This is a genomic window from Halobacillus sp. K22, from assembly GCF_052246795.1.
Classification (GTDB): Bacteria; Bacillota; Bacilli; order Bacillales; family Halobacillaceae; genus Halobacillus.
In genome coordinates, this window is the sequence record NZ_JBQQCN010000007.1 from 1 (window position 1) to 57450 (window position 57450).

Annotated in this window: 56 protein-coding genes, 1 rRNA gene and 1 other annotated feature (1 of these 58 only partly in view); of the genes, 42 read left to right on the forward strand and 15 right to left on the reverse strand. The window is 40.3% G+C overall.

Annotated features, from left to right (window positions below):
• Positions 1-11 precede the first annotated feature (11 nt).
• Positions 12-125, forward strand: a 5S ribosomal RNA gene (gene rrf, locus ACTWPM_RS06990).
• Positions 126-1004: 879 nt separating this feature from the next.
• On the opposite strand, the gene ACTWPM_RS06995 is transcribed toward rrf, so the two are convergent.
• Positions 1005-2264 (reverse strand): NAD(P)/FAD-dependent oxidoreductase, encoded by a 1260-nt coding sequence (locus ACTWPM_RS06995; protein ID WP_443132349.1) that lies wholly within the window; start codon positions 2262-2264, stop codon positions 1005-1007.
• 105 nt (positions 2265-2369) lie between these two features.
• On the opposite strand from ACTWPM_RS06995, the gene ACTWPM_RS07000 reads away from it, so the two are divergent.
• Positions 2370-3989: a putative polysaccharide biosynthesis protein gene (locus ACTWPM_RS07000; RefSeq protein WP_443132350.1), complete on the forward strand. Its 1620-nt coding sequence runs from the start codon at positions 2370-2372 to the stop codon at positions 3987-3989.
• Positions 3990-4002: 13 nt separating this feature from the next.
• Positions 4003-4725 carry a pseudouridine synthase gene (locus ACTWPM_RS07005; protein ID WP_443132351.1) on the forward strand — a complete coding sequence of 241 codons (723 nt, stop codon included), beginning with the start codon at positions 4003-4005 and terminating at the stop codon, positions 4723-4725.
• A 52-nt stretch (positions 4726-4777) separates the two neighbouring features.
• Here the strand turns inward: ACTWPM_RS07005 and ACTWPM_RS07010 are convergent, their stop codons facing one another.
• On the reverse strand, positions 4778-4975 hold the full coding sequence (locus tag ACTWPM_RS07010) for a DeoR family transcriptional regulator (protein WP_443132474.1): 198 nt from the start codon (positions 4973-4975) through the stop codon (positions 4778-4780).
• Between the two features lie 175 nt (positions 4976-5150).
• Here ACTWPM_RS07010 and ACTWPM_RS07015 point away from each other — a divergent pair, with 175 nt between their 5' ends.
• From ACTWPM_RS07015 to ACTWPM_RS07035, 5 genes are read left to right on the forward strand one after another with little or no spacing between them, the layout of a single operon-like run.
• Positions 5151-6173 (forward strand): potassium channel family protein, encoded by a 1023-nt coding sequence (locus tag ACTWPM_RS07015; protein ID WP_443132352.1) that lies wholly within the window; start codon positions 5151-5153, stop codon positions 6171-6173.
• Positions 6173-7561: a dipeptidase PepV gene (gene pepV / locus ACTWPM_RS07020; protein WP_443132353.1), complete on the forward strand. Its 1389-nt coding sequence runs from the start codon at positions 6173-6175 to the stop codon at positions 7559-7561. Before ACTWPM_RS07015 ends, pepV begins: the two co-directional genes overlap by 1 nt.
• Before the next feature lie 19 nt (positions 7562-7580).
• Entirely contained in the window at positions 7581-8762 is a 1182-nt protein-coding gene (locus ACTWPM_RS07025) for an MFS transporter (protein ID WP_443132354.1), read from the forward strand.
• Positions 8759-9307: an RNA 2',3'-cyclic phosphodiesterase gene (gene thpR / locus ACTWPM_RS07030; RefSeq protein ID WP_443132355.1), complete on the forward strand. Its 549-nt coding sequence runs from the start codon at positions 8759-8761 to the stop codon at positions 9305-9307. The genes ACTWPM_RS07025 and thpR overlap by 4 nt, the downstream gene beginning before the upstream one ends.
• 14 nt (positions 9308-9321) lie before the next feature.
• The gene (locus ACTWPM_RS07035; protein ID WP_443132356.1) at positions 9322-10236 is read left to right on the forward strand and encodes an NERD domain-containing protein; all 915 of its coding nucleotides are present in this window, start codon (positions 9322-9324) and stop codon (positions 10234-10236) included.
• Here ACTWPM_RS07035 and ACTWPM_RS07040 read toward each other — a convergent pair.
• A complete protein-coding gene (locus tag ACTWPM_RS07040; protein WP_443132357.1) occupies positions 10223-11233 on the reverse strand; it encodes an EAL domain-containing protein in 1011 nt (336 codons plus the stop codon). The two genes, ACTWPM_RS07035 and ACTWPM_RS07040, sit on opposite strands and share 14 nt — an antisense overlap.
• 84 nt (positions 11234-11317) lie before the next feature.
• On the opposite strand from ACTWPM_RS07040, the gene ACTWPM_RS07045 reads away from it, so the two are divergent.
• Positions 11318-12253 carry a diacylglycerol/lipid kinase family protein gene (locus ACTWPM_RS07045; protein WP_443132358.1) on the forward strand — a complete coding sequence of 312 codons (936 nt, stop codon included), beginning with the start codon at positions 11318-11320 and terminating at the stop codon, positions 12251-12253.
• 156 nt (positions 12254-12409) lie between these two features.
• Entirely contained in the window at positions 12410-13207 is a 798-nt protein-coding gene (locus ACTWPM_RS07050) for a phosphotransferase (protein ID WP_443132475.1), read from the forward strand.
• A 65-nt stretch (positions 13208-13272) separates the two neighbouring features.
• On the opposite strand, the gene ACTWPM_RS07055 is transcribed toward ACTWPM_RS07050, so the two are convergent.
• Positions 13273-13440, reverse strand: a complete 168-nt coding sequence (locus tag ACTWPM_RS07055) for a hypothetical protein (protein WP_443132359.1) — start codon at positions 13438-13440, stop codon at positions 13273-13275.
• A 260-nt stretch (positions 13441-13700) separates the two neighbouring features.
• Here ACTWPM_RS07055 and trmB point away from each other — a divergent pair, with 260 nt between their 5' ends.
• Entirely contained in the window at positions 13701-14342 is a 642-nt protein-coding gene (trmB, locus tag ACTWPM_RS07060) for a tRNA (guanosine(46)-N7)-methyltransferase TrmB (RefSeq protein ID WP_443132360.1), read from the forward strand.
• A 69-nt stretch (positions 14343-14411) separates the two neighbouring features.
• Positions 14412-15272 carry a YtnP family quorum-quenching lactonase gene (locus ACTWPM_RS07065; protein ID WP_443132361.1) on the forward strand — a complete coding sequence of 287 codons (861 nt, stop codon included), beginning with the start codon at positions 14412-14414 and terminating at the stop codon, positions 15270-15272.
• Between the two features lie 51 nt (positions 15273-15323).
• On the opposite strand, the gene ACTWPM_RS07070 is transcribed toward ACTWPM_RS07065, so the two are convergent.
• On the reverse strand, positions 15324-15641 hold the full coding sequence (locus ACTWPM_RS07070) for a PepSY domain-containing protein (protein WP_443132362.1): 318 nt from the start codon (positions 15639-15641) through the stop codon (positions 15324-15326).
• A 149-nt stretch (positions 15642-15790) separates the two neighbouring features.
• Between ACTWPM_RS07070 and ACTWPM_RS07075 the strand changes: the two genes are divergently transcribed.
• Both ACTWPM_RS07075 and ACTWPM_RS07080 read left to right on the forward strand, forming a co-directional pair.
• Positions 15791-16861, forward strand: coding sequence for a M42 family metallopeptidase (locus ACTWPM_RS07075; protein WP_443132363.1), 1071 nt, complete (start codon positions 15791-15793; stop codon positions 16859-16861).
• A gap of 90 nt (positions 16862-16951) precedes the next feature.
• Positions 16952-17458, forward strand: a complete 507-nt coding sequence (locus ACTWPM_RS07080; RefSeq protein WP_443132364.1) for a DUF84 family protein — start codon at positions 16952-16954, stop codon at positions 17456-17458.
• Positions 17459-17511: 53 nt separating this feature from the next.
• On the opposite strand, the gene ACTWPM_RS07085 is transcribed toward ACTWPM_RS07080, so the two are convergent.
• Positions 17512-17952: a YtoQ family protein gene (locus ACTWPM_RS07085; protein ID WP_443132365.1), complete on the reverse strand. Its 441-nt coding sequence runs from the start codon at positions 17950-17952 to the stop codon at positions 17512-17514.
• Positions 17953-19127: 1175 nt separating this feature from the next.
• On the opposite strand from ACTWPM_RS07085, the gene ACTWPM_RS07090 reads away from it, so the two are divergent.
• The 14 genes from ACTWPM_RS07090 to motS all read left to right on the forward strand — a co-directional run bounded on the left by ACTWPM_RS07090 (position 19128) and on the right by motS (position 33297).
• Positions 19128-20156: a PTS transporter subunit IIC gene (locus ACTWPM_RS07090; RefSeq protein WP_443132366.1), complete on the forward strand. Its 1029-nt coding sequence runs from the start codon at positions 19128-19130 to the stop codon at positions 20154-20156.
• 34 nt (positions 20157-20190) lie between these two features.
• Positions 20191-20505 carry a thioredoxin family protein gene (locus ACTWPM_RS07095; RefSeq protein WP_443132367.1) on the forward strand — a complete coding sequence of 105 codons (315 nt, stop codon included), beginning with the start codon at positions 20191-20193 and terminating at the stop codon, positions 20503-20505.
• A gap of 146 nt (positions 20506-20651) precedes the next feature.
• A complete protein-coding gene (locus ACTWPM_RS07100) occupies positions 20652-21470 on the forward strand; it encodes a DUF1444 domain-containing protein (RefSeq protein WP_443132368.1) in 819 nt (272 codons plus the stop codon).
• Positions 21471-21473: 3 nt separating this feature from the next.
• Complete coding sequence (gene ytpR / locus ACTWPM_RS07105; protein WP_443132369.1) at positions 21474-22079, forward strand: YtpR family tRNA-binding protein; 606 nt, start codon at positions 21474-21476, stop codon at positions 22077-22079.
• Between the two features lie 150 nt (positions 22080-22229).
• Positions 22230-24800, forward strand: coding sequence for a DNA translocase FtsK (locus ACTWPM_RS07110; protein WP_443132370.1), 2571 nt, complete (start codon positions 22230-22232; stop codon positions 24798-24800).
• A 118-nt stretch (positions 24801-24918) separates the two neighbouring features.
• On the forward strand, positions 24919-26040 hold the full coding sequence (locus ACTWPM_RS07115) for a nicotinate phosphoribosyltransferase (protein WP_443132371.1): 1122 nt from the start codon (positions 24919-24921) through the stop codon (positions 26038-26040).
• A gap of 209 nt (positions 26041-26249) precedes the next feature.
• A complete protein-coding gene (gene murC / locus ACTWPM_RS07120; protein WP_443132372.1) occupies positions 26250-27542 on the forward strand; it encodes a UDP-N-acetylmuramate--L-alanine ligase in 1293 nt (430 codons plus the stop codon).
• A gap of 209 nt (positions 27543-27751) precedes the next feature.
• Complete coding sequence (locus tag ACTWPM_RS07125; RefSeq protein WP_443132373.1) at positions 27752-28168, forward strand: DUF948 domain-containing protein; 417 nt, start codon at positions 27752-27754, stop codon at positions 28166-28168.
• A 13-nt stretch (positions 28169-28181) separates the two neighbouring features.
• Entirely contained in the window at positions 28182-28610 is a 429-nt protein-coding gene (locus tag ACTWPM_RS07130; RefSeq protein WP_443132374.1) for a YtxH domain-containing protein, read from the forward strand.
• Between the two features lie 62 nt (positions 28611-28672).
• Positions 28673-28999: a bacillithiol system redox-active protein YtxJ gene (gene ytxJ / locus ACTWPM_RS07135; RefSeq protein ID WP_443132375.1), complete on the forward strand. Its 327-nt coding sequence runs from the start codon at positions 28673-28675 to the stop codon at positions 28997-28999.
• Positions 29000-29260: 261 nt separating this feature from the next.
• A complete protein-coding gene (locus ACTWPM_RS07140) occupies positions 29261-30319 on the forward strand; it encodes a bifunctional 3-deoxy-7-phosphoheptulonate synthase/chorismate mutase (RefSeq protein ID WP_443132376.1) in 1059 nt (352 codons plus the stop codon).
• Positions 30320-30644: 325 nt separating this feature from the next.
• Positions 30645-31646: a catabolite control protein A gene (gene ccpA, locus ACTWPM_RS07145; RefSeq protein WP_443132377.1), complete on the forward strand. Its 1002-nt coding sequence runs from the start codon at positions 30645-30647 to the stop codon at positions 31644-31646.
• A gap of 51 nt (positions 31647-31697) precedes the next feature.
• A complete protein-coding gene (gene motP / locus ACTWPM_RS07150; RefSeq protein ID WP_443132378.1) occupies positions 31698-32519 on the forward strand; it encodes a flagellar motor protein MotP in 822 nt (273 codons plus the stop codon).
• Entirely contained in the window at positions 32509-33297 is a 789-nt protein-coding gene (gene motS, locus ACTWPM_RS07155; RefSeq protein WP_443132379.1) for a flagellar motor protein MotS, read from the forward strand. The genes motP and motS overlap by 11 nt, the downstream gene beginning before the upstream one ends.
• Before the next feature lie 41 nt (positions 33298-33338).
• On the opposite strand, the gene ACTWPM_RS07160 is transcribed toward motS, so the two are convergent.
• From ACTWPM_RS07160 to ACTWPM_RS07175, 4 genes are all read right to left on the reverse strand, one after another.
• The gene (locus ACTWPM_RS07160; RefSeq protein ID WP_443132380.1) at positions 33339-34511 is read right to left on the reverse strand and encodes an acetoin utilization protein AcuC; all 1173 of its coding nucleotides are present in this window, start codon (positions 34509-34511) and stop codon (positions 33339-33341) included.
• A complete protein-coding gene (locus ACTWPM_RS07165) occupies positions 34508-35155 on the reverse strand; it encodes an acetoin utilization AcuB family protein (protein ID WP_443132381.1) in 648 nt (215 codons plus the stop codon). The genes ACTWPM_RS07160 and ACTWPM_RS07165 overlap by 4 nt, the downstream gene beginning before the upstream one ends.
• Before the next feature lie 5 nt (positions 35156-35160).
• On the reverse strand, positions 35161-35808 hold the full coding sequence (locus tag ACTWPM_RS07170; protein ID WP_443132382.1) for a GNAT family N-acetyltransferase: 648 nt from the start codon (positions 35806-35808) through the stop codon (positions 35161-35163).
• Positions 35809-36077: 269 nt separating this feature from the next.
• Positions 36078-39626, reverse strand: coding sequence for a transglycosylase domain-containing protein (locus ACTWPM_RS07175; RefSeq protein ID WP_443132383.1), 3549 nt, complete (start codon positions 39624-39626; stop codon positions 36078-36080).
• Between the two features lie 124 nt (positions 39627-39750).
• Positions 39751-39957: a binding site (T-box leader), on the forward strand.
• Positions 39958-40037: 80 nt separating this feature from the next.
• On the opposite strand from ACTWPM_RS07175, the gene tyrS reads away from it, so the two are divergent.
• Both tyrS and ACTWPM_RS07185 read left to right on the forward strand, forming a co-directional pair.
• On the forward strand, positions 40038-41303 hold the full coding sequence (gene tyrS / locus ACTWPM_RS07180) for a tyrosine--tRNA ligase (protein ID WP_443132384.1): 1266 nt from the start codon (positions 40038-40040) through the stop codon (positions 41301-41303).
• A gap of 134 nt (positions 41304-41437) precedes the next feature.
• Positions 41438-42022: a kinase gene (locus ACTWPM_RS07185; protein WP_443132385.1), complete on the forward strand. Its 585-nt coding sequence runs from the start codon at positions 41438-41440 to the stop codon at positions 42020-42022.
• A 67-nt stretch (positions 42023-42089) separates the two neighbouring features.
• Here ACTWPM_RS07185 and rpsD read toward each other — a convergent pair whose 3' ends face one another.
• Entirely contained in the window at positions 42090-42692 is a 603-nt protein-coding gene (gene rpsD, locus ACTWPM_RS07190; RefSeq protein ID WP_014644034.1) for a 30S ribosomal protein S4, read from the reverse strand.
• A 433-nt stretch (positions 42693-43125) separates the two neighbouring features.
• Here rpsD and ACTWPM_RS07195 point away from each other — a divergent pair, with 433 nt between their 5' ends.
• Positions 43126-43308 carry a GGDEF domain-containing protein gene (locus tag ACTWPM_RS07195; protein WP_443132386.1) on the forward strand — a complete coding sequence of 61 codons (183 nt, stop codon included), beginning with the start codon at positions 43126-43128 and terminating at the stop codon, positions 43306-43308.
• A gap of 260 nt (positions 43309-43568) precedes the next feature.
• Here ACTWPM_RS07195 and ACTWPM_RS07200 read toward each other — a convergent pair whose 3' ends face one another.
• Positions 43569-44048 carry a GAF domain-containing protein gene (locus ACTWPM_RS07200; protein ID WP_443132387.1) on the reverse strand — a complete coding sequence of 160 codons (480 nt, stop codon included), beginning with the start codon at positions 44046-44048 and terminating at the stop codon, positions 43569-43571.
• Between the two features lie 123 nt (positions 44049-44171).
• Here ACTWPM_RS07200 and refZ point away from each other — a divergent pair, with 123 nt between their 5' ends.
• Positions 44172-44774: a forespore capture DNA-binding protein RefZ gene (gene refZ / locus ACTWPM_RS07205; protein WP_443132388.1), complete on the forward strand. Its 603-nt coding sequence runs from the start codon at positions 44172-44174 to the stop codon at positions 44772-44774.
• On the opposite strand, the gene hisJ is transcribed toward refZ, so the two are convergent.
• The gene (gene hisJ, locus ACTWPM_RS07210; RefSeq protein ID WP_443132389.1) at positions 44757-45566 is read right to left on the reverse strand and encodes a histidinol-phosphatase HisJ; all 810 of its coding nucleotides are present in this window, start codon (positions 45564-45566) and stop codon (positions 44757-44759) included. The two genes, refZ and hisJ, sit on opposite strands and share 18 nt — an antisense overlap.
• A gap of 159 nt (positions 45567-45725) precedes the next feature.
• On the opposite strand from hisJ, the gene ezrA reads away from it, so the two are divergent.
• From ezrA to ACTWPM_RS07235, 5 genes are all read left to right on the forward strand, one after another.
• Positions 45726-47417, forward strand: coding sequence for a septation ring formation regulator EzrA (gene ezrA, locus ACTWPM_RS07215; protein ID WP_443132390.1), 1692 nt, complete (start codon positions 45726-45728; stop codon positions 47415-47417).
• Between the two features lie 10 nt (positions 47418-47427).
• Entirely contained in the window at positions 47428-47742 is a 315-nt protein-coding gene (locus tag ACTWPM_RS07220; protein WP_443132391.1) for a hypothetical protein, read from the forward strand.
• 126 nt (positions 47743-47868) lie between these two features.
• Entirely contained in the window at positions 47869-49011 is a 1143-nt protein-coding gene (locus ACTWPM_RS07225; protein WP_443132392.1) for a cysteine desulfurase family protein, read from the forward strand.
• 3 nt (positions 49012-49014) lie between these two features.
• On the forward strand, positions 49015-50223 hold the full coding sequence (gene thiI, locus ACTWPM_RS07230; protein WP_443132393.1) for a tRNA uracil 4-sulfurtransferase ThiI: 1209 nt from the start codon (positions 49015-49017) through the stop codon (positions 50221-50223).
• 120 nt (positions 50224-50343) lie between these two features.
• On the forward strand, positions 50344-51939 hold the full coding sequence (locus tag ACTWPM_RS07235) for an amidohydrolase (protein ID WP_443132394.1): 1596 nt from the start codon (positions 50344-50346) through the stop codon (positions 51937-51939).
• A gap of 50 nt (positions 51940-51989) precedes the next feature.
• On the opposite strand, the gene ACTWPM_RS07240 is transcribed toward ACTWPM_RS07235, so the two are convergent.
• Complete coding sequence (locus ACTWPM_RS07240; protein WP_443132395.1) at positions 51990-52793, reverse strand: NAD kinase; 804 nt, start codon at positions 52791-52793, stop codon at positions 51990-51992.
• Positions 52794-53029: 236 nt separating this feature from the next.
• Here ACTWPM_RS07240 and ACTWPM_RS07245 point away from each other — a divergent pair, with 236 nt between their 5' ends.
• The 4 genes from ACTWPM_RS07245 (at position 53030) to ACTWPM_RS07260 (ending at position 56792) form a co-directional block, all read left to right on the forward strand.
• Positions 53030-54022, forward strand: coding sequence for a class I SAM-dependent methyltransferase (locus ACTWPM_RS07245; protein ID WP_443132396.1), 993 nt, complete (start codon positions 53030-53032; stop codon positions 54020-54022).
• A 122-nt stretch (positions 54023-54144) separates the two neighbouring features.
• Positions 54145-55335, forward strand: a complete 1191-nt coding sequence (locus ACTWPM_RS07250; protein ID WP_443132397.1) for an acetate kinase — start codon at positions 54145-54147, stop codon at positions 55333-55335.
• 108 nt (positions 55336-55443) lie between these two features.
• Complete coding sequence (locus ACTWPM_RS07255) at positions 55444-56274, forward strand: EcsC family protein (RefSeq protein WP_443132398.1); 831 nt, start codon at positions 55444-55446, stop codon at positions 56272-56274.
• On the forward strand, positions 56274-56792 hold the full coding sequence (locus ACTWPM_RS07260; protein WP_443132399.1) for a MogA/MoaB family molybdenum cofactor biosynthesis protein: 519 nt from the start codon (positions 56274-56276) through the stop codon (positions 56790-56792). The genes ACTWPM_RS07255 and ACTWPM_RS07260 overlap by 1 nt, the downstream gene beginning before the upstream one ends.
• Before the next feature lie 30 nt (positions 56793-56822).
• Here ACTWPM_RS07260 and ACTWPM_RS07265 read toward each other — a convergent pair whose 3' ends face one another.
• Entirely contained in the window at positions 56823-57281 is a 459-nt protein-coding gene (locus ACTWPM_RS07265) for a universal stress protein (RefSeq protein ID WP_443132400.1), read from the reverse strand.
• A gap of 116 nt (positions 57282-57397) precedes the next feature.
• On the opposite strand from ACTWPM_RS07265, the gene ACTWPM_RS07270 reads away from it, so the two are divergent.
• A protein-coding gene (locus tag ACTWPM_RS07270; RefSeq protein WP_443132401.1) for a hypothetical protein crosses the window boundary here: on the forward strand, positions 57398-57450 show its 5' portion. It continues 70 nt past the right edge of the window; 53 of the gene's 123 nt are visible here — the first part of the coding sequence; the start codon lies at positions 57398-57400; the stop codon falls past the right edge of the window.

Below are 57450 nucleotides of genomic sequence, written 5' to 3' on the forward strand. Positions count from 1 at the left end.
ACTGTATATGATGTGGTGGTGAAGGCGAAGAGGTCACACCTGTTCCCATGCCGAACACAGAAGTTAAGCTCTTCAGCGCCGATGGTAGTCGGGTCGATCCCCGTGAGAGTAGGACGCCGCCACGTCACCAGTAGAAAAAAGTCTTGAATTTATTCAAGGCTTTTTTTCGTTAGGTTATATTAATTGTTGCTGTTAAGTATGTATTAAAATTGAGGGTTCCTTAAGTTTGTGGTCACTTTTGGATATCGATAGAAGAAAATAGAATATGCCATCTAGGAATAAACCACAGATCGAAATTCATAATAAAAGTACTGTAAAGATTCCCATACGCAGGAGAAATATTGATCCCTACTAATTTAGATACTGTCTAAAAAGAAACCACGCTCACTAAACCATACATAAGCATATACAAGCTCTTTTCTCCACCTATTCTTTCCAAATCAATACCTCGTTTAATAGACATACGTGTTCATACACCAAATGTTTCAATAAATTCGAAAAAATATCCTTAGAATGAATGTACATACATTTGTCATTTGTTTGAGGTCATAGAATCTTAGGTGTCCAGTAAGCTAAAATGAAGTAGTAGACATCCAACCATTCAGAGGCTATGCGAAGAAGATCCCCTTACTTTAAGGCAAGGGAATTGCTCTCCAATAGAATCCTAGTTATAATAAAACAGGAATATACGTTCGGAGGGGTTTCTATTAATTTAACAAGATGGAGTTATGCCGGAAGAAAAATGGTACGGGGCTATTTTGATAAATTCCCCAATACCACCATCTATTTCAGAAGAATTCGGCGATATTACATTGTGTATTCACTGGATTGGGTTAAGGAAGACCCGGTAGTGGAGAAAGAAGATAGAGAAGAGATGCAGGCTCTCTTAAATAGAGAGCTAGGTAGAGAACAAGAATACAAGAAAAGAAAATCGAGAAGCTTTTAAGAGCTTCTCGATTTTTTATATTCGCGGGCTATTCGGAGGAAGATCAAAAATGTTTCTCTTATCCCATCGATTCCCAGGCAGCATGCATGCCTGCTACGCGACCGGTTACCATAGCTGATGTGATATTATATCCACCAGTGTAACCATGAATATCCAAAATTTCACCACAAAAGTAAAGACCATTCATGAGCTTAGACTGCATTGTATTGGGGATAATCTCTTTAATTGAAACTCCCCCTCCCGTAACAAATGCTTTTTCTATAGGGAGAGTATCATGAGTTTTGACTTGAAAGTGTTTAATAAGGGAGACAAAATTATTCAGTTTTTGATTAGAAAGATTAGCTGCTTTTTCATCTGCTTCAATATTAGTGTAATCTAATAAATAATCTAATAAGCGCTCGGGAACAATTCCTTTTACCAGGTTTCTAAAGGTTTTCTTAGGATGGTCTTTCAAATCCTTCTGTATTTCCTCATAAAGCACATGCTCTTTTTTGTCCGGCATACAATCAATTTCAATAGTAACTGGTTTATGACCTTTCATAAATTCTTTAACCACATATTGAGAACATCGCAGGATGGCAGGCCCCGATAGTCCGAAATGAGTAAAAAGCATATCCATACGGTGAGTCACTATCTGCTTTCCTTTTTGGTTAAGCACGGATACATCTACATCTCTTAAAGATAAACCCTGCAGACTTTTATCTTTAATAAATTCCTCGTTTGATCGCAAAGGAACCTCAGTAGGAAAAAGCTCCGTAATTACATGTCCTGCTTTTTTCGCCCATGCGTAACCGTCTCCTGTACTTCCTGTATGAGGTACAGCTTTTCCTCCAACAGCTATAATAACAGCTTTCGTCATAATTTTTTCCTTGGATTGAAGTGTAATTTCATGTTTTTCGTTACCGTACTGAATAGACTCGACAGGTGTTTTCTTTCGAACTTCAACATCCAAGTTTTCCAGTCGGTCTAAAAGAGCCTGAACCACATCCTTTGCTTTATTACTTACAGGAAACATACGTCCATGATCCTCTTCTTTTAAAGCAACTCCCAGTCCTTCAAAAAAATCTATAATGTCATAGTTGTTAAATACAGAAAAAGGACTGTATAAAAACTTGCCATTTCCGGGAATATGTTTGATCACTTCTTCTTCTGGAAGACGATTAGTCACGTTGCAGCGGCCTCCGCCGGAGATTGCCAGCTTAGTACCTAATTTATTTCCTTTATCAATTAGAAGGGTTTTTACGCCTTGTTCAGCAGCAGCGATCGCTGCCATTAAACCTGAGGGGCCTCCCCCGATTACGGTTACTTGGTAAGTCATGAGGTTCTTCCTTTCTTTTTGGCCGATCGTTCATTGTTTCACCTTTATCTATGATAAAATAGATGAGGTCGATTCTACAATAAAATTGAAGGTGAATAGTAAAATATGTCGAAAATCTTAAAAGGCACGATGTTATTAACAGCCGGGACTTTTTTATCAAAATTCCTGGGTATGATTTATACGGTACCATTTGAAAATATGGTAGGCACGGAAGGAACAGATTTGTTTTCCTACGCTTATGTTCCTTATAGCATTCTTTTAAGCTTGTCCAGTATGGGGATTCCCGTAGCCGTGTCCAAATTTGTTTCTAAATATAACGCGCTTGAAGACTATGAAACCGGCAGAAGGATGCTGAAGGCCGGTATTACACTCATGTCTATCAGCGGGATATTAGCGTTCTTAATATTATTCTTCTCCGCTGAGCAAGTAGCCTCGTGGACGGTTGGTGCTGATTCCCCCATCCTGGGTGATGCAACCATGGTTATTCAAATGGTAAGTTTTGCTTTGCTGGTGATCCCGCCAATGAGTATTACACGGGGATTTTTCCAGGGATATGAATCTATGGCACCTACCGCTGTTTCACAAGTGGTAGAGCAAATTGTAAGGATTGCATTCTTACTAGTGTCCGTTTTTCTTATTGTTCAAGTTATGCAAGGACCTATTCCAAGAGCAGTAGGCTTCGCAACTTTCGCCGCATTTATTGGAGGCATTGCCTCTTGTATTGTCCTGTTTCTTTACTGGAGAAAACGAAAACCATATTTAGATCGTCAGTTAGATGCACAGGAATACACATATGGTTTATCCAATAAAGAAATGTTTCAAGAACTGTTTACCTATGCAGGTCCATTTATTTTAGTAGGCATTGCTACACCGCTTTATCAGCTGATTGACCAGTTTACGCTGGAAAGAGCGATTACGGCGGCTGGATTGGAATATAAGAATTCATTTTCAATCATTAACTTTTTGAGTCACAAACTGGTCATGATTCCTGTAACGTTTGGGATTGGTTTATCTCTGGCCTTGCTGCCTGCTATCACTCAATCCTTTACGAATAAGAATATGAGACAGTTGAACAACCAGGTGAATCAAGCCTTGCAGATCATTGCAATTCTTATTATACCTGCTGCAGTCGGTTTATCTGTAGTGGCATTGGAAGCCTACGGAACATTTTATGGAGTAGATGAAAATCTTGAAGATTTTCTTTTCAAAGGAAGCCTGTTAAGGTGGTACGCTCCTGTCGGTTTATTCCTAGCTCTTTATACCGTGACGTCGTCTGTTCTTCAAGGAATTAACCGTCAGAATTTTGCGGTAATCAGCCTGGGAACTGGTATATTCCTAAAATTAGTACTCAATACGTGGCTTATTACGATTATGGGACCGAAGGGAGCTATCTTGGCTACCGGGATTGGCGTAGCATCTGCCGTGACTTTAAACTTCTGGCGGATATTTACAGCGATAGAGTTCTCTTACAGACAATTATACAAGCGTACACTACTGGTACTTATATTAACAACAATAATGGCTATTTCCGTTTTCCTTGTGAAAGGACTGGCAGGCTTCTTTCTTAACCCGACAGAAAGCAGATTGGATGCTTTACTAGTGCTTACGTTAAGTATAGGCTCAGGCGGTATAATTTATTTGTGGTTAACGTACAAGTCAACGTTATTAGAACGAGTACTTGGTGGAAGAGTAAGAGTATTAGATAAATTCTTAAAGCGCAGGTGAAGGAGATTTTAAAATGAGGATCGATAAATTGTTAGCCAACATGGGCTATGGAACACGCAAAGAGGTAAAGTCTCTGCTTAAGGGCGGGAATGTACGAGTAAATGGCCAGCCAGAAAAGAGTCCTAAAACCCACATCAATACTGAACAAGACGAAATCACTGTTATGGGAGAAGAAGTGGAGTACCGAGAGTTTATTTATATCATGATGAATAAACCAGGTGATCTTATTTCGGCTACTGAAGACGCCAATGAGACTACCGTCATTGATATTCTCCAGCCGGAAGATTCCATTTTCAATCCTTTTCCTGTCGGCCGGCTCGATAAAGATACAGAAGGACTTTTGCTGATCACTAATGATGGCCAATTGAATCATCGGCTGACTTCTCCAAAAAAAGACGTTGGTAAAACATATTTCGCTATTATTGAAGGAAAAGTAACAGAGAAAGATGCAGAAGAATTTTCAAAGGGTGTTACACTCGATGATGGTTACAAAACGAAGCCTGCTGAGCTCGACATCCTTGTATCGGACGATCGCTCTGAGATTGAATTGACCATAACAGAAGGGAAATTCCATCAAGTGAAGCGAATGTTTGAAGCAGTCGGTAAAAAAGTGATCTATCTAAAAAGAATTAAAATGGGCACGCTCGAACTTGACCCGGAATTAGAACTGGGTGAATACCGTGAGCTGAGCGACGAGGAGCTCGACTATTTGTTCTCCATTACTAATCTTGAATAATCATTAAAAAACCACCCGATCCTAAGGAAAGGGTGGTCTTGTATATAGTTATTCATCCTGTTTTAACTTTCTTTTTAGTAATGGTCCACTTTCCACGGTATGGACTTGATACAAGCCCGTTATATTCCAAAACGCTTAAGTCCCTTTGCATTGTTCGATCTGTAATTCCGAATTCATCAGCGAGTTCGTTCGTTGTCACAATTCCTTGGTCTCTTATGAAGAGGTAAACAGCCTTAATTCGATTGAGCATGCGGGAAGATGGATGATTCAAAAAACCACTCCTTATTCGTCATCATTGGAATTTGTGGTGCCATTGAAGCTGGTTTCATTCTACTATAGTGAAAAAGGCTGTTGCTACAAAAATACGCTTATTTTACAGATAATTCACTAAATTTACAACTTCTTAAAAAAAAGGAGGCGATGAAGTGCTAATTTTAAGGAAATTATTTCTAAGAATTGTCAAAATAAACAATACCGTTCTTTTTCTATCGAGTGCATTGCTTGTTATATTTTCTTCCGTATTAATTGTGCTTGTAGAGAATGAAACGTTCCCTACTATTTTTGATGGGTTCTGGTGGGTCATGACTACTGTAACTACAGTTGGATACGGAGATTACTATCCTGTAACAGCAGGCGGGCGATTGATAGCCATTGGTTTGTACGTGATAGGGATCGGGCTTATCGGAGTAGTGATCAGTAAAATTATTGACGCTTTTGCTCTATTTAGAAAAAAACGTTTGGAAGGTGATATCGTGTATAAGGATTCCGGTCATTTTATTATCATCGGGTGGTCGCAAAAAGCCCATTTTGCTATAAAAGAAATCATAGACACCAATCCTAAGACTGAAGTAATTATCATTGATCAGCTGAAGGAAGCCCCACTCCTTGAAGAAAACATTCACTATGTAAAAGGGGAAGCTTCAAATACAGATACATTAGAAAAAGCGAATATAAAACGTGCAAAGGCGGTCCTTGTATTTGCAAATGATAAATTGAGTAATGAGCAGGTGGCCGATGGGCAGACCTTATTAATTGCTTCTTCCATTGAGTCAATTGCTAAAGAAGTCCATACCATTGTGGAAATTATGGATGAGAAACATATTAAGAACTTTAAACATATCCACGTCGATGAATTCATTCTTTCGAACGAAACCATCTCCTCTCTTGCTGTCCGTTCAGCTTTTAGAAAAGGAGTTTCTGAAATTTACGGTCAGCTTCTAAAGAGGTCCGTTGGAGAAGATCTTTACCATATCCCTATGAGAAGCCACTGGAAGATATACAGAGACGCTTTTCAAGAATTGCTGGATGAGGGGGCCACTCTTATTGCTGACCGTCAGGACCTGGCTATTAACCGTAAATTAGACCAACCAATTCCTGAAAAAGCGGAATTATATGCGATTTGCAATGATGATGTCTACGCCCAAATTACAAAAGGAGGGTCCTCTTAATGGATTTCAAAAAGATGAGTGGGATGTACGAAGAAGAATTCCTTACGAAAGTATCTCAAATTCTAAAAATACCAAGTGTGTATGAGGAAAGTGAAGAATATCCATATGGAAAGGCGATCCATGACGTGCTGGAGACAATGCTACATATAGCCCGGACAGATGGGTTCCACACAAAAAATATCGATGGCCATGCTGGTCATATTGAATTTGGTGAAGGGGACGAACTGCTGGGTATCCTTGGTCACCTGGATGTGGTTCCTGCGGGGAAAGATTGGAAGACACCGCCTTTTGAGCCGACTGTAAAGGATGGGTGTTTATTCGCCAGAGGGGCCCAGGATGATAAAGGTCCGGTAATGGCAGCCTATATTGCAATGAAAATACTTAAAGATAAAGGGTTTAAGCCCAACAAGCGTGTCAGGCTTATCCTGGGGACAGATGAAGAACGGGACTGGAAAGGAATGGACTACTATTTTACAAAGGAGGAGATGCCAACCTTTGGGTTCTCTCCCGACGCCTCTTTTCCAGTAATTCATGCCGAAAAAGGATTATTGGACAGCTATATCACTTATCCAGCCCCGGACATCAGTGACAATGAAATTCCTGCCGCCCGGTTCGTTAGTCTGAGTGGTGGAGACCGATTGAATATGGTTCCTGATCAAGCGAAAGCAGTGTTACATTCTGAAGAAGACTTGGAAACTCATGTAAAGAAGTACGCAGCAGAGCAGATGGTTAGTACATCTGTTGAAAAAGATGAGAATACTTATACAATTACGTTTTATGGAGAAGCGGCTCATGCTAGTAAGCCGGAAACAGGTGTGAACGCGATCACTAATTTACTCACCTGCTTACTTACCCTTCCCATTCATTCAGAATGGAAGAGGAAGCTAAAAAAAATAGCTGAAGATTTCCACCGGACAGATGGAAGTGGTCTGTTTCTTAAACAGTCAGATGAAGACTCTGGAGCACTTAGTAGTAATCTTGGCTCTCTCAAAATTCAGCCGAATAGTTCCTTTACTCTCGGGGTGAATATCAGGTACCCGGTTACAGCCGACGGGGAGCAAATTATTTCCACACTTCAAAGTTATGCTGAAGAAAACGGTGGAACCCTGGAAGTGTATGATCATTTAAAAGCCCTGTTTATGGAAAAAGATCATCCGTTTTTGGAGACTCTTTTGCGTGTGTATAATGAAGCAGCTGGCCAAAATGACACAGCTGTATCGATCGGTGGCGCTACCTATGCTCGTTCCCTGCAAGCGGGTGTAGCATTTGGAGCCATGTTTCTTGACAGTCCAGACACAGCCCATCAAAGGGATGAACACGTTAGACTGGCTGATATGAAGAAAGCTATTGAGATCTATGCAGCCTCAATTTACGAGCTGACTAAATGATCTTAGAAAGGCCATTTTAATGAAAAATCCAGCAGTTGAAAAAACGTATCGTTTTATCCAGCTTTTTTATTTTTTTGCTTTCTTCTCATTTGGCTCTCTTTTCCCATTATTATCGGTTTTCTTAGAAGAGGAAAAAGGGCTGAACCATACGCAAATTGGTATAGTAATTGCCGCTTTACCGCTGGTTACTATTTTTGTACAGCCGGTATGGGGAATGATTAGTGATTATACAAGAAGACCAAAAAGGCTTTTAATGATCGCATCCATAATGGCTTCTGTACTAGGTTTGTTTTATCCGTTTATGCAGCTCTTTCCTTTTTTATTAATTGGAATAATTTCTATTGCCTTATTTCAATCTGGCATTGTGCCGCTATCCGACAGTTTATCTTTGAGTTTTGTACACACTAACGGGAAGGAATATGGAAATATACGATTATGGGGAGCCATAGGATTTGCGGTATCCGTATTTATCCTTGGTCGTGTTACGGATTGGACAGATTCTCTTAATTGGATCTTTTATTTCTTTTCTTCCGGGTTAATTCTTGCATTGCTCGCATTATTTCAATTTCCGAAACGATCGGAAGAGGTTTCAGTATCCTTCCGTGAAGGATTAAAGGTGCTGCTGAAACAAAAACCATTTATGCTTTTTCTGGTTTCGAATTTTTTGATATTTGGTCCGGTGCTTGCAAATAACTATTATTTCGGGACGTTTATTTTATCTGTAGGAGGTACACTATCCGGAGTAGGAGTTGCCTTCCTGCTAGCAGCAGGGAGCGAGGCTCCTTTTATGAAATATGCACAGAAGGTTATTGATAGGATGGGAGTTTTAAATGTTATTGTGGTTAGCGCTACTGTATCTTGTGCCCGGTGGTTCTTGTACTTTTTTGAGCCTTCGAGTGAGCTTGTATACGCTACAACAATCGTTCAGGGAATATCTGTTGGCCTTTATATACCAGCCGCCTTAATTTTAGTTAGAGAACTAGCTCCTGCCGAGGTGCGTGCCACAGCTGTTGGTTTATACTCAGCCGTAGGCAATGGTTTAGGAAATGCATTCTTTACTTTTATGGGCGGGGTAATGATTGATTTATGGAGTGCAGCGGGAATGTACGGGTTCTTCTCTGGGATGACATTACTCGGAATTCTATTAGTAACCGTGGTTAGAAAATGGACGACAAATCTAATGAAGGAGCTGGCAGGATGAGTGCACACTATTTTTTTGGAATTAAAGCCTCACCTCACGTACAAAAGAACCTGAAAGAATGGCAGCAGATCCTTTCTCAATCTATGGATTTTAAAATTTGGACAGATCCTGATGACTTTCACATTACCATAAAGTTTTTAGGAGGATGCACCGATGAAATAATAAGTGCTTACGTAAATGAGCTTAAAAACCAGGAATGGCCCAAAGCTTTTTCCTTAAAGATTGGACCGGCAGGCTATTTTGGTCAGAAAGTGAGACCGCGAGTGTTTCATGCATCAGTTGAAAACAGTACTTCATTACTAATAATGAAAGATCAAATTGATCGTGCAGGAGAAAAGCTTGGATTTGAAAAGGAAAATAGAAATTTTAATCCACATATTACACTGGCTAAGAAAAAGGCGGAGGGAACCTCTCCATTATCGAAAGCAGAATATCCTAGTATATTTGATATTGAATATCCAATGCGTGTCGAGCACGTTTATCTATTTCGAATACATTCAGATCAGACTCCAAAATATGAACCCGTCGAGAAATTTGTTTTATAAGTAGAGGTGAAAAAGTGGCTCAATTAATTAAACTCCAGGATTACATTTCCAGATATGAAATGGATATCTATCAGTATCCCACCCGATTCATACAGTTGAAAAAAGAAAACTGGAGTAAAACGAAGCAAGCATTTGAGCAGGGAAGGCTGGAAAGAATAGATGAAAAAGAAGATGAAGCTGAGAAGGAGCCTCAGCCACGTTGGAAACGAATTTTATTTCGTTCGAAGGAAAAAGAAAAACAGGAAAAGGTAAGCAATATAAAAAACGAAGTTTCAATACCTGAAACTATGCAGGAGTTAAAACAGTATTTTTTAAATGAATTGATCTCTTTTCAACTCCAATGGGCATCCACCACGCTTCAGGAAAAGTCTTTTTTGGATAGAACCTACCAGAAGGATGATAAACTTAAATTTTTCCTGCAGAGATTTCCAGATACTTTCTTGATTATGTTTTATCCCGTAGTAAAGATGCGAAACGCAAAAATGGAGTCAGATATCATACTTATCGGACCTTTTGGAGTAGAAATTATTTTTTACTTGCATCTGCCTGAAGCTGAGGAAATCCAACCTTCCTCTGATCATAGCTGGTATGCTTTAAATAAGGACGGTTCTAAAGTTATTAATCCACTGCTCTCACTAAAACGGACGGAAACGTTTGTCAAAAGTGTTTTAAAAACCTACAAAATTGATTTTCCTATACGTAAAGTCGTTTTAGCTCCTGATTTAGTTTTTCAATCGTTTCAGGAGCCATACGATACAGACTTTATTGATAAGCAGAATTACGAGCCGTGGGTGTATAATAAACGGAGATTAACTTCCCCCCTGAAACACAAGCAGCTGAAAGCTGCAGAAGCACTTTTAAACCACTGTCAGACGACGTCCTTTAAACGGCCTGCGTGGGATAGTGAAGAGGAAACTAACGAAGATTGATTGCTTCTTTTGGAAGAGGTCCAGGTTTACCTATATAGTATCCCTGACCATAATCCACTCCAAGTTCACGTACCCAGTTCCATTCATCTTCTGTTTCAATTCCTTCCGCCAGAACTTTAATACCTAAGCTTGAAGCACGGTTCATGACTTGAAAAAGAAAGTTTTGGCTGGTCAGGTCTTCATGACAATTCTGGATATAGGATCGATCGATTTTTAAGAAATCCGGTTTTAATAAACTTAACATCTCGAGCGTACTATACCCTGCTCCCACGTCGTCCAAGGCTACTTTCATCCCAGACGTTTTGTATGTATCTAAGATCGATTTTAAATGTTCTACATTAGTAACCTTTTCAGTTTCAACCACTTCAAATACTAAATCGGCAGGGTCGATATTAAACTCTTCTACCATTTGAAACGTATGTTTAAGGCAGAATTCCGGTACATAAATTGTGGAGGGGAGGAAATTAATAAAGATTTTCTGTCCCTTTGGTAAAAAGTCTGATTTTGCTTTTACAGCTGAGCGTCGTGCCTTCTGGTCAAGCATGGATTGGAGGCCTGAACGCTGGGCATAGGAAAATAAATCGCCTGGATTTATGCTCTTTCCCTTCGTGCGGAGAAGAGACTCATACCCAAAAATTTCATTTTCGTGCATGTCCACAATGGGTTGTAAGTGAGAAGTAAATGTCCCTTGCTGAATAATCTCCCCTAATGCAGGGTTATCCAATCTTTCGTACAGATGCTGAACTGAAATTGGGAAAGATTGAGTTGAATCTAAATTTAAAATGTGCAGCCATTCTTGGGCAGTAGCGGCTGAAAGCAAGGCATCTAAGGAAGATTTTAATTCCTTTTTAGAATTGTACCGATAAATAATGGTATCCTCATCTTCATGACTAACTAAAAGCTGTATGGATTTAAATGATTTCTTTCGGCTTAGTACGATAGACCCGCTTTCGGGGAGGAGGAAATATGTACCACAAAATTGACAGTCTGTCGGCATAAATACCCTCCTCTATAATGATGTTAAAATATGATATTACCATGTTTTTAAGTAAATTATCTTATTAAATAGGAGAAATGTCAGGTGTTCTTACTTATCATCAATCCAGAAGCTGGTCATGGAAAGGCAGAAAAGTTGTTTAGGGAAATCAAAAATGATCCTTTGTATCAAAATCACAAAGAGAATTTTCAAACGCATTTTTCTAAATACAAAGGACACGCAGAAAAAATTGCGGAGGAGTTTTGTACTCTTTACCACGATTTATTGACTTGCCTTATTGTGATCGGAGGAGATGGAACCCTTCATGAGGTAATAAATGGAGCGAAGAATTATCCTGATGTTCCTATCGGTTTTATCCCTGCTGGATCTGGGAATGATTTCGCCAGAGGGGTGGGACAGTCTACACGCGGCTTATCATTATTTCGAAACATAATAGAGGAGCCAGAGTGTCATTCAATTCGGGTAGGTATATTCACATCTTTTAACGAGCATGGATCAAGTCAGCGCTATTTTTTAAATAGTATTGGATTTGGTATGGACGGCCGTATAGTGGAAGCAGTCAATAAACCTGCTTTTCGTAAATGGACCAAGTATTTTCGATTAACATCGTTTATTTACTCGCTGGCTTTACTGAAAGTTTTACCAGACTTAGATCCCGTTTCTATTGATTTGAAAATTGATGGCAAAAAGATCGAATGTGAAAAAGCTACTATGGTTACTATCACAAATCATCCTTATTACGGTGGGGGCATGAAGATTTCCCCTAACGCAAATTACGAAAAATCTTCTTTTCAAATTATTATTATAGAACCTACGCCTAAATGGAAAATATTATCATTATTTTTAACCGTGTTTACCGGACGACATCTCAGCCGCAAAGAAGTACATGAATGGGAAGGCCAAACTGTGCACATCTCTTCGCTTGAGCCATTGCCTTTCCAGGCAGATGGCCAGAGCGGGGAGTGTTATGAATGTTGTATAAAAAAGAGTCCTTCTACAACGTCGATTTTTGTAGGATAAAAAAAGATATTTCTTGAAAGTAGGCAGAGCAATGAGTTAATCTAATTTAAGGTAACTCTTTTTAGATAACTTTAAAGACTTTGGAACGGTCCTAAAGTACGATATACTGATAGTAGTATAATCAAAGGCAGATTTGAGGAATTGAAGGTGAATTGGTTGGAACATATACTTGGTAATGATTGGACGGTAACACCAGCAGGAGGATCCACTGGAGAAGCATATTATGCCCAAACCGAAGGGAAACGTTTATTTCTGAAAAGAAATTCGTCTCCATTCCTTGCTGTGCTTTCTGCCGAGGGAATTGTACCCAAGCTTGTATGGACCAAGCGGTTAGAAAATGGGGATGTAATTACTGCCCAGGAGTGGTTGGAAGGGCGCGAGTTAAATCCGGAAGAAATGAAACATCCTCGAGTAGCCGCCCTGTTAAGTAAAATTCACCACTCGACAGAACTTCTTGATATGCTCATGCGATTAGGGAAGACACCATTGACTCCTCATGAGGTTTTGAGGGACTTAAAGGAAAACCAGCAAGTTCTTGACGAAGTTGCACCTAAACTCAATATACATCAGGCTATTAAATTCCTTGAATATAGAGTTGATGATGTAACGCACGACTTCCACGTGGTTTGTCACTGTGATACGAATCACAATAATTGGCTTCTCTCTTCTTATGACCAGCTTTATTTGATCGATTGGGATAACGCGATGGTTGCGGATCCTGCTCTTGATTTAGGGATGATGCTCTTCTCCTATATACCAGAAGAAAACTGGCATCATTGGTTAAAAGAATATGGAATCGATCCTGATACTCACTTATTCGAGCGGATGATTTGGTATTCTATTTCTCAGGCTCTCGCTTTCATTCAGTGGCACCAGATGAGAGGAGAGTATGACGAGGCTTCTATCCGAACAGAAAAGCTTAAGAAAATTATGGATAAACATAAAATCATTTAATGATTATACTTGAAGTCAAATGAAAAACCGTTGCTGTTACAGCAACGGTTTGTTTTTTATTTATTTTAACCTTCAGTAATCGTAGGAGTATATTTTAGTTTCTTCTCTTTGACTTCGGCGCTCATTTTTTCATTCATTTTTTCAAAAGGATATACAAATAGTGCGTAACCAGCGAACATTACAGAGAAAGTGGCCACCACTGTCATATCAATTACTTGGTTCATCAACTTCATAAATTAATTATCACTCCAATATCCGTTATTATCACGCAAATATAATGGTATATGAGAAAGCGTTTACAACCCAACCCCCTTTTTTCGGAGTTTTTATCAGTTAAGAGAAGAACTTCCTCTTCTTAGCTATATATCTTCCTCATGGTTAAACATAAGGGATATTAGGCACACATTCGTCTATATTCACCGTATTTAATAAAAACTTTAAATTGCAAGCTCGTTCATGGTACGATTTTAACGATAAGAGGAGGAATCTAACTATGCGCTTAAGAAATAAGCCCTGGGCCGATGATTATATGCGTGAGCATGATGATATCGTTGTTCAGGAACCGTTTGAAAAGTTAGGTAAATGGAGCGAATTATTTAAAAATCCACAGGCACCACTACACCTGGAAATTGGTTCAGGAAAAGGACAGTTCATAGCCGGTATGGGGAAACAGCATACTGATGTAAACTTTGTAGGAATAGAGCTCGTGAAAAGTGTGATTGTGGGAGCTCTAAAAAAAGTTCTAGATGCCGAAGTAGATAATGTAAGACTGGTGAACGAGGACGCAAAAGATCTTCGAGAGCTCTTTGGAGAGAATGAAATTGATCATTTGTATTTAAACTTCTCTGATCCATGGCCTAAAAATAGACATGAGAAGCGGCGTCTTACGTATCATACGTTTCTTGACCAATACAAAAAAGTTCTTATACCCGGCGGTGGAATCACATTGAAAACTGACAATAAAGGGTTGTTTGAATATTCATTAGTCAGCTTTTCACAATATGGAATGATATTGGAAGACGTGTCGGTTGACTTACACGCCGATGAGGATCCTCTTAATGTACCCACAGAATACGAGGAAAAGTTTTCTGCGAAGGGGCAGCCCATATACAGATGTCAAGCGCGTTTTGAATAAACACCCTTAGGCAGAGCTCTAGTCGTTATGGTAGACTAGAGCTATATTTGTGTTAGGGGAGATGCTTACATGAAGACGATGCAAATCGGACGAGCCAAATTGACCTGGCTGGATGGTGGAGTTACTCATATGGATGGAGGAGCTATGTTTGGAGTTGTTCCCAAGCCTCTATGGAGCAAGAAATATCCTGTTAACGAAAAGAATCAGATCGAGCTCCGGACTGACCCTATATTGTTAGATATTGATGGGAAACGTATGATCATTGATTCAGGCATCGGAAATAATAAGCTCACTGAGAAGGAACTTCGAAATTATGGAGTTAAAGAGGAATCAAAGATTGAGCAGTCTTTAAATGTATTGGGAATTAGCCGGCATGATATAGATTATGTTCTAATGACCCACCTGCATTTTGATCATGCCTGTGGGCTGACCATGTGGGAAGAGGACCATCTCGTACCTGCTTTCCCAGAAGCGAAAATTTTTACGAATTCTACGGAATGGGAAGAAATGAAGAATCCTAATATGCGATCAAAAAATACATATTGGGAAGAGAACTGGAAACCTGTAGAAGAACTGGTTCATACATATGAAGAGTCGATGGAGATTGTTCCAGGTCTTCGTATGATTCATACAAGCGGGCACAGTGACGGCCATTCCATTATAGTTTTTGAGGATGGTGATGAGACTTTTATTCATATGGCTGATATAATGCCCACGCATGCTCACCAAAATGTATTATGGGTATTGGCTTATGATGATTATCCGGTTACTTCTGTCCAAGAGAAGCAAAAATGGATGGCATATGGCTATGAGAGAAAAGCTTGGTATGTGTTCTATCATGACGCGAACTATTGCGCTCTGCAATTTGATGAAAATGGAAAGATCATAAATGAATTGAAACGAGAACCTCATTCCTATCCAGGAGAATAATAGAAAGCCCCGCTTTGTTAATTACAAAGCGGGGCTGCTATCTGTTCTTAATTAAGCTGAAGTTTCAGCAACATCTACAATCGTACCTGTTTCAGTATCGATGTAAAATTCGTACTGAGAGGTTTCTCCATCTTGGTTCTTAGAAATTCCACCACGATATACATCGTAGTTAATGCCATTTTTGTTAAGTTCCTCAGGCTTCATGTAAATCCAAGAGCCACTGATTGGTCCTTGTTTTTTAAAGGCTTCTTTTGCAATCTTGAGAGCTTTCTCAGGGGTTACGTTCTGGTTGCTGCTAAACTGTTGTTTTACTGCGTAGCCAGCCACTGCTCCTACACCGGCGGCTATTGCGACTTTTTTCCAATTCATTCACCAATCACCTCACAACTTTTTTCTACTTTTCACTATACTAGATTTTCCCGTTAAAAGGAAATTAAAACATAAGGACCGGATTTGTAGAAACGTTTTCAAAGTTCCGTTAAAATAGAGAAAGACGTACAAAAAGGAGAGGTACATAAATGAATCAGGAAACGAAAGATCTTTTTAAAACGTTAACCGAATTACCGGGAGCACCGGCAAACGAACACTTAATTCGTCAGTTCATGAAATCTGAGCTTGAAAAATACTCTGATGAAATTGTCCAGGATCGACTGGGGGGCGTATTTGGTCTTCGAGAAGCTAAAAAAGGCCCTACCGTGATGGTGGCCGGGCACATGGATGAAGTTGGGTTTATGGTGACTCAAATCACGGATAATGGAATGTTACGCTTTCAGCCGCTCGGAGGCTGGTGGAATCAGGTATTGCTTGCTCAGCGGGTCCAAGTGATTACAGAAAATGGCCCAGTAGTAGGTGTAATAGGATCGATTCCGCCGCACAATCTGACGCCGGAACAAAGAAAGAAACCAATGGAAATCAAAAATATGCTGATTGATATTGGAGCGGATGATCGAGAAAATGCTAAACTGATCGGTATTAAACCAGGACAGCCAATTGTACCAATATGCCCTTTTACTCCCATGGCCAATGAAAAGAAAATCCTTGCTAAAGCCTGGGATAATCGTTATGGATGTGGATTGTCCATAGAGCTTCTTAAAGAGCTTCAAGGAACCAAACTTCCAAACAAGTTATACTCCGGAGCCACTGTACAAGAAGAAGTTGGTTTGAGAGGGGCTCAAACAGCTGCAAACAAAATTGATCCAGATATTTTTTATGCTCTGGACGCCTCGCCTGCTAACGATATGAGTGGAGATAAAAAAGAGTTTGGGCAATTAGGTAAGGGAGCTTTACTTCGAATTGTAGATAAATCGATGGTTACCCATCGCGGGATTAGAGACTTCATTCTGGATACAGCAGAAACGCACAGTATCCCTTATCAGTATTTCGTATCGCAAGGAGGGACAGATGCAGGCCGGGTACACATCGCTAATAATGGTATTCCTTCCGCGGTTGTAGGGATATGCTCGCGTTATATCCATACTTCATCCTCCATTATTCATGTGGATGACTATGCGGCTGCAAAAGAATTGCTCGTTCATTTAGTTAAAACAACTGATCAAAAAGCAGTGGATCATATCCGGAAAAATGTATAGAAGTGTTAATGTCACGGTAAGCTGAGTTTAGCTTGCATGACTTTATCGAAATAATGTTAAACATTTGTATAAAGAAAGGTGTATAGACTGGTGAAAATATATGTTGGATCGCAAAACCCTACAAAAGTTGATTCAGTAAAACAAGTATTTGTAAATCATGATGTGACAGGCATGGAAGTCGAATCCAGAGTTGCTGCTCAGCCTTTTTCAGATGAGGAAACGCTGGAGGGTGCAATTAATCGAGCTCGTGAATGTGCATCTATGAATAAAAGCAACCTTGGGATCGGTCTTGAAGGCGGAGTAATGGAGATTGAGGGTGATCTATACCTTTGCAACTGGGGAGCACTTGTCGATTCGAAAGAAAATATATTTACGGCCAGCGGAGCGCGAATTGCTTTGCCAGACGAAATTAAAATGAGTTTGGAAAAAGGAAAAGAGCTTGGCGAAGTCATGGACGCTTATGCAAATAAGCATGAAGTGCGTAAAAATGAGGGTGCGATTGGAATTTTCACGAATGGGGTTATTCAAAGAGAAGAGATGTTTTCCCATGTGGTTAAATTATTAAAAGGGCAATGGGAATTTTATCAACAGTCTTAAAAAAGTGTGCCGACCCGAAGTAGGGCGGCACACTTTTTTGGTCAGAGCCGTAATTACTCATAAATATAATTTAAGACAGCCAGAGCTTGATCAATCGTCTCGACTGTAACATTAGCCTGGTTGGATAATTCTTTTAAGGGGTGAACCAGAGACTTAGGTCGAACAAGAATTAAGGGTTTACCAAGCTGAATAGCGGCACTGGCATCCATAGCTGTATTCCACTGCTTATAGTTTTCACCGAATAGAGCAATTACAGCATCCGATTTTTGAAGTAATACCTGAGTTCTAAAATTATTTACACTAGAAGCAGCATCATCTCGGTAAATGTTATCCGGCTGTTCACCCATAATGACTTCACCGATATTATCAGAACGTTCGTGGTTTTCCTGAGGTCCAACAAAATGGAGCGGTAAATCTTGCTCCTTTGCTTTACTCTTTACGTCATTACGCCAATCGTCATGAATCTGTCCTGCTAAATAAACAGTTAATTCCATTTAAATTACCTCCTTAAGGTATTAAATCTAACCTTAGTATGAAATAGTCTTATTTTTGTGTCTAGCGAAGGCACTTGATATAATTTCCAATTAAATTTAATTTGAGAAGGCAGCTAAGACGATAAGAAAACTCATTTAAGAAAATGATTTACCTAAGATAAGGCTCTGTTATTGTTGATTTTTCATAAGAGGCTTATTACACAATAGGGCCGGATTGTGGAGACTCAGTTTCGAGATATTGAGTGGAGAAAGGGGCGGAAGGGAACGGCTCGATTTCCGCGGCCCTGCACGAGGCAGGGTCTTTCGACATTGCCATAGGACGTGGCGATCTTAGTCGAACATCCCTTGCGCTGAGCTTCCTCGCGCTTAACAGCTCTGCGGGATCTCACCGATCATGTTCCTCTCGCAGGACTCTTCGCTGTTCCCTTCCGCCCCTTTGCGAATATTGAGAGCTCGGAATCCTCTGCATAAACGCCTTCCAATGAACAAGTATAACCGGGGATTACGTGGTTAAAACTGTAGGAACCCTGTTATATAAGCATTTTGAGGCAGATTCAGAATGGCTTCTATTTCCTATAGCGGGGTCCGTTATTCAAAACCATGTTGGGTTGGTGGGGAAATAGCGAGACTCCCGTAGGAGAAGAAGCTAGGCAAGACCCCACAAGGAGCGATAGCGACTGAGGAGGCTTGCCAGTTTCCCCACAGGAAAGCGAGTTATTTCCCCGCCAGCCCTACTCTCTATTCTAGTAACGGGCCCAATTGTCTCGAAACTGAGTCTTACAGTAACGGGAGCTTAACCATAAATCATCACGGAAGTTTAACAAAGCTTAATTTAAAGGTTTGTCTTGCGGGAATTTGTTGTCCTTCTACTTTCCTGTTCATCTAGTAGAACTCGAATGACATCATCGGAATGTTGACTGCTGGTGGTACATTGACTTACTTCAGCGGGTAAACTCTGAGATCGTTATTGAAGTTCCACTGCTGGTTCAAGAAATTGTACACTTAGAAAGAGCTTGCATTTCCCCTAAAGCCGCTGTTTGTAGGTCTATTTATTTATATTAATAATAGTTCATTAGTGGTGTATTCAGGTGTGATTAGTTTATGTACCTTTCTGTATTTACACATGTAAATAAAAAATGTACTATTAATTTTGTAAGTCTAAAAGGAGGAGCAGAATGAAAGCATTTTTAGAGAGAAAAGGGATTCATATATCTGTTCACACCTACTTAATTACGGCGTTAAGCTATATGGCACTTGGACTGTTCTCATCATTAATCATTGGTCTTATTATAAAGACGGTGGGCGAACAACTGACCCTCGGAGTTGTCTCTGACGCATTTATTGAAATGGGTACCTTTGCTATGGACAGTAAAATTTGGGGAGGAGCCATAGGGGCTGCTATTGCCTATGGATTGAAGGCTCCTCCGCTTGTTATTTTTGCCTCTTTGTTCAGCGGAGCATACGGAGCTGAGCTAGGGGGACCAGCTGGAAGTTATATAGCTGCCCTTGTTGCTACCGAATTTGGAAAGTTGGTAAGTAAAGAAACAAAAATAGATATTATTCTGACGCCATTTGCAACCATTACGGTCGGCTTTGTGATTGGAGCTGTCATTGGCCCTCCTATAGGCGGATTTATGACCGGTTTTGGTGAAGTCATTAACTGGGCAACACTTCAACAGCCCTTAATAATGGGGGTTCTAGTCGCAGTACTTATGGGAATAGCATTAACTGCCCCTATCTCAAGTTTAGCTATTGCATTAATGCTTTCGATTGATGGAGTAGCTGCCGCTGCAGCTACCGTAGGCTGTGCTGCTCAAATGATTGGTTTTGCAACAATTAGCTATAAAGATAACGGATTCGGCGGTTTTATAGCTCAGGGAATTGGCACGTCCATGCTTCAAATTGCTAATATAGTCAAGAAACCAATCATTATTCTGCCACCTACAATTGCAGGTGCTGTATTGGCTCCATTTGCGACCGTCTGGCTGGAACTAGAGAACAATGCAGCTGGGGCGGGAATGGGGACGAGCGGGATGGTTGGTCAGATCATGACGTTTCAAACAATGGGCTTTACTTGGCAGATAGCAGGTATTATATTTGTTCTGCACCTCCTTGCTCCAGCGGTTATTAGTTACATTATTGCGTTATGGTTTAGAAAAAGAGGCTGGATCAAGCCGGGAGATATGACAATCGAGTATGATTAGAATTATAATGAACGAAAAATTGGAGGTGAGCAAAATGATTAAGCTTGAGTCCGATGGGCATCTTCGATCACTCTTAGAAGAAGAGGATGTGATATTGTTGTTTTCTGCCAATTGGTGCCCTGACTGCCGAGTAATTGAACCGGTGCTTCCAGAAATTGAGGATAAATTTAGTGAATGGACTTTTGTCTATGTAGATAGAGATCAATTTATCCATATATGCTCTGAGTATGATGTTTTTGGTATCCCTAGTTTTATTGCTTTTAGAGATGGGAAAGAGACTGGGAGGTTTGTAGGGAAACAGAGAAAGTCTCAGGAAGAAATTGAAGATTTTATACGAAATGCCTCATAGTGAACAAGCTGTGCTTTCTTTGCACAGCTTGTTTACTTTTTTAAGTAAGTGAGGATGTGTATAATAGGTAGAGGTATCCGTAAGCTAAATTATGCTAAAATAAATAAGGGAATTGATTTCTTCCATCAATTAAGGAGGAAAAAAGGATGAAAATGACAAGCGTAAAAATGAAGAAGAAATTAGAAGACCGTCTTCACCATCAGGATTGGAAGACGACTTATAATCGCGATAAAGATACGTTTCGTATTGAGTGGCGTGACAGTGGGGAAGGGATTACAATTACTCTACCTAATGTAATTTCCAAGTATGAGTCTCGCGGGGAAGAAGCAATTGATGAACTGGAGGATCACGTGCAAGAGGCTTTGAGAGTAATGAATGAAACTCATGATCTTTCTGGGAAAGAACAACAGATCTTTCCTGTTATCAGAGCCGCATCTTTTCCGACAGAAACAGAAAACGGAAAAAAGCTGGTTCATTCAGAACATACAGCTGAGACCAGGGTTTACTATGCATTGGACTTAGGAAAGTCTTTTCAGTTAATTGATGAAAGCATGGTTGAAAAAGAAGAATGGACTTTAGCACGGTTGAAGGAAGTTGCAAGTTTTAATGCCCGCTCACTGCCTGTTGAAATGAAAAAAGATACAGTGTACGGTAATGATTTCTACTTCCATTCTACTAAAGATGGGTACGATGCAAGCCGTATCTTGAATGAGGTCTTACTGGAGGAACTTAAGGCAGAGTGTAAGGGCGAGTTAGCCATTAGTGTACCTCATCAGGACGTCATTATTTTTGCTGATATTCAGAATTCAGAAGGTTACGACATTCTCGCTCAAATGGCTATGAAGTTTTTTGCGGAGGGCACCGTGCCTATTACTTCATTGTCCTTCCTGTATGAGGATAAACAGTTAGAACCTATTTTTATACTTGCTCAGAAACAACCGAAAAAAGAGCGAAAGGACGATTAAGTTATGGATGTATTTTACAATGAAAAAGGTATTGGGGATGTATTGATTATTCCTATTAAAGAAGGGAACCGCCAAACATTTAAGCAGGAAGCTTATGGGGATGTGGTTAAAATTACTGATAACAGGGATGGATCATTGCTCGGATATAATATTTTTAATGCATCCAAGTATTTTAATCTGCCAGGTGAGGGGAAAATGTTGCTGACGGAGGAAATGCTTCGTCCAATTAAGGATTTGTTTACACAGAATCAGCTGGAAGACGTCCTGGATTTTGATTTAAGTCCTAAATTTGTAGTGGGATATGTTGAAGGCATAGAACCTCATGAAAATGCGGATAAACTTAAAGTCTGTCAGGTGAATACAGCTGATGAACAATTGCAGATCGTATGCGGAGCTCCCAATGTGGATCAGGGACAGAAAGTCGTAGTAGCTAAAGTTGGAGCAACTATGCCGGGCGGAATGAAGATTAGCGACGCTGAATTACGTGGGGTACCGTCAAGTGGAATGATCTGCTCGGCTAAAGAACTAGGTTTACCAGATGCACCTAAAGAAAAAGGGATTCTTGTTCTCTCTGACGAATATGAAGTTGGGGCTCCTTTTGAATTTTAATGCCAGTATAAAGACAAAGCAGCCTGGCTGCTTTGTTTTTTTTACGAATTCTTAATTTTTAAAGCGATTGTAAACCAAACATCAAACAAAAACTGTTAAAATAAAAGGGACCACAAGAGATTTACATATAGGAAAAGAGAGTGAGAAAATATGTGGAATGATATTAAAAATAAATTTAAACAATGGTTTGATGATGAAGCAGATACCCCGAAAGAGATAAAGGAACAACCTAAAAGACAAGAGCGTCAGGAATTGAATGCAAAAACAAAAATGACTTATCGGTATCCTAAGCAAGGGGAGTTTCGGTTCCCTGTTATTCCGGATCAGGGTTCAAGAGCTGATAAAACAGCAGATACTTCCAGCAGGCCGGAAAGGGCTAGACGAAACCAGAACTCAAATCGTACAGAGGAACAAGAAAAGCATGAACATACAAAATCTACTAATAATGAGGCGAAGAAACAGAAAGAAAGTGAGAAAAAAGAGCTCCCGGAAACTTCTACGGTTCCCTTCACACCTACGGATGTTCCTTCGCCTATCTACGGCTACCATAATCGTCAGTTGACTGCGGGTATAGAAAAAATTGAAAACACGGTAGAAAATAAGTTTCCCGGGGATTCTTTTACAAATGATGAAGAAGCCTGGCAGGATCTGAGAAGAAGGTTGAGAAGCAAAGTCACGGAGACCAAAACCATTCAGCCAAAACCTGAGAAAAAGGATCAACCATCAGTTGAAAAGCAAGAAGAAGTTTCTCTAACCGAAGAAGGAAATACTGATTCAGCTGAAGAGGGACTGCCTTCCTACCTGACATCTATGCAATCTTCAGAAGAAGGGACAATAGACTCCAAAAAAAAAGGACCTGAACAATTTGAGGAGCCGGCTGCAACCCTTGAACTAGAGGAACAGGAAGAAGATACCGCGATTAATTCTGAAAGTACCGCAACTGAAGAACAGCCTTCTGTTTTTCAGCCAATTGAGGCTGAAGAAACGGAGGAGGTGGCAGAATCCTCCCAAAAGCAAGAGCGGTTGGAAACAAAGCTTTTAGAAGAAGGTGAAGCTACTGCTGATCCGGTTGTAAATTATGAGAAAAAGGAAGAGCCTGAACAGCCTGAACGGAAAGAAAAGATAAATGGGGGAGAGAAGAAAAGAAGTGTTCCCTTCAATGTTATCATGACACCGAGGGATAAACGCACGCGAGATCAAAATAATCAGGGAAAAACAGTAACAGCTGAGAAGCCAAACAAAACGATTAATGTTTCAGGATCTACTACAGCAGATGAAAAGCAAAGCAGCGTGGAAAACTCTCCTCGTAAAGAATACAAAACGCCTTTACATTTGCTGGAAGATTCAAGGCAAACGACAGGCGAGGATGAAGACTGGACAGCTCAGCAAATGGAACTGCTTGAAACCACGCTAAGACATTTTCACGTTCGTGCTAAAGTAGTGAATGCTATGAAAGGCCCTACAGTAACCAGGTTCGAAGTACAACCTGAGCCTGGCGTTAAGGTTAGTAAAATAACCAATTTAGCAGATGATATTAAGCTCAGTATGGCAGCTCGTGATATTCGAATTGAAGCCCCTATCCCTGGAAAACAGGCCGTAGGTATAGAGGTTCCGAATCCTAAAGCTCAAATGGTTGGGTTGCAGGAAATATTTGAATCGGAGGCTTTTCATAAGGACCCATCCCCCTTATCTGTAGGGTTAGGGCTTGATATCGGCGGTTCTCCAATTGTTACGAATTTGAAAAAGATGCCTCATGGATTAATTGCCGGTGCGACAGGCTCAGGGAAGAGTGTATGTATTAACACCATTCTGATTAGTCTTCTATATAAAGCTCATCATGAAGACGTAAAGTTTTTATTGATAGACCCTAAGATGGTAGAACTGGCTCCTTATAATGATTTGCCGCATTTAGTATCTCCTGTCATCACAGATGTGAAAGCTGCGACCTCCGCTTTAAAATGGGCGGTAAAAGAAATGGAAGAACGGTATGAGAAATTTGTTCAAGAAGGGGTACGCGATGTAGAGCGTTATAATGATAAAATGGTTAAGCAGGCTCGCGCTGGTGAGAAGCTTCCATATTTAGTCATTGTCATTGATGAATTAGCTGATTTAATGATGGTCTCTCCGCAGGACGTTGAAGATTCCATCTGCCGAATCGCTCAGAAGGCAAGAGCATGCGGCATCCATTTGCTGTTAGCTACACAGCGGCCTTCCGTAGATGTAATTACGGGGCTCATTAAAGCGAACATTCCCACAAGAATTGCCTTCAGTGTATCTTCTCAGGTGGACTCAAGAACAATTATTGATTCTGGGGGCGCTGAAAAGCTATTAGGAAAAGGGGATATGCTGTTTGTAGAAAATGGTTCAGGTCAGCCATTAAGAATTCAGGGAGCCTTCTTATCGGATGAGGAAATCGAGCGTATTACCAATTATGTGAAGAAAATAGCTCCACCTCAGTATTTGTTTCATCAGGAAGAGTTGATGAAGCAAATTTCAAACGAGGAAGAAACAGATGCTCTTTTTGAAGAAGCGGTTCAATTTGTTATGGAGCAGAATGGTGCGAGTGCTTCACTGATTCAGCGTCGTTTTAAAGTAGGGTATAACCGTGCGGCTCGTTTAATTGACCAGATGGAAGAATACGGGATTATTTCCGAGCAGAAAGGAAGTAAACCAAGAGATGTCCTTTTAACGCACCAGCAAGTGGAAGAAATGCTTAGTTAACCTGTAGATTTGAAGTCAGCCAGCAGAAATACTTGTGGAAAAGTTTGTAGTTCTATATGATAAGACTTGAATGTAACGACACAGTTTTTACTGACCCCAATGTTTAAGGAGTTTAGTTATGAAGGAAATAGCACGTAAGTTGAATGGCGAAATCAGTCGTTTAACGAATAAAACTTTTAAATTTGATAAGCGAGTTTCAGAGGGATGGTTTTCTGCAGTTTACTTCTTAAAAACAAGAGATATTGTAGCTGACCAGCTTCCTGAACACAAAGTAACCATGCAGTTCTTTCAAAAGGATACCGCTGTACTATGCGGTACGGATGAAGCCATTGCTCTTATCCATACATTTGCGGAAAATCCTGAGGAACTGGAGATCCATTCTTTAAAAGATGGAGATAAAATTAGTCCTTATGAAACAGTACTGACGATTACAGGACCTTATCAGCTGTTCGGTTTTCTGGAAGGGATCATAGATGGAATTCTGGCCAGGCGAACTTCTGTAGCCACCAACGTCTATAATGTGGTAAAAGCCGCCCGTTCTTCAGGCCGTCAAAAGCCGATCATTTTCATGGGTGACCGCGATGATCATTTTACTCAACAAGCAGGAGATGGATATGCAGCTTTCATAGGCGGCTCCACTGCCCAGGCTACTCACGCTATGAATGAATGGTGGGGGAAAGAGGGAATGGGAACAATGCCCCATGCTTTAATTCAGATGTTCAAGGGGGACGTAGTTGCCGCTACGAAAGCCTATCAGAAACAATTTCCGGATGATCAGCTTATGGCGCTTGTCGATTATAATAACGACGTGATTACCGATTCTTTGAAGGTGGCTCGTGAATTTGGTGAGGACTTAAAAGGTGTGAGGGTAGATACATCCCGCAACCTGGTAGATAAGTATTTCCTAAGAAACCAGCATTTAATGGGTACATTTGACCCCAGAGGAGTAAATCCGGAACTCATTTTTGCTTTGCGGAGGTCATTGGATAAAGAAGGATATCGTCATGTGAAAATAGTCGTCAGCGGTGGTTTTACTAAAGAAAGAATCCGCGCTTTTGAAGAGCAGAAAGTCCCGGTTGATATGTATGGTGTAGGTGGAAGTCTATTGAAAATTGGTATTGGGTTCACGGGGGACAATGTTCTTATTAATGGAGAACCTGAAGCCAAAGAAGGACGCAGATATAAAGTGAACCCAAGACTGGAATACGTTCCGTTTCATAAAGAGGAGGAAGGTGAATAAAGGCACATAAGTATGTGCCTTTTTTTTACACATGTAGAAATTTGGGATGAAGAGCCTCTTTTTCTAATCTTGTTTCCATGGTAAGATAAGTAAGGTTATTCGAGACTTGGAGGTTTGGGTCTAAGATAACGAATGAATAAATCGCACTTTAATGGCTGTTACATACACTATACTTAAAGTGATCCACATTATTTTGGAGGTTCTTGTTTATGACAACTTACCATTTCGTTGGTATCAAAGGAACAGGAATGAGTTCGCTTGCACAGATTCTGCATGATTCTGGAGAGAAAATTCAAGGATCAGATGTAGAAAAGCACTTTTTTACTCAAGAGGTTCTGGAAGAGAAAAATATTGAAATACTGCCTTTTTCAAGTAAGAATATACATGCCGGGCTTACAATAATTGCAGGGAATGCTTTTAACGAGGAACATGAAGAAATAAAAGAAGCTAAGAAACTTGGAATCCCTTTTTACTGGTATCATGAGTTTTTAGGTGAATGGCTTCAGCAGTACACCAGTATTGCCGTAACAGGTGCCCATGGAAAAACATCAACGACTGGTCTGCTTGCTCATGTTTTATCCGAAAACTATCCTACGTCTTATTTAATAGGCGACGGTACAGGCAAAGGACATGAAAACAGCCAATACTTTGCTTTTGAAGCTTGTGAGTATCGCAGGCATTTTCTATCTTACCACCCAGATTATGCGATAATGACGAATATTGACTTTGATCACCCGGACTATTTTAAGAGCATAGATGATGTTTTTGAAGCATTTCAACAAATGGCAAAGCAAGTGAAAAAAGGCATTATAGCCTGTGGAGATGACGATCATCTGCAGCACATCCAGGCAAATGTCCCGGTTCTTTATTATGGTTTTGCAGATACGAATGATTTTCAGGCTCAAAACATCAGAGAAAGCAGTGAAGGAACCACCTTTGATGTGTTTGTCAGGAACAATTTTTATGACACATTTACCATTCCTCAGTTTGGGAATCATACTGTTTTAAATGCATTGAGTGTAATTGCTATTTGTCACTACGAAGAAATGTCAGCAGAAGAAATTAAAAAATTATCCACCTTCAAAGGAGTTAAACGGCGTTTTACTGAGAAAGAATGGGGCAATCAAATATTGGTTGATGACTATGCCCATCACCCAATTGAGATTACCGCAACGATTGACACTGCTAGAAAGAAATATGGAGAACGCCCCGTAGTCGCTATCTTTCAGCCTCATACCTTTACTAGAACTAAAACCTTTTTGCATGAATTTGCCGAGAGTCTAAAACTTGCGGATTATGTATATTTGTGTGATATCTTTGGTTCAGCAAGGGAGAATCAAGGAAAGTTGACGATAGAAAATTTACAGGAATTAATCCCCGACTCACATGTATTGACACTGGAGGAAACTTCCAGGCTGCAAACCTTTGAAGATGGAGTCTTGTTATTTATGGGAGCAGGAGACATTCAAAAGTTTCAAAATGCCTATGAAAATGCTAAGTAGTTAAAAGGCGTGCGGCTTCTCTGTATAGAACTGCACGTTTCTTTTTACTCATTTTCCTGAAATTATCATAAAAATGACTGATTAAAGAGGGTAATCCCATGTATTTATCGAATATAACCATTTAATGTGGATATCACGTTTTAATTTCTTCGAACTTGGGGAATAATTAAGAACGTGACAATTACATAGTCGAAGGAGTTGCAGGGGGCATGATAATCATTCTCTACATTGCTGCATTAATTGCAGCGGTGGCTTTTGCTGTTCTAGTCATCTTTCTGGCCAGAACACTGACAGCTGTGCGTCGAACCATGAACAACGTTGCTGATACACTTGAAGGTGTAGAGAAGCAAATGGAGGGAATTACCCTTGAGACGACAGCCCTCTTGAACAAGACCAACAAATTAGCTGAAGATGTCGGGGAAAAATCTGAAAAACTAAATACATTAGTTGACGGAGTTAAGGGCATCGGGGATACTGTTCAAGAGTTTAATCAATCCATAAGATCCATATCAATGGGGTTAACCCAGTCCGCCCAGGATCATACTGAGAGTGCTGCTCAAGCTATGAAATGGGGACAAGTGGCAATTAATTTATGGAAGAAAGCTAAAAAAGAAGAAAAATTTTAAGGAGGAGATTTTAATGAGTTACAATCAGCAAAATAATAGCAATGGGGCAGGAAGAGATTTTGTACTAGGTTCACTAATCGGAGGAATTGTTGGCGCAGTTGTCGCTTTACTATTTGCTCCAAAATCAGGACGTGAGCTACGTGACAACATTAATGAAAGTTCTACAGGCTTGAGAGAGCGTGCTGGAGAATGGAAAGATGTAGCATATGAAAAAGGCGGAGCCTGGAAAGATCGTGCTGTAGAATCTTCTTCCCAGTTCTCTAAAAATGTTACTGAGAAATCACAGGATCTAAGTGGAAAAGTTAAGGATAAAGTTAAAAATATTCGCACTAATGAAGACGATGAAGCAGAAAAAGCAGCTCAAGAAGTAGCTGAAGCTATTGAAGAAGCAGCTCAAGAGCTTGAAAAGCAGCAAGATTCCACAACGTCTTCTAATGTATAAGATAATTTTAAATGGTGGAGGCCACAGTGTCTCCGCCATTTTTAGCTAGTAGGAGGTAAATAATGAGTATACAATTACTACAGACAAAAGAAGATTTTACAAAAGTGCTGGAAAGTGAACCAGTGTTCTTTCTTTTAAAGCACAGTCTAACATGTCCAATTTCAGCAGCAGCTGAAAGTGAATTTGAACGTTTTAGTCAGCATTCGGAAATTCCATGCTATGAACTATTTGTTCAGGAGGCCAGGGAGCTTTCTAACCAGGTAGCAAGTGACTTTGAAGTACGTCATCAGTCTCCACAGGCTATTTTGTTCAATGAACAGCAGGTGGCATGGCATGACAGTCATGGGGCTGTGACGAATGAGCGTCTTAATAAGGCAGTACAAGAATAAATAAAAGCGCAGGGCATATCCTGCGCTTTTATTATTATTGATTTACTTGAAATACGAGGCTTTTCACTTACTATACATCCAGTAATAGTGGGCTTAATTTTCTATATCCTAATGTCTGATGGATTTTTTCTTTTATTTCTTATTAAAGAATTCTTTCTCTAAGGGTGACAACATATGAAATATTAGCTATAATTGTCCCTAATTATCAATAGGATGAATTATTTTAATTTTACTACTAATTATTTCTAGGGGGACGCACACATGAGTAACCAACAACTCGACCAATTACGCAGTCAATTAGATGAGGTAAATTTAGAGCTTCTGAATTTAATCAATAAACGCGGTGATCTAGTAAAGGAAATTGGTCAAATTAAAGAGCAGCAAGGAACGAATCGATTTGATCCTGTAAGGGAAAGAACCATGCTGGATCATATATCAAGCCATAACGACGGTCCTTTCGAAGATTCCACTGTGGTTCATTTATTCAAAGAAATCTTCAAAGCTGGGCTTGAGTTACAAGAAGATGACCACAGAAAAGCCCTTCTTGTTTCCAGAAAGAAAAAGCCGGAAGATACCATTGTGGAAATCAACGGAGAAAAAGTGGGAGATGGAAACCCGCACTTCATTATGGGGCCTTGCGCGGTAGAAAGTTACGAACAGGTCTCAACTGTAGCTAAAGCTGTTAAAGGTGAAGGATTGAAGATGCTCCGCGGTGGTGCATTTAAACCTAGAACCTCCCCATATGACTTCCAGGGACTAGGGATTGAAGGATTGAAAATGCTGAAGCAGGCAGGCGATGAGAATGGCTTAGCCGTTGTAAGTGAAATTGTGAACCCGGCTGATCTTGAAGAAGCACTGGATTACCTGGATGTTATCCAAATCGGAGCCCGTAATATGCAGAACTTCGAACTCTTAAAAGCTGCTGGTTCAGTAAATAAACCTGTTCTATTAAAACGAGGAATGTCAGCTACTATTTCCGAATTCATTAATGCGGCTGAGTACATTATCTCTCGTGGGAATAAAAATATTATCTTGTGCGAGCGTGGTATCCGCACCTATGAAAAAGCGACACGAAACACCTTGGATATCTCTTCTGTACCAATTTTGAAACAGGAAACTCACTTGCCTGTGATGGTAGATGTAACTCACTCCACTGGCCGACGTGATCTCCTGCTTCCTGCAGCTAAAGCGGCTATGGCTATTGGTGCTGACGGAGTAATGGCTGAAGTCCACCCTGATCCAGCTGTTGCCCTATCTGATTCAGCTCAGCAAATGGATATTCCAACTTTCCAGTCATTTATGAGAGAGTTATCAAAATAATACGTCATTAAAAAGCTAGGCTGTTATTCAGTCTAGCTTTATTTTTTGGGATAGGCTCATTTCGTCACAGAGCGACAGATATGCTGGCTCATCGCCTTTTAATTGTTATTTAGACCCATTGTATACATATTGATAAAAATAGGCTTAGAATGGATTGAGTTAGCTATGTAAGACTCTGTTTTGTTCTGGTTAAGGAATCCGTTATAATAAAATGGGTAATCTTATATATAAGGATAAAGAGGCAGACATTGCGCGACGACGCTATCTGTCGTATGATTATTTTATTAAAAATTTGCAGCAGTGGACTAACTAAGGAGGATGCATGATGAATGTAACAATATATGATGTAGCAAGAGAGGCAAACGTATCTATGGCTACCGTTTCACGTGTAGTGAATGGAAACCCAAACGTAAAACCTGCAACAAGGAAAAAGGTGCACGATGCCATTGAACGGTTAGGGTATCGTCCAAACGCAGTCGCCCGAGGTTTAGCCAGTAAAAAGACAACGACAGTCGGTGTAATTATACCTGATATCTCAAGTATTTTCTTTGCTGAGCTTGCCCGTGGAATCGAAGATATTGCCACTATGTATAACTACAACATTATCTTAAGTAATTCTGACCAGAATAAGGATAAAGAATTGCACCTAATTAACGCTATGCTAGGTAAGCAAGTAGATGGATTAGTCTTTATGGGAGGAAAAATTACAGATGACCATATCCAGGAGTTCAAATCTTCTTCCGTACCTATTGCTTTAGCAGCGACAGTGGATGAGACAGGGGAGACTCCTGCTGTAAATATCGATTACCAGCAAGCGGCTTATGAGGCTACAGAGTTATTACTATCTCATGGCAACAAAGAAGTAGCTTTTGTATCAGGACCTGAAGATACTATTATTAATGTACAAAAACTTGAAGGTTATAAAAATGCTATGAAGGCTAATGGATTTGACTCGCCTGAAGATTATATTGTATCTGGGGACTATTCGTATGATTCAGGTATTGAAGCCTTAGAGCAGCTGCTAGAATTTGATAAGAAGCCAACTGCAGTTTTTGTCTCTTCCGACGAAATGGCACTAGGGGTTATTCATGGAGCGCAGGACAGAGGTATTCGCGTACCAGAGGATCTAGAAGTATTTGGATTTGATAACACACGCCTGGCAACTATGGTACGCCCAACACTATCAACTGTAGTTCAGCCTATGTACGATATAGGAGCCGTAGCGATGCGCCTATTAACGAAATTCATGAACAAGGAAGAGGTCGAGGAGCAGAATGTGATTTTACCTCACCGAATTATTGAAAGAAACTCAACTCAGCAGAAATAGTACCGATATAGTAAGTAGACTGTATTTGTACGAAACTGAGGAGAGAGCATTATGACTAAAAAAGACTTGTTAACTCCCATTGGTATTACGATCGGATTCATCATGGTTATATTCGGTATTGCCTCTAACGCTGGATTTGGAGGCATGACTTCCTTTATACAGGCCTCCTCTATCGTTATTGTACTTGGTGGTCTGGTTGCTGCTTTATTAGTGAATTTCAACATAAGTGAAGTCAAACTGACTTATCGTGTAACAAAAGAAGCTTTTAAACAGACGGATATGAATCTGAGACAGTTAATCAATCTTTTTGTGGGATTATCAGAACGAGCCCGGCGTGAGGGATTGCTTGCTCTTGAAGCACAGCTTGATGAGGTCAAAGATCCCTTTATCAAGAAAGGGATCTTACTTGCTGTTGATGGAATTGAACCTGAAGTAATTAATGATATTATGAATGCTGAAATTACTGCAGTAGAAGAGCGGCATCAGCGTGGAAGAGCAATTATAGAGAAAGCAGGAGAGTACGCTCCCGCATGGGGGATGATCGGAACATTAATAGGTCTTGTGCTGATGCTCCAAAGCCTATCAACTCCTGAAACACTTGGGCCGAAAATGGCAGTAGCTCTGTTAACTACGTTCTATGGAACGCTTTTAGCCAATCTCGTTTTTATTCCCATGGCGGGTAAACTTGAGAATAAAACGGAACAAGAAATATTTATGAAACAAGTTATTATTGAAGGGGTCATAGGCGTTCAGTCTGGTCAGAATCCCAAGATCCTTGAAGAAAAACTTAGTGCGTTTCTATCTGAGGAAGATAAAGCAATTGTCGACGTCGAAGAGGATAAATCTCTAGGGGAAGCGGCTAATGAAGCTTAGGCGAAGGAAGAAACCACACAATAATGGGACTCCAAAATGGATGACCACTTATGCGGATATGATTACCTTAATACTGGTTTTCTTTATTTTATTATTCTCGATGTCTCAAATTAACTTAGTCAAATTCGACGCATTATCAGAATCTTTTCGTAACCGAATGATCTTTGATTTTTATCCTTACCCTGTCAAAAGTAAGTTTCCTACGGAACAAACTAAAATCCAGGATAGTGGGGATAAAAACAATGAATTTCATGAACCTACCGAAACTCCTGAGCAGATAACTGAGGAAGAAGCTGAAGAAAAAGAAGAAAACCAAGATTTAGAAGAACTAAAAAAAGAAGTGGATCAATATCTGGAAGAGAATGAGCTCAATGATATTATATCAGCCAGCCAAACTAAACGAGGAATAGTACTCGTTCTGGAAGAACAGCTTATTTTTGAAACAAGTGAAGCTGAAATTCTAGATGGAGCTAAACCTTTTTTAAGGAAAGTGGGTACGCTTCTTAAGAACATTCCTAATTTTGTAAAGGTGGAGGGCCATACAGATAATAGGCAGATTTCTACATATCGTTATCCTTCTAACTGGGAATTGTCAGGTGCACGTTCTAGCAGTGTGATTCGTTACTTGCTGAAGAATACGAAAAACTTAGATTCTGAACGATTTACGGCTGTCGCATATGGTGATACGCGCCCTGTAGCGCCAAATGATTCAGAAGAAAATTGGCGTAAGAACCGAAGAGTTGAAATTGTCATTTTAGATCCGGATTATGAAAGTTAAAAGATGTGTGAAAGCCACTACTGTCAAGTAGTGGCTTTTTGTCATAATGAATTATATTTTTTTTGATTGGTAATTAACTGCAGGGATTTCTCCAAAAGTTTTTCATTTTTTTCAGTGATTTCTTTTCTTCGTGGGATAGGGTTATACGCATCATCGGGGTCATGCCAGTTTTCCGGCAATGGCACAGGTGACTCTTTTTCCCATTTTTTTATCCAGTCTTTTGGAAGGGGACCTTTGAAATGAGCCCCTTCTGACATAACCTTCCAAATTTGAGCCCATGCTCTAGGCACTACACGCCAAATATCATAGCCGCCTCCACCTAAAGCGATCCATTTTCCATTACAATACTGATGAGCTAATTCATGAGCGAGTGCAGGAATTCTTTCATAAATTTTCATAGTTGAGCATAAGTGAGTAAGCGGGTCTAAGAAATGGGCGTCCGCTCCGTTTTGTGTAACAATTACATCAGGTTTAAAATAGTGAACAATTTCTTTCATAGCGGTTTCGTAAACATGGAGGAAAGATTCATCCTCAGTAAAGGCGTCTATAGGTAAATTGAATGAATAACCATAGCCTTCTTTAAGGCCTCTTTCATTTACATTTCCAGTTCCAGGAAATAAATAGCGTCCTGTCTCATGTATAGAGAAAGTACATACATTTGGGTCATCATAAAAAGCCCATTGCACACCGTCGCCATGGTGGGCGTCTGTATCAACATAGAGAACTTTACAATCATATTTTTTCCTAAGATATTTAATTCCGACAGCCCCGTCATTATAAATGCAAAATCCTGAGGCTTTTCTTTCAAATCCGTGGTGAAGCCCGCCTCCTAAATTCAAAGAGTGTTTAACCCGGTTTTCCATAACGGCATCTATAGCGGATAATGTGCTTCCAACTAATAAAGAAGATGCCTCGTGCATCCCTTTAAACATAGGAGTATCCTCCGTGCCAATTCCAAACTCCATGCCATCTTCTTCCGATAATAAGCCTTCTCCAGCCTGTTTTACTGCTTGAATATATGTTCGACTATGAGCAAGGGAAAGTTCTTCTTCTGTGGCGTGTCTAGGCGTAATAAAATGATCCTGCGTTAAAGTTGAAGAAGCCTCTAATAATTCTTTCGTAAGTATAACTCTCATTTGGTTAAAGGGGTGATCATCCCTAAATCGGTAACTAGTAAAATCATCGGTGAATACAAATCCTGAATGGCAACTCATAAAGTCAACCCTGGACTTTTTGGCCATAAGACGTCGTAGCCTTCTGCCTTAAGGTCTTCAATTGTTGGTAATGGGTTCATCGTCTGGATACGTACCACAATAACTTTATATTTAGGTTCAGGTTTGTATGGATAAATTAAGACAGAGCTGATATTTACCTTTCTTTGTCCAAACACCTGCATAACCTGAGGCAGTATTCCAGGTTTATTGATCACTTTCACTTCAATTTGAGAGCTTTGTACGTGGGTTCCAGTTAATTGGATAAGCGTATAGAGCATATCTTTTTCAGTGATGATACCTACTAATATATTGTTCCTTGTGACAGGTACACAAGCGATTTCCTGCTCATAAAAAATCGAAGCCACCTCTTCTACAAAATCTAATGGGTGGACTGTAGTTACTGGGAAAGTCATAATTGTTCGAATCGGATTCTGAAGTTCATCCGGTGTTGCGTCTTCCTCAAAAATAGATGGGCTGGCATCCCTAACATCGCGATCAGACACGATACCGATAACTTCATTATTCTCATCCACTATAGGTAGATGGCGTATATGATTTTCGTGCAGTAATTTGAGAGCGGTTTCAATAGTTTCCTCAGGAGAAAGAGTAATGACTTCAGTTTTCATGATTTCTTCCACTAGCATAACGGTTACCTCCTTGATTGACGGTACTGATGTCGAGTAAGAAAACGGAGAATATCAAATTGCTCTACTGATTCTTCAGGCACATTTTTCCCAATTCGCACCATTAGACAGTTGGCAGGGTGGGAAATAATTTCTGGATCATCTGTGGGAGAAGGAGTAAGCCCTCCCGAAGCCATCATTTTTTCCATAACTCGGCGATAATCCCAAATATTCAAACCTGTTCCTTTAAGATCCCAGTGCCAATAATATTCAGTTGAAATTGTAATATAATTCTCCATGAATTCATCCATCATTGAGATTTTTAATAAACGGGAACCAATGCGGTAGCCCCGAAATTGAGGTATAACCTCGATGGCGCCAAGTTCGATTAAGTCTTCCATTTGTCCTTCTGACCAGCGTTCCAATGGATCAGGGTGTAGAAAAGTTACATATCCCACTATATTTTCGTTATGTCGTGCAATGATAATTCTTCCTTCTTCAAAGTCAGCTATACTTTTTATAGCTTCAAATTGTTTTTCTGAGGGTCGAAAGGCGATTAAGTCCTTATCAAATGTATATTGACTTAATTCCTTAGAAGATAGGGGACCTTCAATAACCACAGGTCCGTACTCAGAATCGAACGTTTCGTTATAATAAGTTTTTTCATGCTTCATTCAGTCACCACCTGACGGAGAATAGTAGAAAAATATGGCTATTTTTAATTATACATGATATCTGTAAATTTTAAATTATTTGAAAAGAAAATTCATTGAATAGTGAATTAGAAGAATTGTTAAGCAAATGGAGAGGGGGAAGTACTCAATGGGGGAGGATCTCGAACTTACCATTAGAGGACCTCTGCAAGTTAAAAACCATCGGTCTTTAAAAACCGATGGTTTAAGATCATGTATGGAAAGAGTGCTTTTTAAGCATTCTTTCATTTTTAAGGGTTAGTGGAACTTTCTTCATTCGTATCATTCTCAGAGCTATCTGAGTCTTCTTCTGAACTTTGACTTGAAGTAGATTCAGAATCTTCCTCGGAATTATTAGTTGAGCTGTTCTCGCTGTCTGAACTAGATGATTCATTTTCTTCTGTATTATCTTCAGTGCCGGAAGCCTGACTGCTGGCAGAATCATCTCCGCTTTCAGCATCTTCATCAGAGTTGGAACCATCGCCTGAACCAGAGTCATCGCCTGAACCAGAACCATCGCCTGAACCAGAATCATCACTTGAACCAGAACTATCACCTGAACCAGAGTCATCTCCTGAACTAGAATCATCACTTGAATCAGAACTATCACCTGAACCAGAGTCATCACCTGATCCAGAATCATCACTTGAATCAGAACTATCACCTGAACCAGAGTCTTCGCCTGATCCAGAATCATCACTTGAACCAGAACTATCGCCTGCACCAGAGTTATTGTCTGAACTAGAACTATCACCGGACCCTGTATCATTTCCTGAGTCTGATTCAACGTCGGACTCAGATTCGTTACTGGACTCAGAACTATTATCAGAAGCAGAATCCTCTTCCGAACTGGACTCGGTGCCACTTGATTCTTCACTAGAGTTAGTATTTTCTTCAGTATTGGAGCTGTCCTCAGTGCGTGATTCTGATTCACGTTCTTGTTCTTCAGAGGAAGAATCACTTCCGGACGCAGAATTACTAGTTGAGCTTGAGTCCGTATCAGGTTCTGGCGCCCCTGGGTTACCTATAGTGGTGGTGTCAGAGAGAGAAGAATCCATTCCGAAATAATCTACTGCTCTTACCGCAAATACACCTTCGCCTAAACCACTGTAGGAGGTACTGGTGGTGCTGCCAACTTTAGAGAAAGACCCTCCAGAGGAGGAAGCGCGATAGATACGGTATCCTACTACATCGTTACTCGAAGATGGTGCCCAGTCAAGCGTCGACCCGCTTGAAGATACAGATCGTGGAGCAGAAGGTGACTGCCCATCGTTGTTTACGTTGGAACTGGAAGCTTCCGATGCACTGGAAGAAGGAAGAGAAACTTGATTCCAATTATCAGAGTTAGGGATTAATTCATCTAATACTTCTTCACTGGTATATCCATTTTCCTCTAGAAATTCTGGACTTAGGACAACTCCGTCTTCCCCGGTAACAAATTCTGAGGGTGTATCAGGTCCTGCTACAACTAGTTCACCATCTACTTCCACAAAATTACCGCTTACTAGACTATCATCCTCTTCATCAGGTGCGTTTTCCTCAATATACAGATCATCTCTGTCAAGTCCTACGGATTCACATAGATCTGAAGGCAAGAGCCCTGAAGTAGCGCAGTATTCTTGTTCAATGATCCCTTCTGGCTCCTCAAAATTATTTTCAGGTACCATTAATTCAGGACGGATTTCAGATAAGGCATTTACTACGTTTGCCCAGGCTCCCTGGGTCCTGCTGCTGTAACCCGGGTCCAGTTGTGCCACCTCGTTATACCCCGTCCAAATGCTTACGGTTACGTTAGGGTTGGTTGCTACGAACCACGAGTCTTTATAGTTTTGGGAGGTTCCTGTTTTTCCGGCCCAGTCAACACCAGGATTCGCTAGTTTCCCTCTGACACTGGAAGCTGTCCCATAGTCAAGCACATCGCGCATCATGTCGATGGTTAAATAAGAACTTTGAGGACTGAATACTTCCGTTTCTTCAGGCTCGTGTTCAAACACTGTTTCACCATCTTTGGTTTCAATTTTTTCAATCATATAGGCATCGACAAATTTTCCATTATTTCCAAATGTTCCATATGCGTTAGTGTTTTCTTCAACTGTAATGGGTGCACCTAAGGCTATAGAAGGGCGGGAATAGTCGCTTGTCTCTTCACTTAAGCTACTTATTCCCATTTTCTCCAGGTAATTTTTGGCTGGATTTTGATCTACTATTTTTGTATATTGTTTAACCGCTGGAACGTTAAAGGAATTAGCTAAAGCATACCGTGCTGACACTAACCCGTGATGTGTGCCAGAGTAGTTATTCACTTCTCCATCTTCGCCTGGTTGCGTATTAGGATATTCATAAGGCACATCGGCTATAACAGTGGCTGGGTGCCCTTCTCCCATATCAATGCTCGGTCCATAGACCAGCAGTGGCTTCATCGTACTTCCAATGTTTCTGGGTGCATAAGGATTTGTCGCATGGTTAACCTGGGACTCTTCAAAATCCCTACCCGCAATAAATCCGTGAATTTTACCTGTGGCATTTTCCATGACTACGCTGCCGACTTCGACAGGGAGAGTTACTTCATACTTTTCCCCTTCGGCATTTTCTTTAGTAATAGTTTTGTCACTTCCAAATCTATCACCGTATTCATTTTTCACTTCCTGCATAGTGTCATATACTTTTTTATCTATAGTGGTTTTGATTTGGTAACCACCGGAAGTTAATCGGCGTTCTGCGAGTTCTCTATATTCTTTCGCAAGCTCTTCATCTTCTTCAAGGTCTTTTTTACTATGTCCATTTTCTTCTGCCAGCTGGACTTCTAAAATGTCTTGAGCTCTTCTCTTAATCTCGTTGGTTAAGAAAGGATACGTGATATTAGCAGTTGTTGTAGAGTTTGCTAGATTCTCTTTAGTAATTTGAAATTCTTTAGCTTCTTCATATTCCTGCTTTGTAATATACTCTGCTTCATACATCCGCTCAAGTACCTCATGCATACGTGCCATGCCTGGCTCAAGTCCTTCTTCACTTTTAATGGAACCATCGTTATTAAAAGGGGTATAAGCATATGGAGCCTGTGGCAAACCGGCTATAAAAGCAGCCTGCGCAATGGACAGCTCTTCAGCTTCTACTCCGAATATTCCCTGGGCGGCAGTGGCCACACCGGCAATGTTTTGGCCGTTGGCGTTACGTCCAAATGGTACTATGTTCAGGTAAGCTTCCAATATCTCATCTTTTTCGAAGAAACGTTCAATACGAAGAGCAAGCAGCATTTCTTTGGCTTTTCTTTCAAAGGAGACTTCGTTTGTGAGGATTTGGTTTTTGACGAGCTGCTGGGTTAATGTACTTCCACCGGTTTTAACCGCTGAGTTTGAAATTTCCTGCACGACCGCACGCATAATCGCTTTAGGCACAACGCCACTATGTTCTTTAAAATATTCATCCTCTGTAGCAATGACGGCATTCGTAACATTATCGCTTACCTCATCCAGCTTTATTTCTTCACGATAAAGATCTGATCGGACCTTGCCTAACATTTCGTCTCCGGCAAAGAACATTTCTGAGGTTTCTGAATAATTGTAAATGCTATCCTGCATTTGTTCTTTACTCCGAACCTCTTCGTCCTTAACGAGAGATGCAAAGTAACCGGCTCCGACTCCTCCAGCAAAGAAGAGTCCTACGACGCCGATAATAATAAAGAATAAAATGACATTCCAAACCACGTCTGCTGTGATACGTGATTTTTTTTGAATGCTTCCTTTTTTCCATAATGATTTAAAATCCATTTTATTTCGACCGCTATTTTTATTATTAGACATGATGAGACCTCCTAAAAAATCCATTCCATATTATAACACAACGGAATGAAAGAGGACATAAATGGAGAGGATATTCTTATTGCTTTTCCATTATGAGTGTGATAAAAATAGTACATAGTTAAATATGCGTGCGTTGAACGATTGGAGTAAAAAACAAATCACTGGTACAGAGACCTGACGGCTGGTGGAAGTCAGGCCACATTTGTTTTTGAATTACGGTCCGGAGCATTCTTCTGGTATGAATCAGAAGACGGTTATGAGTAGCCGTTATTGATACAAGTGGCACATACGTGCAACAAGGGTGGTACCGCGACGAGATCTCGTCCCTTTTTTATAGGGATATGGAGGTCTTTTTTTTTATGCTCTACCAGCCATTTAACATACGCATACCAAGAAAAGAGGAGTGATCACATGGAATTGCTAAAAGATTTACAACAGAGAGGTTTAATTAATCAAATAACGGATGAAGATGGCTTGGAATCTCACTTGAATGAGAAACAAGTTACTCTTTATTGCGGCTTTGATCCGACGGGAGCGAGTCTTCACATCGGGCATCTGCTTCCTATTCTTATGCTGAAGCGATTCCAGAAGGCCGGGCATCGTCCCATCGCACTTGTTGGAGGAGGCACGGGCATGATCGGAGACCCGAGCGGCCGATCATCTGAACGTCAATTAAATGAAGCGAGTGTGGTCCATGAGTATAGTGAAAAAATCAAAGGACAGCTGGCTAAAATTCTGAACTTTGATGAAGGAGAAAACGCTGCTGCTGCTCGAAATAATTTTGAATGGTTATCTGAGATGACTATTATAGATTTTCTAAGAGACACAGGGAAACATTTTGGCGTGAACTACATGCTTTCCAAAGAATCCGTAGAATCAAGGATTGAACAAGGGATCAGTTTTACGGAGTTTAGCTACATGATCCTTCAGTCCCTGGACTTCCAAAAGCTGAATCAAAAAGAAAATTGTACGCTGCAGATTGGCGGCAGTGATCAATGGGGGAATATTACAGCAGGTTTAGAACTGATTCGTCGTACCCGGGGAGAAGAGGAAGTGGAAGCATACGGTTTAACTATGCCACTTATTACAAAAGCGGATGGGTCGAAATTTGGAAAAACAGCAGGTGGGGCCATCTGGCTGGATCCTGAGGCTACTTCGCCTTACGAATTCTACCAGTTCTGGATCAACGCTGATGATAGAGATGTCATTAAATTTCTCAAGTACTTCACTTTCTTAGAGATGGACGAAATTGCTGAATTAGAAAAAGAAGTGCAGGAGCAACCGGAAAAACGAGTGGGACAGCGGCGTCTAGCTGAGGAGATGACGAAACTGGTCCATGACGAAGATGCTCTTGCTCAGGCTGAGAGAATCACCGAAGCTCTTTTCAGTGGAGATATTAAATCTTTATCAGGCCAGGAAATTGAACAAGGTTTTAAAGACGTACCAGCGTTTTCATCTTCTGATAAAGAACCTCAGCTTGTTCAATTGCTTGTAGACGCGGGTATTTCATCTTCGAAGCGGCAGGCCCGAGAAGATATTAACAACGGTGCTGTGTACATTAATGGTGAGCGAAACCAGGATGTAAATCATCAAATTAATGAAGAAAACCGTATTGAAGATCAATTCACTATTATTCGCAGAGGCAAGAAAAAATACTTCTTAGTTCGTTACGAATAAACCATTTAAATCTGCCTTTCTTATAAGCCGTTTTAGGCTATAAGAAAGGCATTTTTTATCTTTAGGTTTCTATACTTTACGTATACGTGGTCACAAAACAATTAAAAGCTTTTTTAAAGGAGGTTTGAATAGATATGAAGCACGATCTATTCGATATAATTCCATCTCTTATGTCTAATCAACTATATTTAATAGGAGTCGATGGTTTAAGCCGGTCGGGGAAAACTACTTTTGTGGAACAACTTGAGAGGGAGCTAAGAAATAAAGGAGTGAATTTCCAAACCTTTCATATGGACGATCTTATCGTTAGAGAGAATGAACGCTATCATACTGGTGCTGAAGAATGGTATGAGTATTATCATTTGCAATGGGAGGCTGAGTGGTTAAGTGTTCACCTTTTTGAAAAAGCTAAGTATTGTGGTCGGGTTACTCTTCCTTATTATGATAAAGAATCGGATGACCACGAATACCAAACGGTTGATTTACATGAAGAAGGAGTGATTCTTGTAGAAGGGGTTTTTCTTCAAAGAAAAGAGTGGCAGCATTATTTTGACTACGTAATATTTTTAGATTGTGCTAGAGCCCGGAGATTTTCACGTGAAAAACCATCTGCACAAAAAAATATGGAGAAATTTAAAAATAGATATTGGAAAGCGGAGGATCATTATCTGCGAAATGTTAAACCACATAATTCTGCTGATTGTATCGTGAAAACTTGAGAAATAGATTCGCTAAGCGATCAAAATAAAAACCGCCGTTTTAAACGGCGGTTTTTCATGAAAACTATTAACGAGAGTAGAACTCAACGATAAGAGCTTCATTAATTTCAGATGGAAGCTCAGAACGTTCAGGGTAACGAGAGTAAGTTCCTTCACGTTTATCTTCATCAAATGTAAGATATTCAGGTGTGAAGTTATTTACTTCGATTGCTTCTTCTACAACGTCTAGTTTTTGAGATTTTTCACGAAGACTGATTACTTGGTTCGGTACTACGCGGTAAGATGGAATATCAACACGTCCTCCATCTACAGTTACGTGACCGTGAGTAACTAGCTGACGAGCCTGGTTACGTGTACGAGCCAGACCTAGACGGTATACGATGTTGTCCAAGCGAGACTCAAGAAGAATCATGAAGTTCTCACCGTGGATACCTTTCATATTACCAGCCTCTACGAATAGACGGCGGAATTGACGTTCTGTCAATCCGTACATGAAACGAAGCTTCTGCTTCTCTTGAAGCTGAAGACCGAATTCAGATAGTTTTTTACGTTGATTTGGACCGTGTTGTCCAGGTGCGTAAGGGCGCTTTTCTAGCTCCTTACCAGTTCCGCTTAAAGAAATACCATAGCGACGGGATTTTTTCCAGGTTGGACCTGTGTATCGTGCCATAGGAATTCCTCCTTTTTTATTTTATTTGCATAAAATAAAAACAGTGTGGCCTTTATACGTTGCTCATTATGTTTTCATGCACCATCGCTCCAGCAGCAGAGAGTTACACGATGCACCTCTTAAGAGAGGAACAAAATGATGACAACGCCGGTTCACATAGGCTGCCATTTATTTTACACAACGACTAGTATAATTTTTTTTGCTCGGTAAGTCAAGAGAATGACATAAAAAAGTAGTGCTAAGGCAAACGAATTTTTAAAATAGATTTTCGAATATGGATTCCGTTACCTTCGCCAGAGTCTTACAAAAAACACTGCCGTTAAAAATAGCCAAATAAACACTAAATTGAAAATTAAGCATATTAAAGTACGTATAAGAGTATAAAGGATCGGTACAATAGACTCTTTAAAAAGGGGGTAGAGAGGAAATTTTCTTGACTACTTCGCCGGCCGTAACTGTTTCCTGTGGGGTCTCTGCCTGGATCAATGAAAACCATCTAACTGGTAAGGAACTAGTCCGCTCTGCCGATCAGACTTTATATAAAGCAAAAGAAGCTGGTAAAAACCAGATAGTTATGGCAGAAGGACTTAATCCAGGGAACCTTGAAACAATATAAGCTGCTACCGGTTTTTAGAATCGAATGGTTCAGCTTTCCAGTAAGCGGTGGAGGGAAAGCGAGTGGCGGGCCCTCTATTAAAGCGCTGAAAAAAGGGAATCAATTCCACCCCAATGATAAATAGGTAAGCATCATCAAAAAAGCGTTGTTGGGGACTTTTCATAAGCCGTTTCAACTAACGGACCATTATCTGTAATTCAATAAAGAGATCTAACAGAGATTAAATTAAAAACCCGCTGGCATGGCAGCGGGTTAATTTCTTAGATATAGGTTTGAATTACCTCAACAAATCTAGCTAGATATTTTTCATCCATTTCATCAAATCTGCCCTTACTCGGACTGTCGATATCAAGAACTCCAAAAATTTCTTTATCTTTAAAAATAGGAACAACAATTTCTGACTGGCTGGCCGCATCGCAGGCAATATGTCCAGGGAATGCGTGAACATCCTCAATTCTCTGAACACTTCTTTCAGCTACAGCCGTGCCGCAGACCCCTTTACCGGATGGAATTCTTACACAGGCCGGTAGACCCTGAAAAGGTCCTAAAACAAGCTGCTCATCTTTCCAAAGGTAAAAGCCCACCCAATTCACGTCTTCCAGGAATTGATTTAATAATGACGAAGCATTGGAGAGGTTAGCTGTAACATCTGGTTCATCTTCAAGCAATGCTTTTAATTGTTTTAAAAGTAACTCATAGTTTTCTTCTTTCGTACCTGTGTATGAAGTAGATTGGAACATAATTAGAACCTCCTATAATAATTGTTTCGACAAGTTCATTTAAGCGGATGTCGGTATTTGATGTACGATTAAGAGCAGGAAAACCCTTCCTCAGGTAGAATTACTATTTGAGGGGGAAAAATGATGAACCGACAGAATGTCACACGTGATCGAGTGTTGGATGTTGCCTGCCGTCTATTTTACAGCAAGGGTTTCAATGGAACCTCGGTTCGGGATATTGCCAATGCTGCTAATGTAAACGTATCCTTAATCCATTATTACTTTAAGAGTAAGCAGGGATTATTCGAGTCTCTGGCCATCAATTATTTTGAACCTTATTTGGAAATCTTAGAAAGTATCCACTTTACTGATACAAATAAACGCATAGAAACTTTAGTGAGGAAAATATTACATTATAAATTGTCTCATAATCAACTTTCCTGTTTAGTATACCGGGAGCTGTCTTTAAATACAGTGTTTGCCAGGGAAATGCTTGTCACTTATTTAGCCAAAGAGGACCATCTGCTATCCCATATTTTATTCCAAAAATCATCTAAGATGGAGATTACTTTTAAAGAAAAGCTTAAGGTTCTGCAGTTAAAAGGGCTGCTAAATGCTCCATTTACGATGCCTCATGAATTTAGGGATCCATTTATAACTGAAGCTTCCCTAAGTCATTTTGTAGAGGAGTACAGCCGGTCCATGCTTGAACAGGCAACCATACAAAAATTAGCGGTTAAAGCTTAGGATTCTAGGATCTATTTCGCTAAATCCCTGCTTCAGACCAGATACTGCATGAGCATCAGATCCATAAACTAACGGAAGCCCCATTGAGGAAGCTCGATCTGCTATAGATTTTGGCGGATATGTTTCTTTACAATGGGGTTTTTGTAATCCTGCTCCATTATAATCTATTTCCAGTCCTTGCTCCTTGATTACCTTAAGAAATTGTTCAGCTCTTACTTCCCAGCCCGGTGGAGAGGGATAAAGATCTTTAAATTTCCTGATCAGCGTCATATGACCAATCCTTGATGGTTTATAAGCGCCCAAATCTGCTTCAGCTGATTTTCTTAAATTATTAAAGTAAGCTTGATACAAATGATTGCTGCCGCCCATGTCTTGAAGAGCCTCTTCATACATGTCCGGGCTGTAGTCTATACAATACCATTGTGTGTTTCCTTTAATGAAATGAACAGATAGGATGCTATCATCCAATTCGGGGCCATATCTGTTTAAAAAAGTCTCCGTTTCTCTTTCAAATCCTTCGATATAATCCACTTCAAACCCTGCTTGAATAGAAATATCATCCTTGTATTCCTTTTGCAGACGTTTAATATTTGAAAGGTAGGACTCCACTTCTGCAAGAGCCATTCCACTGTCTTTTTCAGGGACAGGATCAACGAACGAGGTTGGGAGAGGAGCATGTTCTGTAAATGTCATGGTGTCATAGCCAACAGCTATGGCCTTCTCTATATATGATTTAAATGAATCTGCCGTTCCATGCGGGCAGTAAGGGGTATGAATATGACCGTCTCTCATTCTTAAATGCTCCTTTGGGATTGTAATTTTGGATAGTAGGTTAATATTTTTGAAATATTTTAGCCAAAATCTCTAAATACATGGTATCATTATAAACAACTATTTTACATTTCGGAACGAAAGAATCCGTCGGACGGGGATTTTGTAAGGAGGCTATTTATGAAGTACATCATTGGAGTTATACTGCTTGTGATTGCGCTTTTTATCGTAGGATTGATTTGGCGTAAGAAAGTTTATGATGCGGTGGACCGGTTAGAAAATTGGAAAATGGATATTACGAACAGGCCGGTGACCGAAGAATTATCAAAAGTGAAAAACCTGAACCTATCAGGGGAAACCCAGGAAAAATTTGAAGCCTGGCGTGAACAATGGGATACAATTATAACTAAGGAACTTACTGCTATTGAGAAAGACTTGTACGAGGCTGAGGAAGCTGCAGACCGTTATAAATGGAAACGGGTCCAAAAAGTATTAGATAGCACAGAGGACAAGCTGGTAGCGATTGAAAACGATATTCAAAAGATATTGGAAGAACTCAAGAGTCTGCTTGATTCGGAAGAGAACAGCCGAATTGAAATCGAATCCATTGGTCCTGAAATCAAGGAATTGTCCCGCAAACTAATTCAACACCGTAACCAGTTTGGCCAATCTGCTTCTTTGTTTGAGAAACGAGTAGAGCAGCTGGAATTGCAACTGGGTACATATGAAGAGTTAGCGGAGCAGGGCAATTATATTGAAGCAAATAAACTGGTACAATCCATCCGTGACGAATTGGGGAACCTTCAGGAAGAAACCGTAACTTTCCCTGAGCGTTATAAGAAAGTAAACCTTGAACTGCCAGAGCAGTTAAGAGAGTTAAAGCAAGGAATCGAAGAGATGAAGGCTGAAGGTTACCGAGTAGCTCATTTAGATTTGTTACCTGAAATACATAGGTATGAACGAATTCTTACGGAAGCATTAGCCCGATTAAATGAAAATGACCAGACAGATATAGAAGAATTAATTGTTGAAGTTGAAACTAGGATCCAGGAAATTTATCAGATGCTTGAAAGAGAGGCTGTAGCTCATCAATACGTTGAGAAGCAGTACGCCCCTTTAAGGTCGCAACTTGATAATCTCGAAGCTGTTTTTATGGAAACTGAAGAGGATATGGAAGAAATTGATGCTTCCTATCAAATGCAAGGGGAAGAAGTCGATTCCTATGAGGGTTTGAAAAGCTGGTTCAGTCAGCTTAAGAAAAAGTTCATCAGCTTGGAGCATAAAAGACAGGATGGAGAATCAGCCTATTCAGAGCTGCGGCTGGAACTTGAAGAAGCTCGCCAGAATCTGATGGAACTTCAAGAAAGACATACGGAGTTCGATGAAAAGGTTCAAGCTTTAAGAAGAGATGAAATGGACGCGAAAACGAAGCTCTCTGATATGGAGCAATTACTGTTAGAAACACACCGGCGTCTAAAGCGCAGCAACATACCAGGTATTCCATCTTCCATTTATGAAGACATGAAAATAGCCAGCGATAAAATTGATGAAGTATTTGCGTGTCTTGAGAGAGAGCCTCTAGATATGGCTATGGTTCATAACCACCTGAACGATGCGTCGGATATGACACAGCATATCTACGAAGAAGCTCAAAAAATTATGGACAGAGCCCGCTTGGCTGAGCGAGTTATCCAATACGCCAATCGATATAGAAGCAAGTATCCAATTTTAGCAGCACGACTTTTGGAAGCAGAAAATAAATTCAGATCTTATCAATACGAATCAGCCTTAGAATTAGCTTCTGAGGCATTGAAGGAAGTCGATCCTGATGCTTATTCCCGAATAGAGGAAAGGGAACAAGTCATGGTATAGGATGGTGGGCATGAGAAAGTGGATATTGATCGGTACCGCAAGTATTTGTCTGCTGGTATGGAGTGCTGTGATAGCTGTCTACCTACTGTCCCCTCCACCCATTTTTGAAGCTAATAATCATAGTTTAGCTGCTACTTCCCACAGCTTGCTTAAGGTGGAACAGACTTCAGAGCATGTTCAGGAAGAAGATAAAAAAGAAAGACTATCTCAAAGCAAAACGATAATTGAAACAGAGGACTTCTCTAAGCCCTGGATAATAGATATTGAGAAAGATGGAAAACTGAGTATTGATACGTTACTCGAAACTCTGGATATAGAGGAATAATAGATAGATAAGGACACCTGCTAAGTTGAGCAGGTGTCCTTTTAAAGCTGTAACTGTCTATTTATTTTTAAAAAATGGTATGATATTATAATGGACTGCATTTTGAAATAAAGGAGCACACCTCTTATGATTTACTTTGACAATAGCGCTACAACAAAGCCTCTTCCTGAAGTGTTGGAAAGTTACCAAAAAGTGGCTGGAGAACTTTTTGCTAACCCATCATCAGTACACAGCTTTGGTGGTCAAGTAGAGCGCTTAATGCAACAAACGCGTCATCAAGCTGCCCGTTTATTTGAAGTAGAATCTCAGGAAGTGATTTTCACTTCTGGAGGCACTGAGGGTAATAATATGGCCATAAAAGGAATTGCATTAATGCATCAATCAAGAGGAAAGCATTTAATCACGTCTAAAATTGAACACCCTTCGGTCACAGAAGCCTTTCGAGCGCTGGAAACCCTGGGGTTTGATGTCACATATATTGATGTAAATGAGAAGGGTAAGGTAGATCCGGATAGTATAGTACATGCTCTTCGAGAAGATACCATCCTTGTAAGTATCATGTCCGTAAATAATGAATTGGGTACTGTTCAACCTGTACAGGAGATAGGGGCAAGACTTAAAGAATACCCAAAAGTGTTCTTTCATGTGGACCACGTTCAGGGGCTTGGGAAAATTCATCTTCCTATAAAGGAATCGGGAATTGATCTTTGCACAGCTTCAGGCCATAAAATCCACGGTCTAAAAGGGGCAGGAGCTTTAATTATACAAAAAAAGGTTTCTATTTTCCCTTTACTGCATGGGGGCGGCCAAGAACTTGAGCGGCGAGCAGGCACGGAAAATCTCCCGGCAAATGTTGCTTTTGTAAAAGCTCTTCGTCTAATATTGGAAACACAGAAAAACGCGGGAGATCATTTGTACCGCACTCACCAATATTTACGGGACCAATTAAAGAATATTAAAGAAGTAATCATTAATTCACCAAACGATTGCGCCCCTCACATTATTAATTTTTCAATACCTGGCTTCAAACCCGAGGTGGTTATCCACGCTTTAGGAGAAAAAGAGATTTTTATTTCTACAAAATCTGCGTGTTCCTCAAAAGAACCAGAGGTTAGTACGGTGCTTAAGGCGTGCGGCCTTGACTATGAACGGACCAATTCTGCTCTTAGAGTTAGTCTAAGCTACCAGAACACGATAGAAGAAGCTGCTTCGTTTATTGAAGCCCTTGAAGAAACAATTGAACAACTAAAAGAAACAATGAGGAGATAAACTATGAATTTCGATCATATTATGATTCGGTATGGAGAAATGGCGTTAAAAGGAAAAAAAAGAAAAACATTCGAGCAGAAGCTCCAAAATAATCTGCTCAAGAAGCTTCGAGAATTTCCTTCTGTGCGGATCCAAAAAACTAGAGGTCGCATGTATGTATTGCTGAACGATGAAAATCCGCAAGAAGTTATGAAGCGGTGTCAGGACGTGTTTGGCATTCACAGTTTAAGTTTTGCTGTGAAAGTAGATAAGCAAGAAGATGAAATGAAGAAAGCCGTGCTTTTGGCGTTCCAGGATGCAGCCCATGCCAAAACTTTTAAAATTTCAGCTAAACGTTCAGATAAGGATTTTCCAATTGCGTCCCAGGAACTTAATCCTCTATTAGGGGGTTATATTCTTAGGAATACAGAAGGTGTGACGGTAGATGTCCACCAGCCTGACGTAGAAATTAAGGTAGAAGTAAGACAGGAGGCCGCCTATATTACGGCTCAAGACTATCCTGGTGCAGGTGGTTTTCCTATTGGAACTACTGGCCAGTCTCTGCTGATGCTTTCAGGAGGCATCGATAGTCCAGTCGCTGGTTATCTTACCATGAAGCGTGGAGTTGAACTTGAGGCGGTTCACTTTCATTCACCTCCCTATACAAGTGAGCGAGCGAAACAAAAAGTAATCGATTTAGCTCAGAAGCTTTCTAACTACGGAAAACCGATTAAGGTTCATGTCGTTCCATTCACCACTATTCAGCAAAGGATTCAGCAGGAAATGCCTGAGGGTTACAGCATGACAATTATGCGGCGGATGATGCTTAGGATTAGTGAGAAGCTTGCCGACCGGCAAGGAATATTGTCTATGACTACAGGAGAAAGCCTGGGACAAGTAGCCAGTCAAACGATGGAGAGTATGAACACCATCAATGAAGTGACAAATTATCCTGTATTGCGGCCTCTTATTTCTATGGATAAACTTGAAATTATTGATATCGCTAGAAAAATTGATACCTATGATATTTCTATTCGACCGTACGAAGACTGCTGTACTGTATTTGTTCCGAAATCTCCAAAATCCATGCCTACAAGAAAAAATGCTAATTACTATGAATCAAGCAGTGACTTTAGCGAAGACATTGAAAAAGCGCTTGATGAGACGTACACTATAGAAGTTGACCATTTGACTGTAAAAGACCAAAAAGATGACTTTAGTGACCTATTATAGTTTAATAAGGAAAAGGAAGAAGATGCTCAATCATATGGTGAAGCATCTTCTTTCTATATAAAGATCGAATGATTTATTATAAATATATAGAGTAAGACAGTAATCAGATAAATGGAGAGGATGATAGATGTGAAACTATGGTACGGTGGCAAAATCTATACGATGGAAGAAGAAGGCGTTTGGGTAGAAGCAGTTGTTACAAATAATGGAAAAATAAAGGATGTTGGGAATACTCAAGATCTATATAAAACATATAAGAATGAGATTTTAGAAGAACATGATCTAAAAGGCGCGGTTATGTATCCAGGATTCACAGACAGTCACCTTCATATTATAGGACATGGAGAACGTTTGATGCGCTTGGATTTAACATTCATGAAGTCAGCTGAAGAAGTGAAGCAAGCATTGAAACTGCATGCCGAACAGTTAGATCCGGGAGAATGGATTATTGGTGATGGGTGGAATGAAAATCAGTGGGAAAATAAACGGATCATACATAAAGACGAGCTTGATGAAATATCTTCCCACCATCCGATGATGCTTACAAGGGTATGCAGGCATGCAGTACTAGCCAACTCCAAAGCTATGCAGCTTGCAGGGATTGATAATGATACTCCTGATCCTCAGGGCGGCGTGATTGTGAGAGATAATGAAGGGGACGCTACGGGATACTTTCATGAACAGGCTCAGGATATTATAAAAAAAGCGATGCCAGAGGTAACTAAAGAATATTTGAGAAGAGCTACGGAATTGGCAGTGAAAGATATGCACAAATACGGTCTCGTTGGGGGGCATAGTGAAGATTTGAATTATTATGGGGGGTTTAAAAAAACCTTCGATGCCTATACTGATGTGATTAATGGTTCGACGCTGAAGTTCAGGGCTCATTTACTTGTTCATCATGGAGTAATTGAACAAATGGACGAAGAATCTCTGGGCTATAAAAAGGGAACAGACTTTGTGGAGCTTGGGGCACTAAAAATCTTCTCAGATGGCGCTCTTGGAGGGAGAACAGCCTGGCTCTCGGAAGCTTATTCAGATGACCCAGGAAGTTTTGGGGTGCCTATCCATACCCAGGAGCAACTCACTTCATTAGTTAAAAAGGCACGAGAACGTATGATGCCTATAGCTGTCCATGCGATTGGAGATCGAGCAGTAGAGGCGGTGATTCAAGCCATTGAAGCGGCTCCGCTTCATACAGGAGAAAGAGACCGAATCATTCACGCTCAGATTTTGAGACCAGATTTAATTCAGAAACTGAAAAATATGAATGTTGTACTAGACATACAGCCAACCTTTGTAGCTTCTGATTTCCCCTGGGTGATGGAACGTATAGGGAATGTAAGACTTAAAAATTCTTATTCCTGGAAGACACTGATCGATGCGGGGATTATGTGTGCAGGTGGATCTGATGCCCCTATTGAAGAAATTAATCCTCTTTTGGGCATTCGTGCTGCGGTAGATCGAAGAGCCACTTACGATCATATGGTATATCAAGCAGAAGAAAAGCTTTCGGTCTTTGAAGCTATATCCTTATATACGAAGGGGAGCGCCTTGGCCATTGCAAGAGAAGATTCACAAGGAGTCATCCAGTCGGGATATGTCGCAGATTTTACTATACTTGATCGAGATCTTTTTGCGCTAAAGCCCCATGAATTGGCCGATGCTAATGTAACGATGACAGTAATAGATGAGGATATCGTCTATCAACGTTAAAAAAACCCGGAGCGGTAAGATCCCGCTCCGGGTTTTTTTAATTTGATTTCCTAGAGGAAGGTGCGCTTCACACGATCCCAATAAGAGTTATTTTTCAACTTAACGGTTTTAACCACTTGGTCACTTAAGCAAACTGTAACATCATGGATGTTACGAATTGAAAATGCTTCATTATCCATGCCAATGATAGGGTAATCATTTCCATCCTGTCTTACATGCAGTTTTAATGTACGTTCACCGCTCAAAATAAAAGATGATCCCAAAGTTCTAAAGCGATTGTTATTTAAGGAAGCTAGTTCGCTGACTTGGAAACATGGTAATTTTGGATCTACTACAGCCCCTTTAGTAGACTTATTATAGCCGGTACTTCCAGTAGGAGTAGCCACGATAAGCCCATCGCCCCTGAATGTTTCAAAGAGAAGATCATCAATATAGACATCTATGTCAATGGACTTAATTAATGTGGAACGCACACTGCATTCATTTAAACAGTAGAAAGTGGATTCATTATTGACAGTCGCTTCAATAATTGGAAACCTGCGTACCTCCACTTCGGCGTTTTCCATTGCTTCAACCATTTCATCGTGATTATCTATACTAAAGTCGCAATAAAGCCCTGCTTCGTTTTGACTTCTTATACCAACATAGAGGCAGTCTTGTCTGAATCCAGTGTTCCGAACAGCCTGCAAGAATGTTCCATCTCCACCGACAGCTATAATAATATTTGCATTTTTTGAATCTTCCACTACAGTAAAGTCTTTATCTCTTGCTAACTGATAGAGTGGTTCGAGTTTCTCATCCAGTTCCTGATTTGGGTGATAATAAAAGTATAGGTTTCTACGTTGTTCAGCCATAAAACTTCCTCCTTATGTATTCTTTAACGTCATTTTATCATTATAATGCTCTTCCCGCACACAATTTTCAAACTAATCGGTAAAGTAGCGGATTGTTGAAACCCGCTCCATTATTCGATATGGTGGGGATAGAATTTAATTCGGAACAATGATCACAGTCAATCGGGCGCATTTCTGGTTCAGGTAAATGCGTCACTTTCTTGTGATAACCAGGCAGGCTGAAAAGGAGAATGAAGATGAAGCAAGAACAGGTAGAAACACTATTTCAGTGGGTAGATGAAACAGCTGATACGATTTCTCAAGATATGAATGTTACCTATTTGGAAGCCATTGCTGAAACCTTAGAAGTTTTGTTCAATGGACAGCCTTTTAAAGATATGGGTAAAGAACTTCAAACCAAGCTCACCAATGAGCTAACGAAGATAAATAAGGATAACTTTGAAAAAGAAGAAATCCGAAAATCCGTGCAGCTTGCTATCTTAAAAGGTATGAAAGGTGCAACTCAGCAGCAGCATTTAATCACTCCTGATTCTGTTGCAATGTTTATGGGTTATTTGGCTTCCAAACTCTTTGATAATGAAGAAAACTTGAAACTTTTTGATCCTGCTTCAGGCTCAGGGAATTTAATTACGTCCGTGATGAACCAGCTTGAAATGCCGCTAACAGCTTACGCAAGTGAGGTCGATCCAACACTCATACAGTTAGCCGTAACCAATGCGAACCTACAAAAGAACCATATAGAATTTTTCCACCAGGATAGTTTACAGCCATTTCTGATGGAACCTGTCGATTTTGTTCTGGCTGATCTTCCTGTAGGTTATTATCCAGATGATGTGCAGGCTTCCCGTTATCAATTAAAAGCTGAAGAGGGTCATTCCTATGCGCATCACTTGTTTATTGAACAAGGATTGAATTATACAAAAGAGGGCGGCTATTTAATGTTTATCGTCCCGAACTTTTTATTTGAAAGTGACCAATCGAGAGAACTGAATGCATTCTTAAGGGAAAATGCGCATATTGTCGGAATGCTCCAGCTTTCCGATTCGCTATTCAAAAATGAAAAACATGGAAAAAGCATTCTGATCCTTCAAAAGAAAGGTGCAGAAACGAAGCCGCCAAAACAGGCGCTGCTTGTAAAGCTTCCATCCTTTAAAAATCCGAATGCTATGGGTGACATACTCGGTCAAATGAATCAATGGTTTGATGAATATAAAACTGCACAATTGTGAGAAAATAGCGAATATAAGAAGTAAACGTTAACATATTCTTTCTACCTTGAAAATGAGGGTAACGGGTGGTTAAATGGTAGTGGTAGAAACATACGAACCTAATTGTAAGGGGATGAGCAACGTTGAGTAATAAAATTCTTGCTATAAATGCAGGCAGTTCATCACTAAAATTTCAATTGATCGACATGCCTGAAGAAACTGTAATTACTAAAGGATTAGTTGAGCGTATCGGACTAGATGATGCGGTATTTACTATTGAAGTGAATGATGATAAAGATAAGACAGTTACTGACATTCCGGATCACGGAGAAGCGGTTAGGATTCTCCTTGATAAATTGACATCTAATGGCGTAATAGAGTCTTTAGATGAAATTAACGGCGTTGGACACCGTGTAGTTCACGGCGGAGAACGTTTCAGTGAATCTGTTCTTATAACAGATCAGGTTATTAATGAAATTGAAGAAGTGTCAGATCTTGCCCCGTTGCATAACCCGGCAAACCTGACTGGAATTCGCGCGTTCCGTGAGGTGCTTCCGGAAGTACCGCACGTGGCAGTATTTGATACAGCCTTTCACCAGTCCATGCCGGAACAATCTTATCTTTACAGCCTCCCTTATGAATATTACGAGGAGTATGGAATCCGTAAATACGGATTCCACGGTACATCTCATAAATATGTATCGGAGCGTGCTGCAGAGATGATGGGACGCCCGGTGGAGCAGCTGCGGCTATTGTCCTGCCACTTAGGTAATGGCGCAAGTATTGCAGCCATCGAAGGCGGTAAATCTATTGACACTTCTATGGGCTTTACACCACTTGCAGGTGTTACGATGGGTACCAGGTCCGGAAATATCGACCCAGCTCTCATTCCATTCATTATGGAGAAGACCGGAAAAACGGCTAATGAAGTTATGAATGTATTGAATAAAGAAAGTGGTATGCTGGCTCTTTCCGGCTTCTCAAGTGACCTTCGTGACATTGAACTTCAGGCGAATGAAGGCGATGAGCGTGCAGAACTTGCTCTTGAGGTCTTCGCTGCACGAATTCACAAGTATATTGGTTCCTATGCCGCACGTATGCATGGAATCGACGGCATTATTTTCACAGCTGGCGTTGGTGAAAATAGTTACACGATACGCGAACGCGTTCTGAAAGGTTTAGAATTTATGGGCGTTTACTGGGATCCATCTCTAAATCGGATTCGCGGAAAAGAAGCTTTTGTTAACTATCCTCATTCTCCGGTAAAAGTTATGGTTATTCCAACGAATGAAGAAGTTATGATTGCGCGTGACACTGTAGAAAAAGGACTATAAGCATTTAAAAGCAATGGCGTCTGCATTAATCAGGCAGCCATTGCTTTTTTTTGAACATTCAGGCTACAATAATAAGAAGAGTGAACCGTGGGGGAGTGAGTGTTGTTCATGACTTATGAACGGATAGCTAAAGATGTGGATAGTTGGCTTGAGCAGTATCGTGGTTACCAGCCCAACGATTTTGAAATGATGTATGATGATTGGATCCGCCAAAGTTTTTATAATTTGGATCCGGACGTAAAGGAAAAGTTTTTTTCAAAATTGGATGCCTGGTTTTTTCATACGCACGCTTTTTTGCAGGGCACTTCATTTCAAAATGAAGCAAGACAACGAATACTAGCTGTCGGAAGGGTTTTTACAGAAGAGATTGAGAACATTACGGATATGAAGAGGCTGCTTAGTATAGATCAGCTAAGTTACATAGCTCAACAGCAAATTGCCAGAGGCCGGTTGTATTCTTTTGCTCAAGGCGGGCTGACCGGCACCGGAGGGTGGCTGTTACTCGGACTTGACTATCCCTTAATGATGGTAATGAATATTCGTGCTGTGCAGTTGATTGGTTTAACTTTCGGCCATGAAATGAATCACCCTTATGAAATGATGATCTCTTTAAAAGTTTTTCACGCGGCTACGCTGCCAAAACGACTTCAAAACCATGCCTGGAATGAGTTAGTGGATGAGGTGAATCGTAACGAACACCCTTATGTATTTGAAGGGAATGATCAGCTAACGAATGAATCATGGCTTGAACAGCCGATTAAACAATGTTTTAAATCTATGTTCATCTTGATGTTTCGTAAGAAAATTTTTCAGGGGCTGCCTTTTATAAGTATAGCGATAGGGGCTTATTCTAATTATCATTTAACTAGACAGGTGACTGATTTTGCCATGAAGTTTTATCAATACCGTTACCTGTTAGACCTTAAGGAGAGAGAGTAATGACGCATGTAGAACATAAGAGAGAAGCTCCTTCATCCGTAAAATGTATGGTTCTTACCGTAAGTGATACAAGAAATACGGATACGGACAAGAGTGGAAAGATTATTATTGAAAAACTTACCGAAGAATCCGGGCATAGTGTTAATGAATATAAGATTGTGAAGGATGACCAAAAGGGAATAACTGAGGCTGTGACACAAGGAATTGCTGACCCTGATATAGATGTAGTGCTCTTAAACGGGGGTACAGGTATTGCAGAACGGGATGTTACGATTGAAGCCGTCCAAACCTTGATTACAAAAGAGCTCCCTGGATTCGGTGAACTATTCCGGATGCTGAGCTATAACGAGGATATAGGTTCAGCTGCTCTTTTATCTCGTGCAACAGCGGGGATTAGTGAAAAAACTGCTATTTTTTCAATGCCAGGATCAAGCGGTGCGGTAAAACTTGCGATGGACCGTCTAATTCTGCCGGAGGTTTCCCATGTTGTGCGCGAAATTAATAAAGGCCCAAAATAACTCCCCATCAGCACTGATGGGGAGTTATTTTTATTCTTCTACAACTGCCTTTTCAGGACGTACGACTAGGACATCACAAGTAGCATAGCGGGTAATATGCTCGGAAACACTTCCAATGAAAAAACGTTCCATGGCATTTAGGCCGGTAGCCCCACATATGATAAGGTCTGCGTTATGTTTTGGAGCCACATCTTTAGCAATTTTAATTTTTGGGGAACCATACTCAACAACTACTTCTACGTTGGTAACGCCGGCTTTCTCCGCTTTAGACTTATAATCATTCAATAAATCCGTCGCGTATTTCTCCGCACGAATGGCTAAAGAACGGTCATAAGCCTCTACCGTAGCAAAAGCTCGAGTGTCTACTACATGTGCTAGAACCAGCTTAGCATCATTTCGATTAGCAATATCAATCGCCTTTTTGAAAGCACCCTCTGCTGTTTCTGAACCATCCACTGCCACAACAATATCCTTGTATTCAAATGTCATTATGAATGCCCCCTTCCTATTTCTCACCTTTATTATATCATGTTCTATTTTAGTTTAGACTTATAATTCAAGCATAAATAGGGGAGTTTTGTGAACATTAAGACAGAGGTGAGAAAATGAAGAAACCAGAAAATCCGTTAGAACGAGAACAAAAGTTAGAAAGAGAAAT

Excerpts from the sequence above, each read along its gene's own strand:
- ACTWPM_RS07245 (WP_443132396.1), top strand. The coding sequence starts at position 53,030 with ATGAAGCAAGAACAGGTAGAAACACTATTTCAGTGGGTAGATGAAACA.
- ACTWPM_RS07070 (WP_443132362.1), bottom strand. The coding sequence starts at position 15,641 with ATGAATTGGAAAAAAGTCGCAATAGCCGCCGGTGTAGGAGCAGTGGCT.
- ACTWPM_RS07200 (WP_443132387.1), bottom strand. The coding sequence starts at position 44,048 with ATGTTCCAATCTACTTCATACACAGGTACGAAAGAAGAAAACTATGAG.
- ACTWPM_RS07140 (WP_443132376.1), top strand. The coding sequence starts at position 29,261 with ATGAGTAACCAACAACTCGACCAATTACGCAGTCAATTAGATGAGGTA.
- motP (WP_443132378.1), top strand. The coding sequence starts at position 31,698 with ATGACTAAAAAAGACTTGTTAACTCCCATTGGTATTACGATCGGATTC.
- ACTWPM_RS07115 (WP_443132371.1), top strand. The coding sequence starts at position 24,919 with ATGAAGGAAATAGCACGTAAGTTGAATGGCGAAATCAGTCGTTTAACG.
- hisJ (WP_443132389.1), bottom strand. The coding sequence starts at position 45,566 with ATGAGAGACGGTCATATTCATACCCCTTACTGCCCGCATGGAACGGCA.
- ACTWPM_RS07000 (WP_443132350.1), top strand. The coding sequence starts at position 2,370 with ATGTCGAAAATCTTAAAAGGCACGATGTTATTAACAGCCGGGACTTTT.
- ACTWPM_RS07235 (WP_443132394.1), top strand. The coding sequence starts at position 50,344 with ATGATAGATGTGAAACTATGGTACGGTGGCAAAATCTATACGATGGAA.
- ACTWPM_RS07175 (WP_443132383.1), bottom strand. The coding sequence starts at position 39,626 with ATGTCTAATAATAAAAATAGCGGTCGAAATAAAATGGATTTTAAATCA.
- ACTWPM_RS07090 (WP_443132366.1), top strand. The coding sequence starts at position 19,128 with ATGAAAGCATTTTTAGAGAGAAAAGGGATTCATATATCTGTTCACACC.
- ACTWPM_RS07185 (WP_443132385.1), top strand. The coding sequence starts at position 41,438 with ATGAAGCACGATCTATTCGATATAATTCCATCTCTTATGTCTAATCAA.
- ACTWPM_RS07065 (WP_443132361.1), top strand. The coding sequence starts at position 14,412 with ATGAAGACGATGCAAATCGGACGAGCCAAATTGACCTGGCTGGATGGT.
- motS (WP_443132379.1), top strand. The coding sequence starts at position 32,509 with ATGAAGCTTAGGCGAAGGAAGAAACCACACAATAATGGGACTCCAAAA.
- murC (WP_443132372.1), top strand. The coding sequence starts at position 26,250 with ATGACAACTTACCATTTCGTTGGTATCAAAGGAACAGGAATGAGTTCG.
- ACTWPM_RS07165 (WP_443132381.1), bottom strand. The coding sequence starts at position 35,155 with ATGCTAGTGGAAGAAATCATGAAAACTGAAGTCATTACTCTTTCTCCT.
- ACTWPM_RS07265 (WP_443132400.1), bottom strand. The coding sequence starts at position 57,281 with ATGACATTTGAATACAAGGATATTGTTGTGGCAGTGGATGGTTCAGAA.
- ACTWPM_RS07225 (WP_443132392.1), top strand. The coding sequence starts at position 47,869 with ATGATTTACTTTGACAATAGCGCTACAACAAAGCCTCTTCCTGAAGTG.
- ACTWPM_RS07125 (WP_443132373.1), top strand. The coding sequence starts at position 27,752 with ATGATAATCATTCTCTACATTGCTGCATTAATTGCAGCGGTGGCTTTT.
- ACTWPM_RS07095 (WP_443132367.1), top strand. The coding sequence starts at position 20,191 with ATGATTAAGCTTGAGTCCGATGGGCATCTTCGATCACTCTTAGAAGAA.
- ACTWPM_RS07170 (WP_443132382.1), bottom strand. The coding sequence starts at position 35,808 with ATGAAGCATGAAAAAACTTATTATAACGAAACGTTCGATTCTGAGTAC.
- ACTWPM_RS07010 (WP_443132474.1), bottom strand. The coding sequence starts at position 4,975 with ATGCTCAATCGAATTAAGGCTGTTTACCTCTTCATAAGAGACCAAGGA.
- ytxJ (WP_443132375.1), top strand. The coding sequence starts at position 28,673 with ATGAGTATACAATTACTACAGACAAAAGAAGATTTTACAAAAGTGCTG.
- ACTWPM_RS07005 (WP_443132351.1), top strand. The coding sequence starts at position 4,003 with ATGAGGATCGATAAATTGTTAGCCAACATGGGCTATGGAACACGCAAA.
- ACTWPM_RS07055 (WP_443132359.1), bottom strand. The coding sequence starts at position 13,440 with ATGAAGTTGATGAACCAAGTAATTGATATGACAGTGGTGGCCACTTTC.
- ACTWPM_RS07085 (WP_443132365.1), bottom strand. The coding sequence starts at position 17,952 with ATGGAATTAACTGTTTATTTAGCAGGACAGATTCATGACGATTGGCGT.
- ACTWPM_RS07220 (WP_443132391.1), top strand. The coding sequence starts at position 47,428 with ATGAGAAAGTGGATATTGATCGGTACCGCAAGTATTTGTCTGCTGGTA.
- ytpR (WP_443132369.1), top strand. The coding sequence starts at position 21,474 with ATGGATGTATTTTACAATGAAAAAGGTATTGGGGATGTATTGATTATT.
- ezrA (WP_443132390.1), top strand. The coding sequence starts at position 45,726 with ATGAAGTACATCATTGGAGTTATACTGCTTGTGATTGCGCTTTTTATC.
- refZ (WP_443132388.1), top strand. The coding sequence starts at position 44,172 with ATGAACCGACAGAATGTCACACGTGATCGAGTGTTGGATGTTGCCTGC.
- ACTWPM_RS07255 (WP_443132398.1), top strand. The coding sequence starts at position 55,444 with ATGACTTATGAACGGATAGCTAAAGATGTGGATAGTTGGCTTGAGCAG.
- ACTWPM_RS07100 (WP_443132368.1), top strand. The coding sequence starts at position 20,652 with ATGAAAATGACAAGCGTAAAAATGAAGAAGAAATTAGAAGACCGTCTT.
- thiI (WP_443132393.1), top strand. The coding sequence starts at position 49,015 with ATGAATTTCGATCATATTATGATTCGGTATGGAGAAATGGCGTTAAAA.
- ACTWPM_RS07260 (WP_443132399.1), top strand. The coding sequence starts at position 56,274 with ATGACGCATGTAGAACATAAGAGAGAAGCTCCTTCATCCGTAAAATGT.
- ccpA (WP_443132377.1), top strand. The coding sequence starts at position 30,645 with ATGAATGTAACAATATATGATGTAGCAAGAGAGGCAAACGTATCTATG.
- ACTWPM_RS06995 (WP_443132349.1), bottom strand. The coding sequence starts at position 2,264 with ATGACTTACCAAGTAACCGTAATCGGGGGAGGCCCCTCAGGTTTAATG.
- ACTWPM_RS07075 (WP_443132363.1), top strand. The coding sequence starts at position 15,791 with ATGAATCAGGAAACGAAAGATCTTTTTAAAACGTTAACCGAATTACCG.
- tyrS (WP_443132384.1), top strand. The coding sequence starts at position 40,038 with ATGGAATTGCTAAAAGATTTACAACAGAGAGGTTTAATTAATCAAATA.
- rpsD (WP_014644034.1), bottom strand. The coding sequence starts at position 42,692 with ATGGCACGATACACAGGTCCAACCTGGAAAAAATCCCGTCGCTATGGT.
- pepV (WP_443132353.1), top strand. The coding sequence starts at position 6,173 with ATGGATTTCAAAAAGATGAGTGGGATGTACGAAGAAGAATTCCTTACG.
- ACTWPM_RS07025 (WP_443132354.1), top strand. The coding sequence starts at position 7,581 with ATGAAAAATCCAGCAGTTGAAAAAACGTATCGTTTTATCCAGCTTTTT.
- ACTWPM_RS07240 (WP_443132395.1), bottom strand. The coding sequence starts at position 52,793 with ATGGCTGAACAACGTAGAAACCTATACTTTTATTATCACCCAAATCAG.
- trmB (WP_443132360.1), top strand. The coding sequence starts at position 13,701 with ATGCGCTTAAGAAATAAGCCCTGGGCCGATGATTATATGCGTGAGCAT.
- ACTWPM_RS07110 (WP_443132370.1), top strand. The coding sequence starts at position 22,230 with ATGTGGAATGATATTAAAAATAAATTTAAACAATGGTTTGATGATGAA.
- ACTWPM_RS07040 (WP_443132357.1), bottom strand. The coding sequence starts at position 11,233 with ATGCCGACAGACTGTCAATTTTGTGGTACATATTTCCTCCTCCCCGAA.
- ACTWPM_RS07130 (WP_443132374.1), top strand. The coding sequence starts at position 28,182 with ATGAGTTACAATCAGCAAAATAATAGCAATGGGGCAGGAAGAGATTTT.
- ACTWPM_RS07160 (WP_443132380.1), bottom strand. The coding sequence starts at position 34,511 with ATGAGTTGCCATTCAGGATTTGTATTCACCGATGATTTTACTAGTTAC.
- thpR (WP_443132355.1), top strand. The coding sequence starts at position 8,759 with ATGAGTGCACACTATTTTTTTGGAATTAAAGCCTCACCTCACGTACAA.